Source organism: Nocardia pseudovaccinii NBRC 100343, assembly GCF_001613225.1.
GTDB classification, from domain to species: Bacteria; Actinomycetota; Actinomycetes; order Mycobacteriales; family Mycobacteriaceae; genus Nocardia; species Nocardia pseudovaccinii.
Map to the genome: position 1 here is coordinate 1 of NZ_BDBY01000255.1, position 41,146 is coordinate 41,146.

Here is a 41,146-nt window from a genome sequence, read left to right on the forward strand (position 1 = left end):
GCGCATGCGCACGGCTCGGGTCCGACGGCAGCGCATCCGCCCGGACCGTATCCGCAGGGCGCGATTCCGCCGGGACCGTATCCGCCGATGCCGTATCCGCCTGGGATGTATCCACCGGGCGCGTACCCGCGCGGGCCTGTTGTCGGGCCGCCGCAGCCGCGGCCGGAACCGCCGGAGGATATTCGGACGGCGCGGCAATTATGGTGGGGCGTAATCGGATTCGGCATTCTGCAGATGCTCGGCTCGGTTGTCGCGGCGTTTCAGCAGCGCAAGGATTTCGCGCAGAAGATGTTCGACCAGGTGCATGTCGGAGATCCGAATTTCACGATGGCCAATGCGGAACTGATGGTCTCGTTGGCCTTCGTTGTCGCTGTGGTGATCGGGTTGGCGCTGGCCGCGTTCGCCTTGCTGTTCGTGCACCAGTTCGTGCGCGGAAAGCTGTGGGCGCGGACGCTTTTGACTGCCGTTGGCGTCTGGTTGGTGCTGGTCGCGATCGGCACACTGTTCGCGCTGGAAGCGGTGACCGGAGCGGCCTCGCTGGTAGCGGGTGCGGCGGCGATCGTGCAGGGCGTGCTGGCGGCGGGTGCGGTGTATCTGAGTCACCGTCCGGACTCGACCGTGTACTTCCAGATGAATCGCAGGTGAACGAAGGCTGGAGCCGTCCGCGAGTTTGTCAAGAAATCGGCAGCATGTATCGTGAGGGTTGTCACAGAGGACATGGGAACCGGAAGTCATTTGTTACACGTTGTCTTACGTTTTGTAAGTACGTCGACCAGATGGCTCCGGGAGATCGGAGGCATCGATGCGAGTGGTGATCCAACAGCCGCAGAGCATTCGACGAGATCTGCTTGTACTGAGCCTGCTGGTCCTGTTCGCGTTGGTCACTGTCGCGCTGCTGATCCTGCCCGGCGCGGTCGGCTGATCCGGGACCGGATGTCGATTCCGGTCGCCGTGCTCGGCTGGCCTTTTCGAGCGACGTGCAAGCAGTCGCCAGCGGCCGGGAGCATGGTGTGACGGATTCCGCGGATGGCGCGACCATCCTGTTCGCCGAACCGGGCGCGCGCTGGCGTTCGGTGGCATACGGGCCGTTGCTGTGTCTGATCGTGCTGATTCTGGAATTGGTGACCGCCGATCAGGTGCACTGGTTCGCTCTCATTTTCTGTGCCGCGCTGATCGCGGGTTTCGTTGTGCTGCAGGTGATCGCGGGGCAGCGGCATGTGAGCGTCGAGCTGACCCCCGGTACGCTGCGTGAGGGCACCGAGACCCTGTCGCTGGCGTCCATCGCCGCGGTGCTGCCCGAGCGGGACGAGGACTCCTGGGACGATGAGGATTGGGAATCAGCGCGCTCGCTCGGCGAATTGAGCGGGGTGCCACGTCGGCGCAAGGGCATCGGGCTGCGGCTCGTCGGTGGTGAACTGGTGCAGGCGTGGGCGAAGGATCACCGCGGACTGCGGGCCGCGCTGACCGAAGCGCTCGGCAAGACCGATGCCGACCTGCCCACGCGGACCGAGGAATCCGAAGACAGCGAGAACGGAGCGGATCGTTGACGCGCTTGATTGCGCTCGGTGACCGGATGCTTCCGGCATTGGTCGAGTTGACGCTCGCGCTGGGGTGCGCGGTTCTCGCGGTGGTGAGTTGGCGCAACGGGCTGATCACCACCACCTTCGCGCCGTCGGGTGACGTGCCCGGCTTCGATTCCACCCGCTACAGCGCTCCGTGGTTGGTGCTCGCCGCTTTTCTGGTCATGGTGGCTGGCGTGCTCGCGATCGATGCCGTCGCGCGCACGGTGCGTGCCGCGCGTTCGCGCTGAACCAGGGCAATCACCGGCGATCCGCATAGCCGCACCGTTTGTTCGCGAATTTCGCGGGAACATCGCAGGCATGATGCCGACAATCCCATCGTTTTCGCTACTGAATCTGCTGCCGGTTCCGTTGGCCTGTCTGCTGACAACCGGTTTCGTCGGGCTCTGCTTGGGCGTTACTTCGTAGCGCGGAAGCCTGGGCGCACCGGCGATCCGAGACGTGCCCTGGCGCATCGGTCGCGACTGCACTACCGTGCAAGTGCCGCGCCGCGAGGTGCAACGGTCGGCATTCAGTGAATACTGTTGTGGCCGTTATGCTTTCGGCCGGTATCCGAATTGTGTCGACTGGGAGAAATGCTTGTGATTCGTTTTGTTGGGAAAGTGTGCGCGGCGGTCGTCGTGGCGGCCGCGATCGGTGCGGCGCCCGCATGGGCCGCGCCGGGACTGCCGCTGGAGCCCACTGCCCAGACCGACACTCAGACCGAGGTAGCCCAGCCCGCGCCGATCTTCGTGCCCGATTCGGGTTCGGCCGGTGTGTACAACAACTTCATGTGCCAGCTGCACACCATCTCGGCCTCGGCGCCGTGCATGTACACCTGAGTTCGCTCGCCCTCGCCGGGCTGCCGCCCCTCTAGTCCCAACTCTGATAGATGTCGAGCGTGCGGCCGTCCCTGGTGCCCGGCGCGTTGAGGTACACGGTGACGGTGCCGTCCGGATGCCTGGCCGCCTCCATGATGACCTGGCGCAATGAGGCATGCACTCCGCCGTTCTCGTCGCGGTAGATCTCGGTGTCACTCTTCAATCCGGCGCCGATCCGGTTGAGCGGCACCACCATGGTGACCAATGCGGGCAGTGGTCCGTCGCCGAGGGCCGTGGTCTCCGCGTGATCCAGATGCAGCCCGATCCGGTCGGGCTGGCTGACCGGATCCGCGGCGGCCGCGGTCCCGGTGCCGACGGTGACGGCGGCGGCGAGCGCGGCGAAGATCGTGGCGCTGATGACGGCGAACCGCATTGGACCCTCCCGATCGGGTAGATGGTGCGACGACCCACCGAGATTACGCATCGGTAATCGGTCGGCGACCGATATCGGCCGCAACCATGATCGGCGTGTTGCGCAGAACCGACTGCGGTGCGTGCGGTCTGCGTCACTCGACTACACCCTGTCGTCGACTCCTTCCAATCGGGCTGAGACACTGGACGTCGTGAGTTCTTCTCCGCGCGTGACCAGGGCATCGGTGCCGGTCTCGGCTCAGCTCTTCGACCGGGCCGCTTCGGTGATTCCGGGTGGTGTGAATTCGCCGGTGCGGGCTTTCAAGTCCGTCGGTGGTACACCGCGATTCATCGCATCGGCCAAGGGCTGCACACTCATCGATGTCGACGGCAACGAGTATGTCGACCTGGTGTGTTCCTGGGGTCCGATGATTCTCGGCCACGCGCATCCCGAGGTGGTCGAGGCGGTGCGGCGCGCGGCCGTCGGCGGACTGTCTTTCGGCGCGCCGACCGAGGCCGAGATCGAACTCGCCGAGCTGATCGCCGAGCGGGTGGCGCCGGTGGACCGGGTCCGCCTGGTCAACTCCGGCACCGAGGCCACCATGAGCGCGGTCCGGCTGGCCCGCGGCTACACCGGTCGCGCCAAGATCATCAAATTTTCGGGTTGCTACCACGGCCATGTGGACGCACTGCTTGCCGACGCCGGATCCGGTGTCGCGACCCTCGGCCTGCCGACCTCGCCCGGTGTCACCGGCGCGCAGGCGGGCGACACCATCGTGCTGCCGTACAACGACATCGAGGCCGTTGCCGCCGCGTTCGCCGCGCATCCGGGTGAAATCGCGTGTGTGATCACCGAGGCGGCCGCGGGCAATATGGGTGCGGTCGCACCGCTGCCCGGTTTCAACGAGGGGCTGCGCAAGCTGACCGCCGACGACGGCGCGCTGCTGATCATGGACGAGGTGATGACCGGATTCCGGGTGAGCCGGTCCGGCTGGTTCGGCCGCGACGGTGTCGCCGGTGACCTCTATACCTTCGGCAAGGTGATGAGCGGTGGGCTGCCTGCCGCCGCGTTCGGCGGTCGCGCCGAGATCATGAATCACCTTGCGCCGCTTGGCCCGGTTTATCAGGCGGGCACCCTTTCCGGGAACCCGGTCGCCGTCGCCGCCGGCCTCGCCTCGCTCCGCGCGGCCGATGACGCGGTGTACTCCGCACTCGATCGCAATGCCGAGCGGCTGGGCGGCTTGTTCACCGAGGCGCTCGGTGCCGCGGGGGTCGAGCATCAGGTCCAGTTCGCGGGCAATATGGTGAGCGTGTTCTTCGCCGACCGTCCGGTCACCGACTACGCCGCCGCTAAAGCCAGCCAGACCTGGCGTTTCCCCGCTTTCTTCCACGCACTGCTCGACGGCGGTGTGTACGCGCCGCCGAGCGCGTTCGAAGCATGGTTCGTCTCCGCGGCGCTCGACGAGGACGCATTCGACCGTATCGCCGCCGCCCTGCCCGCCGCCGCACATGCGGCCGCGGCCGCCACCCCCGAAGGATCCCGCGCGTGAGTTCCGACCAGTCAGATTCAGAAATGCGCGAACTACCAGATACCTCTGTCGACAGCGCGGAAACGGCCGCCCTCGCCGACGAGTCCGATGCCGCTGCGCCGGTCGGCGCGGTCGAGGACGACACCGTCGAGACCATCGTGCACGTGCTGCGGCACGGCGAGGTACACAACCCGAAGGGCATTCTCTACGGTCGCCTGCCCGGATTCAGCCTGTCGGTGACCGGTCGCGCGCAGGCCGGTGCGGTGGCGCGGTCGCTGGCCGACCACGACGTCGCGGTGGTTATCGCCTCGCCGCTGCAGCGTGCGCAGGAGACCGCCGAGCCGATCGCGCGTCAGCACGGGCTGCTGGTGCGCTCCGACGAGAACCTGATCGAGGCCGGTAATACCTTCGAGGGCCTGCGGGTTTCGGTCGGCGACGGTGCGCTGCGCAAGCCGAGGCACTGGTGGAAGCTGCGCGATCCGTTCACCCCGTCCTGGGGCGAGCCGTATCTGCAGATCGCGCACCGCATGCTGGCCGCGGTCAATAAGGCCAGGGTCGAGGCGGCCGGACACGAGGCGGTGCTGGTCTCGCATCAGCTGCCGGTCTGGACGCTGCGGCGGTTCCTGCAGGGCCAGCGGCTCTGGCACGATCCGCGGCATCGGCAGTGCTCGCTCGCCTCACTGACCTCGCTGGTCTACCAGGGCGACACCCTCGTCGACATCGTCTACTCCGAGCCCGCAGGCGGTTCGGATCCCACGGTGCACGGCGCATGAGAACTTCTTCCCGGCCGTCGGCCCGGCGTTTCACGTCGGTGCTGCTCGCGTGCGTGGCCCTGGTGGCCGCGCTCGTGGGTTGTTCGACCGGGAAGGATGCGGTGGCCTCCGGCGGTACGTTCGAATTCGTCTCGCCCGGTGGCAAAACCGATATTTTCTACGATCCGCCCGCCGCGCGTGGCACCATCGGCAAGCTCGCCGGGCCGGATCTGATGACCTCGGGCAAGACCACCTCGGTCGCCGACTTCCCGGACAAGGTGGTCGTGCTCAATCTGTGGGGGCAGTGGTGCGGGCCGTGCCGCGCCGAAGCGCCCGCTCTCGAAAGGGTCTACGAGGCAACCAAGGACAGGGGCGTCGTCTTTCTCGGCATCAATGTCCGCGATTTTCAGCAGGACAAGGCGCAGGACTTCGTCGTCGACAACAAGGTCGGTTATCCGTCCGTCTACGACCCGTCCATGCGCACCCTGCTCGCGCTCGGCGGCAACTTCCCGACCAGTGTCATTCCCACCACGCTGGTGCTGGATCGGCAGCATCGGGTCGCCGCTGTCTTCCTCCGCTCGCTCTTGGCGGAAGACCTCCAACCAGTTGTCGAACGCATTGCCGCGGAAGGTTCGCAGTGACCCCGCCCAAGCCGTTCGGCCCATGTCGTAATTGCGTCCCGCTCGATAGCGAGCGGTAGGAAAGGTGCAATCGTGAATCGCGATCGCCGTACTCGTAGCCCGCGTGCCTGTCGCCCGCGGCAGGCCGCCCGTCTCGTTCGCGGTGTCTGGACGGTCGATGACCGGTGGGTCGGCGTTGCCGCCGTGCCACGCAGCGCCGCAGCCGATTCCATGATGGACTTCGCGCCGGAGGCCGCGCCGGTGCCCGAGCGAGCTGATCGACCCCCGGTGGAGACCGACTGATGGTGCTTGCCGCAGTAGGTGATTCGTTCCAGCAGACGGCGGCGACGGGGCCGCTGTTATTGGCGCTCGGCGCATGCGTACTGGCCGGACTGGTCTCGTTCGCCTCGCCGTGTGTGGTGCCGCTGGTGCCGGGTTACCTGTCCTATCTGGCCGGGCTGGTCGGCGCCGAGGCGCCGCCCGCCACCGCAACGCAGGCCAAAAGCCTTGGCAGCACAGCGGTTTCGGTCGATCGGGCTGCGGCACGTACGGGTCGGATCCGAGTGGCCGGTGCGGCCGGTTTGTTCGTCGCGGGCTTCACCGTGGTGTTCGTGCTCGCCACCGCAACGGTTTTCGGCGTCATCCAGACCCTGAACGTGAATCGTGAACTGCTGCAACGGGTCGGCGGTGTGGTCACCATCCTGATGGGTCTGGTGTTCATCGGCCTGGTCCCCGCGTTGCAGCGCGATACGCGGATGGAGCCGCGCAGGCTCACCGGTATTCTGGGCGCTCCGCTGCTCGGTGCGGTCTTCGCGCTGGGTTGGACGCCGTGCCTCGGGCCGACGCTGTCCGGGGTGATGGCGGTTTCGGCGGGGACCGAGGGCACGACGGCCGTGCGCGGCGTCGCGCTGATCGTCGCCTATTGCCTCGGCCTCGGACTGCCGTTCGTGATCCTGGCCTTCGGGTCGGCGAGTGCGTTGCGCGGGGTCGGTTGGCTGCGGCGCAATTCGCGCACCATTCAGATCATCGGGGGCATATTGCTCGTCGCGGTCGGGATCGCGCTGGTCACGGGGGCGTGGGATCAGTTCGTCGCCTGGGTTCGCGATGGGTTCGTTTCCGAGGTGACGCTGCCGATATGACCGTGATCGACAGACCCGAGGCGCCGGTGACGCCGCCGAAGCAGTCCCCGGTCGGGCGTGCCTGGGCGCTCGTGCGCAATGCCTGGCGCGGGCTCACCAGTATGCGCACCGCGCTGGTATTGCTGTTCCTGCTGGCCCTGGGCGCGATTCCGGGTGCACTGCTGCCGCAGCGAAATCTCAACGAGGGCAAGGTCGACCAGTACATCGCCGACCGCCCGACGCTCGGACCGTGGATGGACCGGTTCCAGCTGTTCGACGTGTTCTCCAGCTTCTGGTTCACGGCAATCTATGCGCTGCTGTTCATCTCGCTCGTCGGCTGCATTCTGCCGCGGTGCCTGGATCACTATCGCGCGCTGCGTACGCCACCGGTCCGGGTGCCGCGCAACCTGTCGCGGCTGCCGCACCATTATTCCGAAACGATCGATGGCACCCCGGACGCCGCGCTCGAGCACGCTCGAAAAGAGTTGCGCGGTTGGCGGACCGAGGTGCGCGACGGTACTCGTGAAGGGGAGATCACCCTCTCCGCGGAGAAGGGGTACACCCGCGAACTCGGCAACCTCGTGTTCCACCTGGCCCTGGTCGGGCTGCTCGTCGCGATCGCGGTCGGCAAGCTGTTCGGTTACGAGGGCAGCGTGATCGTCATAGCGAACAACGGGCCCGGCTTCTGCACCACCTCGCCCGCCGTCTTCGACTCGTTCAAGGCGGGCAATATCAACGACGGCACCGGTATGGCGCCATTGTGCGTGCGGGTCAAGGACTTCAAGGCCGATTACCTGCAGAACGGTCAGGCCGAGATGTTCACCTCGCATATCGAATATCAGGCCGGTGGCGATCTGCAGAGCGACACCTGGCGTGATGCGCAGATCCAGGTGAACCATCCGCTGCGCGTCTCGGGGGACCGGCTGTATCTGCAGGGCCACGGTTACGCGCCGACGTTCACGGTCACCTTCCCGAACGGCCAGACCCGAACCGAGACCATCCAGTGGCGGCCCGACAATGCGCAGACCTTCCTGTCCAGCGGTGTGCTGCGGATCGATCCGCCCGGCGGCATGTACGCCACCGACGAGGAGCGCCGCAAGAACCAGATCGCCATCGAGGGTCTTTTCGCGCCGACCGCGCTACTGCACGGCAGTCTGCTGACCTCCTCGTTCCCGACCATGAACGATCCGGCCGTCGCGGTGGACATCTATCGCGGCGATACCGGCCTCGATACCGGTAAGCCGCAGTCGCTGTTCGCGCTGGATCCCGAGCAGGTGAAGCAGGGGCGACTGACCAAGGAAGCCAGGGTCAACCTGCGTCCCGGCGAGTCGTCGACTTTGCCCAATGGCACCAAGGTCACTTTCGACGGTGCACAGGAATTCGTGAATCTGCAGGTATCCCACGATCCGGCGCAGCAGTGGGTGCTGGTGAGCGCGCTTGCCATGATGGCCGGACTGCTGGTGTCGCTGCTGGTCAAGCGGCGACGCATTTGGATCCGCGGGTACCCGGCCGATGACGAAGCGGGTACCGTTGACAAACGACGCACCGTAGTAGAGATGGGCGGGCTCGCCAGAACCGATCAGGCGGGCTGGGGCAGCGAATTCGATCGTCTGCGCAAGCGCCTGCTCGATGACCGATCCGCCACGGGAGAGTGACCATGCCGATCGACGAGACCATCGCCCAGTACAGCGACCTCGCCTTCAAATCGGCGATCGTCGTGTACGCGCTGGTGCTGGTGCTGCTGATCGTGCAGTACGCGGCGGCGCGGACGCAGAAGGTCGTCGCGCGTGAACTGGTAACCGCCGGCGGTGGTTCCGATCGTCCCGCCGGGCCCGGCCGGGTCGAGACGCCGCAGGCCAAGCCGTTCGCCGAACGCGCAGGCAATATGGCGTTCTCCGTGCTGTTCGTCGCCATCGCGCTGCACGTGACCTCGATCGTGTTGCGCGGCTTCGCAACCCACCGCTTCCCGCTCGGCAACATGTACGAATTCGTCACCATGGCGACCGCCGCGGCCGCCGTGGTCGGCATGGTGTTCCTGCGTGAACAGCGCTACCGCTCGATGTGGGTCTTCCTGCTCGTCCCGATCCTGATCCTGCTGTTCCTGGCCGGCACCTTGCTCTACGCCGACGCGGCACCCGTTGTGCCCGCACTGAAGTCGTTCTGGCTGCCCATCCACGTCACCATCGTCAGCATCGGCAGCGGCGTCTTCCTGGTCTCCGGCATAGCCAGCCTGCTGTTCCTCTACCGCCTGCGTCAGCCCGAAGGCGCCGAATCCGACAATATCCTCGGCACCATCGCCCGCCGCCTCCCCGACGCCCGCACTCTGGACCGACTGGCCTACAAAACCACCATCATCGGCTTCCCCCTCTTCGGCGCCGGAGTAATCCTCGGCGCCATCTGGGCCGAAGCCGCCTGGGGCCGCTTCTGGGGCTGGGACCCGAAGGAAACCTGCTCCTTCATCGCCTGGGTCCTGTACGCCGCCTACCTCCACGCCCGCGCAACCTCGGGTTGGCGCGACACCAAGGCCGCGTATATCAACATCGCCGGGTTCGTAGCGATGCTCTTCAACCTGTTCATCATCAACATCGTGATCAGTGGACTGCACTCGTACGCCGGGCTGAACTAGAGGGTTTTACCAGCGGAAATGGGGCGGTGCGCGACACGCCCCGCAGCCTGAACGAGCCGGGCCGATATCCCACTTATGCTTGCCAAATATTAGCTATGTGGGTCTGTTCATGCGATTTCGCCGCCGCTGATGTACATCCGATTCGAAACGGGATCAGATATGCGCCCTCGATTCGTCGTTATCGCGACCGGTGTGGTCGCCGCCGTCGTGGCTGTGTTCGTGTGGCCCGGCGCCGAGCCGAGCCGAGCCCAACCGCCCGGTGCTGACGTATCCGGTGCCGGGATTCATGTGACGACATCGGTGGAGAACGTCAGAGTTGACCCACCGGGCGACCGGATGCCGAACTTCCTCATGACGTTCGCGCATGCCGCGCAGCTATCCGGCAATTACTCGCTGAACGTGGAGGGCGATGGAATAGTGTCCGGCCAGGCCGTCGCGGGGTTCCTCCTCGGCTGCGCGCTCACGCTGGACAACGGCTTCACCGTCGGAATCGATCCGAATCAAGGGCTGTTGGCGAGTATTTCCCCCGAATTCAGCCAGTCGAACGCTGCCGCCAGACTGCCGAGTACGGCAGTGAAGCCGGTGTCCACACCGCAGCCCGCCAGCACCACCTCCCGGAGCGCCGTGACGACCTCCCGGAGTCCCGCGCCCACCTCTCACATTGCCGCGCCCACCTCTCAGAGTGCTGCGGCGACCTCTCAGAGTGCTGCGGCGACCTCTCAGAGTGCTGCGGCGACCTCTCAGAGTGCTGCGGCGACCTCTCAGAGTGCCGCGCCGACCTCTCAGAGTGCTGCGGCGACCTCTCAGAGTGCCGTGCCCACCTCTCAGAGTGCCGCCACTACGTCCCCCAGCGTCGAGACCACGACACCGAGCGTCGAGACCACGACCCCGAGCGTCGAGACCACGACACCGAGTGCCCCCAGCGCGAGCCTCGGACCGACCGTCGGCGGCACCCTGGGTTTGACAGAGGTCCTGGAAGCCACGTTGGCGCCGGGCCAGATCACGACCGTCACGACAGTGACGACCAACCTGGACAACAAGACCGTGTTCCCGTACCACTTCATTTTCAACAACGCCGCGTTGAACGTCGGCCAGTGCGCCTCACCGGTATCGGCCGTCCCCTTCGTCACCGCCACGGTGAGCACCGCGCTGGAGACGGTGCAGACCTCCGCGTACGGCACCCAGTTCACCTTCTGATCCGACCAGGGACCCTCGGCTCTCGATGGCCGAACAGTGCGACTTACAAGCGGTGGACGCAGACTACGAATTGGCGTTGCTGGTAGACGATTCCGCGGTCGCTGGAGGAGCAGACGTTCACGTTTGTGGTGTTCAGTTTGACGTCCATGACGCGGACGGCGTTGGGGACGCCCTTGGTGTTGCAGTCGAGGCGTTTGGGGCCGTCTTTGTTCGGGTCCATGCAGCCGCCGATTACCCAGTCGATGTCCATGCAGAGGGCGGCGCGGTTGATGCCGTGCAGGGTGTCGTTGAGTGAGCGGTCGGCGTCGGCTGGGCAGGCGGCGTTCTCGGGCGCCTTGTCGATGACCTTGTAGTTGGAGGTCGCGCTGCCGCAGGTGGCCTTGCCGAGGGTGGGATTGTCGCCGCTGCCGCCGATTTCGACGCAGTCACCGACATCGACCTTCAGGCCGCCCGCGATCTTGTCGAAGGTGCTGCGGATGGCGGAGGTGGTCGGCGGGGCCTCAGGGGTGGTCAGCGGCAGCTCGGGGAACGACGGTTCCGACGCGGTGGTCGGCGCGGCATCGTTCTGGGCCGCGGGCGATGGGCTGCTCGTGGTGGATTTGTCGTTGCTGAGCGACATCGCCGCCACCGCCACTACGGCTGCGGCCAGCGCGGTTACAGCTATGAAGACCGTCAAGGTGAGACCCGCACGGACACGTTGACGCGACACCTGTGACGTCCTCCAGGGCTGTTCGAACTCGCGCGCCGAGATACGAAGTTGAAAGTTGCAATGGTGAGAGATCACGTCATGCCTACACCATCCGGTGTGTGCGCGTCGAGTCACCGATTTTCGAGGATAAAAAGGATACTTGTGTGAAATGACCACAGGTCGGATGTGGGAGTAACAATCGAATAACGATGGTCGTTTAGGGTTTCCCAAATGCCGTGCGGGGCAACAAGCTACGTGGCGCTAGACGCGTCAACCGGCTACCGGGGCCGGTGCTTGTCAGAAGGAAACCTTGATGAAGTTCGGCACGTTCGCCGTCACTCTCGTGTCCATCGCCGCCGTGGGAATCGCGGCGGGAACCGCGAATGCGAAGCCAGCGGAAGTTGCCAAAGAGGTGTCGGCCTCCGGCGTCGAGCAGGGAATCGGTTACCACACAGTGGCTTCCGAAATCTCGGATGGGCACCGGGATCGCGTTCTCACCACCGAGGTCGACAGCGGCAAGTTCGAACTCGCCGACAACGGCACCAAGGTCTTGCTGAAGTCTGATGCCGGTGCCGTGGTGACGGAAGTCCCCTTGACCTACGAGCTCTCCGGCACGAAGGTCGCGGTCGACCAGACGATCTCCGATAACGGCCGAACCCTCGCTCTCACACCGAAATTGAGCGCCAAGAACATCGGCGAGATGCAGCCGGTCAATTCCATGGCCCGCCTGACCGACGAAATCAACAAGAACATCGTCGGCGTGGTCCTCGGCGGCGTCCTCGGCCTCATCATCGGCGCCATCGTCGGCGTCTTTTTCTTCAGCATCATCACCGGCCCAATCGGCGCGGTAATCGGCGCGATCGCCGGCGGCTACATCATGGGCGGCCAGTCGTTCATGGACGCCCTCATGGCCGTCATCAACGGCGAGCCGTGATCGTTTGAGCTCTCGCATCACTGGCGACTACTTCGCACCGGCTCCACCTTGTGCGAAGTAGTCGCCAGGGACGCGTGAAAGCCACTGTGCGCGAGTGGGGATTCGGCCGACCGGAGTGAAGCGCAGGGTCGCGCTTGGTTGCCACCCGTGGTCGGGCGATCATGGATCGACGCGAAGGTCGAGGCCGACTTCGCTTCGGGATCCCGGGAAGCGCTGAGGCGCGACCTCCGGTGCCCGTGAGCGATCGTTGTCGCATGTGATCGCCGAACTCGGTTCGCGGGCTGAGGCAACGCCCGTGCGCCGACCGGTAGCCGACGAGATTCGATATCCGTTGTCTATGCCCGCCTGGTATCCAATGCGGCGACTTCCTGTTCGGCGCGGCCGGAAGGCATAGTTCGGCGATCGGCCGGGCCTAGGCCTACTCATGGCATGCGCGCCGGTTGATTGCACGTCTAGGCGCAATTGATCATCGGTGCAGCAAATAATCCGCGGTAAATACGCTCGCGCGATAGCGGGCTCCCGGAAACCTCCCGGTGCGAGCGAACGATCAGCGCTCGGTAGACCCGTCACCATCGCGATGCTGGCGCGAAAGGCGCCACAGGAATTCGGGGTCGTCGTCGGGCCCCATGATGCGCTTGCGCTGCGGCGAACGCGTGGGCGGTCCGGCTGTCTTCTCGGGGCCGAACGCCTTCCAGCACAACACCGCGACTGCCACAACTGCGATGAGTGCCAACAGGTACGTCACGTCGCTCACCTCCTGCTAACGAGGGTAGTCGCGTGCGTAGCCTTCGAACACCGCAGACACGAAATTGGTGGGTGCGGGCCCCTAGACAGGAAGATCGAACTCACAGCTACAGGCCCGCGGACCAGGCTCAGCGTGCGGTGGCCTCGGTGGTGAGGGACTGGAGCAGCTGAAGTACCTCGGATTCGCGGAACCGGCGATGCCCGCCCGGTGTGCGCAGTGATCCCAGGCGCCCGGCGTGGGCCCAGCGGGTAACGGTCTTCGGATCGACGTGGAACATGGCGGCGACTTGGCCCGGTGTCAGCAGGGTGTCCTGGCCGCCGACGGTGATCGCAGTCATAGCAAACCTCTCCGTTCTCGACAGTTCCCTCATCAGATGGCGTCATCGTTGCACTGCAACCCCTAGGTACTCGAACCACCTACAGTTGGTAAAGGGGAAGTAATAGACAAAACGGATATGAGCCCTGGTCAGGTGCGGTCGGACGTAGTCCGCCGCTGGTCTCTTGCGGTTGGCCGAGTGCAGGCGAGGCTACCGCTTTGCTCGACCGGAGGTATCGCCGAGGGCGAGCCATCGCTTCGCATAGGCTGGACGACGTGAGTGACGCAACGCCACCGAAGGGTGAACCCGCACAGCAAACCGCTGGCGTCGGCGCGCGGCTGGCCCGCAATCTGGCGCTGTACACGCTCGCCAGGCTGGCGCTGGTCGTTGTCATCGCCGCCGCGATCATCGGCGTCGCCCGGCTCGTCTCGGTGGATGTCCCGTGGTTGGTCGCCGCGCTGTTCGCGTTGATCATCGCGATGCCGCTGTCGCTGACGCTGTTCAAGAAATTGCGCGCTCGGGTCAACGAGGACATCGCGGTCGTCGATGCGAAGCGTCGCCAGGACAAGGCGCAGCTGCGCGCCCGGCTGCGTGGTGACGACGACCCGACCGGTGCGGCCTCGTGAAGTACTGCGATCGCAGTACGCCACGAGCCTGGGTCGACAATGCCGTGCGGCTTATCGAGGCCGACACCCAGCGCAGCGCCGACACCCATCTGATCCGGTACCCGCTGTCCGCCGCCTGGCAGGTCCAGCTGTATCTGAAGGACGAGTCGACCCACATCACCGGCAGCCTCAAGCACCGGCTGGCGCGGTCGCTGTTCCTGTACGCGATCTGCAACGGCTGGGTCACCGAGGGCACCACGGTGGTCGAGGCGTCATCCGGTTCGACCGCGGTCAGCGAGGCGTATTTCGCCAAATTGCTCGGCCTGGATTTCGTCGCGGTGATGCCCGCGAGCACCTCGCCGCAGAAGATCGAGTTGATCGAAGCCCAGGGCGGCCGTTGTCATTTCGTGCAGCGTGCACCGGATATGTACACCGAGGCGGCGCGGCTGGCCGCCGAATGCGGCGGCCACTTCATGGATCAGTTCACCCACGCCGAGCGGGCCACCGACTGGCGTGGCAATAACAACATCGCCGAATCCATCTTCCAGCAAATGGAATTGGAGGCGCATCCGGTGCCGGACTGGATCGTGGTCGGTGCGGGCACCGGCGGCACCAGCGCCACTATCGGCCGCTATATCCGCTACCACCGCTACCCATCGAAACTGGCCGTGGTCGACCCGGAGAACTCCGCATTCTACGGCGGCTACGAAACCGCCGATGCCGGATATCAGACCGGAATGCCTTCGCGCATAGAGGGAATCGGCCGACCGCGGGTCGAGCCGTCGTTCATCGGTCAGGTGGTGGATCGGATGATCGAGGTGCCCGACGTCGCATCGATCGCCACCGCCCGGCTCGCGAGCCGGGTAATCGGCCGCCGCGTGGGCGGTTCCACTGGAACGAATCTGTGGGGTGCGTTCGCGCTCATCGCCGAAATGATCTCCGCCGGACGTTCGGGCAGTGTCGTCACGCTGCTTTGTGACGGCGGAGATCGTTATGCCGGAACGTATTTCGATGACTCCTGGGTCCAGGCGCAGGGCATGAACCTCACCGAACCCGCCGCGATCCTGGAGAAGTTCGCCGCGACCGGAATCTGGTCCGGCTAGCACGCGATATCGCAACCCCGGCCGCAGCGCCGGGGTTTCTTTTTGTGGCGAACCTCGTCAATTTTCGTTGACAACACCGGAGTTCGTCAATAAAAATTGACGACATGACTGAAGCAACCACACTGGCGGCCGCCGCGGGCAGTCCGGACCCCAAGGTCGGGCTGCGCGCGGTGCTCGCACTGCGTCGGCTGCTCGAACGGCTGGAGGCGATCCAGGTGACCAATGCCCGCGAAAAGGGCTGGTCCTGGCAGGCGATCGCGGAGGCGCTCGAGGTCAGCAAGCAGGCGGTCCACCAGAAATACAACCGGAGAGGCGGGAACCGCTGATGTTCGAACGGTTCAGCAGGTCGGCGCGGACGGCGATCGTCATCGCTCAGGAAGACGCGCGCGAACTGCGCGCACCCAAGATCGAGGTGGAGCATGTCCTGCTCGGCCTGTTGGCGCAGGGCGAGCCGGAATTGAAGACACTGCTCGAGGAGGCGGGGGTCACCCACCGAGCGGTGCTGAAATCCCTCGGTCGAGAGGCCAAAGGTCAGCCGCTCGGTACGGAGGACGCCGAGGCGCTGCGTTCGATCGGCATCGATCTGGATGCGGTGCGCGAGAGCCTGGAGGCCAGCTTCGGCGAGGATGCGCTGGAGCGGGCCGTGCCCGAGGAGCGGTCCCGATTCGGCCACGGTCGCGATCGGAACTGGGGTCACCACATCCCGTTTACCAGGGATGCCAAGAAGGTGTTGGAGCTGGGACTGCGGGAAGCGCTCGCCCGTAAGGACAGGTCTATCGAATCCGGGCATCTGCTGCTCGGGATTCTGCGCGCGCCCAATGCGACCACCACCCGCATCCTGGGCGGTTCGGAAGCGATCGATGCGCTCCGGCCGAAGGTGCACGCGCTACTCGACCGTGCCGCGTGAGGGGTCGGGCATGTGCGCGCCGCTCGATTCACGTTTTGTGGCAGCACATGCCCGCCGGTCGGGCCTAGCATTGGCGCATGCAGCTTCTGATTCGGTTGATCATCAACGCGGTGGCCATCTGGCTGGCCGCCGCTTGGGTCGACAAGATCGAAATTCTCAGTCCCGCGGACAAGGGCAATGGCGGCAAGGTCATTGTCATCCTGGTCGTCGCAGTGGTCTTCACCGTGGTGAACGCGGTGATCAAACCGATTGTGAAACTTCTATCGCTACCGCTGGTCATCGTGACCCTCGGCCTGTTCCTGCTGGTGATCAACGCGCTGATGCTCTGGATCACGGCGAAGATCAGCGAAACCACCGACTACGGCCTGCGCGTCGACGGCTTCTGGGCCGCCGTATGGGGCGGCATCATCGTCGCGGTGGTCAACTGGGTCCTCGGCATCCTGGTCCCGGACGGCGACGACTAAAAGCTGCGGCGCGGGCGACCGTCCTGGTCGCCCGCGCGCTACTAACCGGCGATACCCAGCGCCAACGCGGTGACCGCCGACCACGCCAACAGCGCCAATCCCGAATCGCGGAGCGCTGGAATCAGTTCCAGCCCACCCTTACCGGAGCGCACCGGTGCATTGGCGCGCACCGCCAACGGCACGGCGACCAGTCCGACCAGCGCCCACGGCGTGCGGACGACCAGCAGCAGCGTCGCGATGAACGGCACGGCGAGCAGCGCCAAGTGCAGCGTCCGGGTCCGCGGATCACCGAGTTTGACCGCGAGCGTGACCTTTCCGGATTCGGTATCGGTCGGGATATCGCGCAGGTTATTGGCGACCAGCACCGCGCTGGAGAACGCCCCGACCCCGATCGCCAGCACCAGGCCCGCCCATTCGATCCGCTCGGCCTGCACGAATTCGGTGCCGAGCACCCCGATCAGACCGAAGAAGACGAAGACCGCGAGCTCACCGAACCCGCTGTAGCCGTAGGGCTTGCTGCCGCCGGTGTAGAACCAGGCACCGGCCAGGCAGGCCAGGCCGACCAGCAACAACCACCACGCCGTCGCGATGACGAGCACCAGCCCGAAGACCGCGCCGATGGCCAGGCTGATGATCGCGGCATTCTTGACCGCGGTGGGCGAGGCGAGCTTCTGCCCGACCAGCCGCAGCGGACCGACCCGCACGTCATCGGTGCCGCGGATGCCGTCGGAGTAGTCGTTGGCGTAATTCACCCCGATGATCAGGGCCAGCGAAACCAGCAGCGCGAGAACCGCTTTCCACCACACCGCGCCATCGATGGAGGCGGCGGCGCCGGTTCCGGCGAGGACAGGGGCGATCGCGTTCGGCAGGGTACGGGGCCGTGCGCCCTCGATCCATTGCGCTGCAGTAGCCATGTTCGCAGCCTAATGCGCGGCCGCGGTTCGGTCCGCTCGGGCGGTTCAGTCGGCTTCGGCGGCGGTCTTCAGTCGGTCCAGGCCCTTTTCGAAGTCCCTGCCGATCATATTGTCGATCGGGAACACCTTCCCGAGCACGCCCATCAGGCCCTTGTGCTCGCCTCTCATCCGCCAGACCACCTCGGTGCGGGGTTCTTCTCCCTCGAGGGCCGAGACCGGGTTCAGCTCGAAGGTCGTCTTATTGGTGGCCTTGAACGGCTTCTCGAAGGCCAGCCGGATACCGATTTCCCGGTCGTCGCTGGAGGTGATCTCCATGCTGCCGCGACCGGCCTTGCGGTTGCCGTCCCAGGTGTACTGGGCGCCGACTCCGGCGTCCGGCCCGGAGTACTTCCGCTGCAGTTGCGGATCGACGTCCTCCCATGGCGACCACTTGGTCCACTCGTGGAAGTTATCGATCAGCGCATGAATGCGCGCGGGCTCGGCCGTGATGACAGCCTGCCGAACGATTTCGAACTCAGCCATGCGCACAGCGTAGGCGACCTACCGGTCCGAACAGGGGCGAAAAACCATGTCAGCTTGGCAGGCAGTATTCGATTGCGGCACTCCCGGGTCCCTCCGTGGTCACGCTGCGCTACCGCCTCCGGGCCCGTCGCTCGCGCCGGGGCTCGCATACGATAACCACGGAATGTTTCCCGATCAGAGCGGCCCGAACGGCCGAAGTCAAACCCTGACGACGCCCGCAGGCGAATCGGTCGTAGTGGCCCTGCTGGGCGAAATCGCGCTACGCCGAGACGGCACGCTCGCCGCGCTGCCCGGGGCACGGTCGCGACTGCTGCTCGCCGCGCTGGCCCTGCGTCCCGGCCGCAGCCGCAGTGCCCAGGCGCTGATCGATGAGGTGTGGGGTGAGCAGCCGCCGCGCGCGCCGATGAACGCGCTGCACACCCAGGTGTCGCGACTGCGCGCGGCGCTGCCGGATGCGGCGCTGGAGATCGGTCCGGCGGGCTACCGTCTCACGCTGACCGCCGATCAGGTCGATTTGACCCTCGCGGACGACCTGGTGCGCGCGGCCCGCGCCAAACAGGCCGACGGCGACCACGCCGGATGTCTAGAGGTGCTGACGCAGGCCAGATCGCTCTGGCGCGGCGAGCCCGGTGCCGACCTACCCGCGGGCGACCTCGCTGACGAGCTGCGCGCCGCGGCCGCACACCGCTGGTCCGAACTGGAGGCGATCGAGGTCGCCGCCCGGGTCGCCGGGGGTGATCTCGACGGTGCGGTGGCGATCACCCGCCGCACCGCGGCAGCCAAACCGCTCGACGAGGCCGCGCACGCCACCTTGATGCGTTTGCTCGCCGCAGCCGGTCGGCCCAACGAAGCCCTCGATGTCTTCGCATCGATCCGTGGGCGACTTGTCGAAGAACTCGGCGCGGATCCGGGTCCGGCGCTGGTCGAGCTGAATACGGTGATCCTGCGGGGTGATCCGGTGCCCGGATTCGCTTCGCGGACCGATCATGGTGGGGTCGTGCCGAAGCCGATGCCTGCCGTGAATTCGGTCACACCAGCTGATCGGACGGTAGCGGCCGCGGTAGCGGATTCGGCCGCACAGGATTCCGCAGGGCGGGATGCGACGGCACTGGATTCGATTGGACGAGTTTCGGATTCGGCCGCTGCCGTGCCGCCGAGTGCCCGCTCCGCGATCGGCCTGCGCGCGGCTCCCAATGCCCTGCTCGGACGCGCCGCTGATCTGGACGCGCTCGAGCAACTGCTGCACCGCTCCCGGGTGACCACCGTCCTCGGCCCAGGCGGCACCGGAAAGACCAGGGTGGCCAACGAATTGGGCGCACGGGTCGCGCACAGCGAATCCGTGGTGCTGGTCGAGTTGGCCTCGGTGCGGGCCGATACGGCCGCCGACGCCGATTCGCGCGCCGATATCGAGGCCGCGATCAGCACCACGCTCGGTCTCGGCGAGATCGTCCGGGAGACGGCGTGGCGGCGCTCCACCGGCTACAGCGATGCCGGTCGCCGACTGCGCGATGCGCTCGCCGCCCGCCCGACGCTCTTGATCTTGGACAACTGCGAGCACCTGATCGACGCGGTCGCCGAAGTGGTCGCCGACCTAGTCGGCAGCTGCGACCAGCTCAGTGTCCTCACCACCAGCAGAGCGCCGCTGGCGATCACCGCGGAAACGGTTTATCCGCTGGCGCCCTTGGCGATCGACGCGGCCGGATCGCCCGCCACCGAACTGTTCATGGCCAGAGCGCGTGCGGTGCGGCCGACCGTCCGGCTGGATCCCGAGGTGGTGGCCCGGCTGTGCACCACACTCGACGGGCTGCCGCTGGCCATCGAACTCGCGGCCGCCCGGGTGCGGACCATGAGCGTCGAGGAAATCGAAACCCGCCTGGAACACCGATTCGCGTTGCTGCGCAGCGGAGATCGCTCCTCGCCGGAACGCCATCGCACCTTGCACGCGGTGATCGCATGGAGCTGGAATCTGCTCGAAGAGCCGCAACAGATCGCCTTGCGTAGGTTGTGCCGCTTCCCGGCCGGGTTCACCCTCGATGCGGCCGAAGTGGTGGCGGGCGGCCCAGATGTCGACGATGTGGCCACGGCCGTGGACGGGCTGGTCGGCCAGTCGCTGCTGACCGTCCTGGACGACGATGAGGGCCTGATCGGCACCCGCTACCGGATGCTGGAAACCGTGCGCGAATTCGGAGAGGAACAGCTCGCGCTGACCGGATCCGATGCGGCGGCGGGCATTTCGGGAGCGGTCGACGAGCGTCCCGTGGTGATGGATCGCATGTCGCGCTGGGCCCGTGACTATTCGATCGCCACGGTGCACCGTTATCTGTCCGACGAGCAGGTGGCCACCGTGCTCTCGGTCGGCGCGGAACTCGACAACCTGGTCGCGGTGCTGCGATATGCGTTGGAGCGCAGGGACGCCCGCACGGTGTACCGGGTCTTCCCGGTCGCCGGCACGCTATGGGTGATGCGTGGCGCGCATATGGAGCTGAGCGGTTGGGCGCGCCGGATTCTGACCCTGCCGCCCGAACCCGGTCCGGTGCGCGGTCCGGTCGCCGATCTGCAGATGCTCGCGCACCTGCAGATCGGCATGCACGTCGTGTTCCTCGGTGCCGACCCGCGTGAGGTGGCGACCACGCGGGCCAGGATCCGTCGATTGCTCAGCACCGCAATCGATCTCAATGGTGGAGCGCGCTTTCTCGGCGCGATGGCCTGCGGAAATGCCTCGGGCTCGGACACGCCGAGGCAGTTCGCGGACGGTGCCCGGTCGCCGGACCCCGTGGTGCGCGGCGCGGCGGTGTTCATGCGCGCGAATATCCGGGAGAACGCTGGCGATGTCTACGGCTCCACCCGGGACGCGCAGGCTGCCTTACAGCTGATCGAGGGCCGCGATGTCTGGGGCACGGCGATGGTCACCCAGCACCTCGGGCAGCTCGCCGGACAGACGGCGCACTATGCCGATGCGGTGGAGTACTACCGCCGCGCGGCGGAACTGTTGCGGGAGTTGCGCGCCCACGAAGAAGCCGTCGAAATGTCCAGTTATCTCGCGGTGTCGTTGATCGGCGCGGGCCGGCTCGACGAGGCGCGGCGGGAGTTGGGCTTCGCGCTCGGCGCCGCGGATGGCGATCCGGCACACGGTACGCCGATCGATGACCCACATATCCGACGTAACCACCGCCTCGCGCCGGTCGTCGTCGGAATGGCGGAACTCGAACTGGCCGAAGGCGATATCGACGCCGGGCTGCACTATTACCGGCGGGCGCTGGACCTGCACGGCTGGCCCGATGACGCCCCGATGGTCGGCCCGGGCATTCTGGTGACCGCGAGCGGGGCCGTTGACGCGTACGTGCTGCACGGACGGGCGGCGGAGGCCGCCGACATCGCGTGGACACTGCTGCGCCTCGCGGCCGGTCGACTCGGGCAGTTCCCCGACCTGCCGCAGATCGGCGCGGTCGGCAACGCCGTCGGAACATTCTGTCTCGCGGTCGGACGCGATTCGGAGATCGGCTTGGAGTTGCTCTCGCTGTCTACCAAAGTGCTGGGGCGACAGGATAGTCCGTCGGCCGAATTGCGGCGGCACGCGGCACTGCACCGAACAACGGTGGGGGACGAGCGCTTCGACGAAGCACTGACCCGCGCCGCAGGCATGCGTCGGCGGCAAGCGGCGGACAGAATCCTCGAACTCCTGCAGGAACTGTCCTGCGACAACGAAAATCGCGGTGGGTGACGCACCCACCGCGATTTCTGTGCATCATGCCCGGCGCATGTACGCCTTGATGCTCAGCGGCGCGAAGATCGCGATCACGATCACCGAGCCGATCAGCGACCAGGCCAGATCGCTGCCGTAGACATTGCCGTTCATCAGTGCTCGGGCCGCATTCACCATGTAGTACACGGGATTCACGTGATTGAGCCCCTGCATCCAGCCCGGCATGGTGCTCACCTGAGCGAACGCGCCGGACATGAAGGTCAGCGGGAACATCACCATCATCGAAATGCCCTGCACGCCTGCGGCACTCTTACCGGTGACGCCGACCAGCGCCCAGATCCAGCTCACCGCGAACGAGCAGACCACGATGACCAGACCGGCCACCACGACACCGGCCACACCGCCCTCGGGCCGGTAGCCGATGGCCAGACCGACCACGATGGTCAGCGTCGTCGCCAGTGCGTAGCGCACCATATCGGCGATCAACGCACCCGCCAGCACCGAAATGCGGGCGATGGGCAGGGATTTGAACCGGTCGAAGACGCCCTTGTCCATATCCTCGCGCAACTGGGTGCCGGTGACGACCGAGGTCAGGATCACGGTCTGCACCAGAATGCCGGGAATCAGGACCGGCAGATAGTTCGACACGCTCCCGCCGATCGCCCCGCCGAAGATGTAGGCGAACAGCGCGGTGAACAGGATCGGCTGAATCGTCACATCGAACAGCTGCTCGGGATTGTGCTTGATTTTCAGGATGCCCCGGTAGGCCATGGTGAGCGAGGTCGACACGGTCTGTTGCAGGCTGATCTTATTGCTGACCTCGGGAATCGAAGTCGGTGCCGCATGCCGCGCTGCGGTGCTCTCGGCGGTGATGGTTGTCATGCCGCGCTCCGTTCGGAATCGTTGTCGTCGGCCGGGTGGCCGGTGATGGTGAGGAAGACCTCGTCGAGGCTGGGTTTGGTGACGGTGATCTCGTCGATCGCGATCTCCCACTCGCGCAGGCGAATCAGCAGATCGGCGGTCATGCCCGCGTCCGCGAGCGGCGCGGTGAGCCGACCGGCCTCCGGCGTGATCTGGGCGTCGACGCCGAGGAAGTCACCGACAACCCGGCGTGCCTCCTCGAGCTGGGCCCGGTCGACCAGGGTCAGATGCAGTGAGGAGCCGCCGACCGAGGCCTTGAGTTCGTCAGCGGTGCCGTCGGCGATCACCTTGCCGTGGTCGATGACGGCGATCCGGTCCGCCAGCTGATCGGCCTCGTCCAGGTACTGCGTGGTGAGCAGTACCGTCGCGCCCTCGCGGACCAGGCGGCGGATGGTCTCCCACATCTGGGCGCGGGTGCGCGGATCGAGGCCGGTCGTCGGCTCGTCCAGGAACAGCAGCGGCGGTGTCGCGATCAGGCTGGCGGCCAGATCGAGACGGCGTCGCATACCGCCGGAGAAGTTCTTCAGCGGCTTGTTCGCCGCCTCGGTGAGGTCGAACTCCTCCAGCAGTTCGACCGACTTGCGCCTGGCATCGATCTTGCTGAGGCCGAGCAGGCGGGAGAAGATGATCAGATTTTCGGTGGCCGTCAGGTCCTCGTCGACCGAGGCGTACTGCCCCGTGACGCCGACCAGCGACCGGACCGCCGTCGGTTCCGCGACGACGTCATGGCCGAAGATACGGGCGCTGCCGCCGTCCGGGCGCAACAGGGTGGCCAACATGCGGATGGTCGTGGTCTTGCCCGCGCCGTTCGGGCCGAGCACGCCGTAGACCGAGCCCTGCGGAACCGCCAGGCTCACACCGTCGACGGCGCGCTGTTCCCCGAACACCTTGACCAGACTGTCCGCCTCGACGGCGAGCGCTGAAGTGGGTGTGTAAGAAGTCATGCACAAGACTTTGGGGCCGCCGTCTTGCACGGCCCTTGCATAACAATGTCGTGCGACCTTGCACCACGATCGAGTGCTCATGCACCGCTAGTTCAACGCGGCAACGTAACAACTGATTTCGGGAGAACATGGGTAACTCGTCGGGTACGGGCTGACTCGGTAACGACGTCATCGCCGGTCGCCGACGTAACTGCGGTGGCACCTGACTCTGGCGCCTAAATACGCGGGGAGGCGGACAAGCGCTCGCGGAGTTTTACGCGGTCGGGTTTGCCGGGGCCGCGCAGCGGAAGCTCATCCAGCAGCGCCAGCTCGCGCGGTGCGGCGATGGAATCGAGTTCGCGCACGACGTGATCGCGCAGTTCCTCGAGGGTCGGGGTGGCGCCGGGGGCGGGGACCACCGCGACCGCGACCCGCTGGCCGAGCCTATCGTCGGGCAGACCGAGCACCACGCATTCGCTGATGCCCGGATGGGTGATCAGCACGGCCTCGACGACCTGCGGGATGACGAGCAGTCCGCCGGTCATGATGGCCTCGTCGAGCCGTCCGCTGATCCTGAGCACGCCGTCCTCGTAGGTGCCCGCGTCTTCGGTGCGGAACCAGCCGGGTTCGGCGAACGCGGGATGGTCGGGCTGGCCGCGGTAGCCGATGGCGATCATCGCGCCGCCGAGCAGCACGCGACCGTCCTCGATGCGAATCTCGGTGCCGTCGAGCGGAACTCCGTCGTACACACAGCCGCCGCAGGTTTCGCTCATGCCATAGGTGCGAACGACGTTGATACCGGCCGCTTTCGCGCGTTCGTAGACCGGCGCGGGCGTGGCCGCCCCGCCGACGAGCACGCCGTCCAACTCGGCAAGTGCTGCCGCCGCGGTGGGCGCCTCCAGTGCCTTGATGAGCTGGGTCGGCACCAGCGCGGTGTAGCGGCGCTCACCGCGCATACCGGAAATCGCGCCGGCCAGCGCCTCGGGGAGGAAGCCGCCGGAAACGTCGAGCACGCTGGGTTCGGTACCGGCCAGAATGCTGCGCAGCAGCACCTGAATGCCCGCGATGTGATGGGTCGGCAGGGCAAGCAGCCAGGTGCCGGGACCACCGAGTCGATCGTGTGTCGCGGTCCCGCTGGCCCGCAGTGCGGCGGAGCTGAGCATGGCGCCTTTCGGCACACCGGTGCTGCCGGAGGTGGTCACGACCAGTGCCGCCTCGTCATCGATCAGTTCGCCGGGCGAGAGTGCATCGCTCAGTCGCCGGGCCTCCCGGCGGTCGCTGGTCGGTATCGGCAACCACGCGGGGCCGTTGCCCTCCAACACTTCTCGCAGATGCGGTATGACATCGCCGAGCCCGGATCCGGTCGGCATCGGCAGCGTTCGCAGGGTGCGGCTCATGATGTCGCCCCCGTCGTGCGCGACCGCACCTCGCTGGTGCTCGGCGCCGTCGTGCGCAGGCGCGCTGTGTTCATGGTTCGCTCGCTGCGCTCCCTCACGAGTCTGATCGTGTCATGTCGACACGACCGCACGCGGCAGGGGTCGGTTTGCTGGGGCGGCGCGCTGGGGGTTCGGCCGCGTCAGGGGAGAAGAAGTCGGGTACGCCGGACATCGAGACTGCGATTCACTCGGAGGACGGTACTCAGTCGGTGCTCACCCGGACGTCGGCGGTCGGGCGGTCATCCGTGGTTATCGTCCTCGCCGGGGTCGGCATTGGCAACTCGAGCCGGACCGGCCGCGCCGCCGCTGCCGGTGTGATCAGTCCGGTGACCAGCGCGAATCCCGCCGGATCGGATGCTCGGCGGGAACTTCGACCACAACGATCGGCACGCCGTCCGGATCGTGCACCCACATTTCGATCAGTCCCCACGGCTCGCGCACCGGCTCGCGCTGGATGCGGATCCCTTTCAGCGCCAGCTCCGCCGCCGCATCCGAAATGTCGCGAACCTGCAGCCACAGCGCACCTTCGAAGGTGGTCGATTTGCCCGATCCGCCGTGCGCGGCCACCTCGACCAGCGACTGTCCAGCGAAGAAAACCGTGCCGCCCGGATACTCGCGCGCGATGGCCAAGCCGAGTCCGTCGCGGTAGAACGCAAGGGTTGCCTGGTAGTCGGCGGGCCGCAGGATGACCCGGCTGCTGAGGATGTCCATGTCAGAAGTACCAGGGGTAGGGGGTCCAGTCCGGCTTGCGCTTTTCCAGGAAGGCGTCGCGGCCTTCGACCGCCTCATCGGTCATATACGCCATCCGGGTGGCCTCGCCCGCGAAGAGCTGCTGACCGACCAGACCGTCGTCGAGCAGATTGAACGCGTACTTCAACATGCGCTGGGCCTGTGGGGATTTGCCGTTGATATCGGCGGTCCACTCCAGTGCGACATTTTCCAGTTCGGCGTGATCGACGACCTTGTTCACCGCACCCATCTGATGCATTTCCTCGGCGGTGTAGGGGCGGCCGAGGAAGAAGATTTCCCGCGCGAATTTCTGGCCGACCATTTTCGCGAGATAGGCGCTGCCGTAACCGCCGTCGAAGCTGCCGACGTCGGCGTCGGTCTGCTTGAACCTGGCGTGCTCGCGGCTGGCCAGGGTCAGATCGCAGACCACGTGCAGACTGTGCCCGCCGCCCGCGGCCCAGCCGTTGACCAGCGCGATGACCACCTTCGGCATGAACCGGATCAGCCGCTGCACCTCGAGGATGTGCAGGCGGCCCGCGCGCGCCTGGTCGACGGTGTCCGCCGTATCGCCGTCCGCGTACTGGTAGCCGCTGCGGCCGCGAATGCGCTGGTCACCGCCCGAGCAGAAGGCCCAGCCGCCGTCCTTGGGACTGGGACCGTTGCCGGTGAGCAGCACCGCGCCGACGTCCGGGGTCATCCTGGCGTGATCGAGCGCGCGATAGAGCTCGTCGACCGTATGCGGGCGGAACGCATTGCGCACCTCCGGCCGATCGAAGGCCACCCGGACGGTGCCCTGCTCGATATGCCGGTGATAGGTGATGTCGGTCAGGTTCTCGAACCCAGGAACGGGCCGCCACAGCTTCGGATTGAACGTCACCCCAGTGATTATTGCCCCCACCGATGTTTCGGGTGCCAGCGACTTCCATGCGAACTTCTACGGTGCCGATTCCATTACCGGACGGTACGACTTGACGGTGTATAACAACGCGATACCGTGCTAAGGATGAACGGAGCATCGCGAAGCGATTCGATGAGGGGCGGCGGTCGGGCGACGGGCGGGCGCGAGGCAGTGAAACGGGTTGCAGAGCGCGTTGGCGGGCGGTCCGGTCCGCGCATCGATAACAGCGCGGTGGACGAATCCCGGTACGAGAAGCACGGCGGCTTCCCCAAGGTCTCCCGCGCGCGAGTCGGCGCCGACTTCGGCCCGTTCGTCGAGGCCATGCGCACGCTGCAGGATCTGGTCGTCTCCGTGGACGCCCCCGACGAGATCTACGGCGAGGCACTCGACCGGACGCGCGAACTCATCGATCTGCTCGAGCCGTACCGCGCACCCGAACTGCAGGGCCCGGCGGGCCGCGCGGTCGAATTGCCCGGGCGCGGCAGCCTTTTGCTGCTGCCGTGGCAGGTGGTCGAGGCCGGACCCGACGGCATCGTGATGACCGGTGAGTTCCGTCGGTTCCATCTCGGCGGCAATGGCGCGGCACACGGCGGCGTGCTCCCGCTGCTCTTCGACGATCTGCTCGGCATGATCGTGCATTACGCCGGAAGGCCGATCAGCCGCACCGCCTATCTCCATGTGAACTACCGCAAAATCACTCCGTTGCAGACACCGCTGACCGTGCGGGGGCGCGTCGATCGCATCGAAGGGCGCAAAACGTACATAACCGCGGAACTGGCCGATGAGCAGGGCAATGTCCTCGCCGATTGTGAAGGATTGATGGTCCAATTGCTGCCGTGGCAGCCGTAGCTCGATGAGTGCCGTGTGACTCTGCGCACCAGTGCGTATAGTGACGTGCGCTCGTTCATCGACATCGATCCCGGAGGAACCTGAAAGTGGTTGCAGCACTGTCTGAATCCCTGCTCGACGACGCAAAGCGCACGGCCTTCCTTGCCGATGCCAAGGAGGTTCTGGACGCCGAGGTGTCGGACAAGGGTGGTGCGTCGGGCCTGGCCGTCAAGGGTGGCTACGCGGCGGTCAAGAAGATCAGCCCGTCCATCGTGCCGGACGCGCTGGAGTCCTTGGCGCCCAAGCTCGTCTCGCAGCTGGAGCCGTTCTGGCAGGAATACTCGGCGACGGGGTCCGGCCAGTTCGCCGACCTGCTGGTCGCCAAGTCGGACGAGGTCGCCGAGGCATTGCTCGCGGTGACCGACGCGCGTGCCGACGCCTCGACGCGTCCGGCGCTGAAGAAGGTCTACTCGTCGATGCGTTCCTCGGCCAAGAAGAACGTCATCGAGGCCCTGCCGCGGCTGGGCGACCTCGTGCAGCGGCACGCCTGAGTTGGATTGCGGCGCCACGGCGCCGCGTTTCGCGCTCATGCCTACGCCTCGCTAGCGCTCGGCTCCGGTATGACCGCGTGAGCGGCTGTGTTTTTTGTCGCTCACTGCGTTCGCTGGTGCCTGCGCCTCGCTAGCGCTGGGCTCCGGCATGACCGTGTGGGCGGCTGTGTTTTTTGTCGCTCACTGCGTTCGCGCATGGGACTCGCTCCGTGGTGGGTGCGCTGGCGACGCTCATTGTCGCGCACGGCGATTCGGCCGACCACGGGCGCTGAGCGCCCCGCGTCCGGTGGTGGACGCGGGGCGAATTTTCCGCCAACCCCGACGGCGTGAGGGAGCGCAGCGAGCGAACCAACGGCACAGCGCCCTCTGGGCACAATGGTGCCGAGCGCTGGCGAGGTGCCATTGTGAGCAGGGTGACGAAGACGTCGAAGCAACTGTCTGAGAGGCTGGAGATGTGAATCCGTCTACAGCACAGGCGCAAGTGGTCGTTGACGAGCTCGCGCGCGGGGGTGTGCGAGACGTCGTTCTGTGCCCGGGGTCGAGAAACGCGCCCCTGGCATTCGCGCTGCAGGCGGCCGATGCGGCAGGCCGGCTCCGCCTGCACATGCGCATCGACGAGCGAACCGCGGGCTTCCTGGCCATCGGACTCGCCATCGCCAGTCGACTGCCGGTGCCGGTGGTGATGACCTCGGGGACCGCTGTCGCCAATCTCGGCCCCGCCGTGCTGGAGGCGAACTACGCTCGCGTACCGCTGGTGGTGCTGAGCGCCAACCGGCCCTACGAGATGCTCGGTTCCGGCGCCAATCAGACCGTCGAACAATTCGGGCTGTTCGGTAGCCAGGTCCGTGCCTCGATCAGCCTCGGACTCGCCGAGGAGGAGTCGGACACCGATGGCGGCGTGCCCTACGGCCAGCAGAACAGCCAGTGGCGTTCGGCCGTCTGCCGGGTACTCGCGGCGGCCCGTGGCACCCGTTCCGGCAATGCCGGGCCGGTGCATTTCGATATTCCGCTGCGCGAGCCGCTGGTGCCGGATCACACGCCGGACGAGTGGGCGCCTCAGGGCCGCCCCGGCGGCGAGGCGTGGACGTGCACCCGCTACGCGACGCTCGATGTGCCGCTCGATCTCGACCTGACGCCCGATACGGTCGTCATCTCCGGCCACGGCGCAGGCTTGCGGCCGGAACTGGCCGAGCTGCCGACAGTGGCCGAACCCACGGCCCCGATGCACGGTCCGGCCCTGCATCCGCTGGCCCTGCCGCTGCTGAAGCCGCGGCAGGCGATCATCACCGGGCGGCCGACGCTGCATCGCCAGGTCGCGAAGGTGCTCGCGGATCCGGCCGTGACCGTCTACGCGCTCACCACCGGCCCGCGCTGGCCCGATGTCTCCGGCAATGTGGTCGGCACCGGAACCCGGGCGGTTGCCACGGGTGCGCCAAGTGCGGACTGGCTCGCGTACTGCCGCGAACTCGATGCGAAGGCCGTTCAGGTCGTTCGCGCCGAACTGGCCAACCATCCGAAACCGACCGGGCTGCACGTTGCCGCGGTGGTGATGGACGCGTTGCGCGAGGGCGATCAGCTGCTGCTCGGGGCATCCAATCCGGTGCGTGACGCGGCCCTGGTCTCGCCCCCGCGGCCGGGTGTCCGAGTGCTGTCCAATCGTGGCGTGGCCGGTATCGACGGCACCGTTTCCACGGCCGTCGGCGCGGCGCTGCACCACACCGGGCGCACCTTCGCGCTGATCGGTGACCTCACCTTCCTGCACGACGCCTCCGGCCTGCTCATCGGCCGCGGCGAACCCCGCCCCGCCGATCTGACCATCGTGGTCGCCAACGACGACGGCGGCGGCATCTTCGAACTCCTGGAACAGGGTGATCCGCAGTACGCCGGTGTTTTCGAGCGCGTCTTCGGTACGCCGCACGGAATGGATTTGGCCGCGCTGTGTGCCGCCTACCGGATTCCGCACAAGCAGGTCGATACCGAGCAGTTGGCGGTCGAGTTGGCCGGGCACGCGCACGGGTTGCGGGTGCTCGAAGTCGCGACCGAGCGATCCAGTCTGCGGGAGTTGCACGCGACGGTGCGGGCCAAGATCGCGCCGTAAGCCGACGGGCCGATCAGTACTCCGGCTCGGAATCGCGATCGTCGTCGAGCGGCACCGGGATCGACTGTTCCACGACATCGGCCGGATTGGCGTCGAAGGCATCTCGATCGACCGCCGCCGCGAGCTCGCGGTCGGAGCTGTCGTCGGTGTCATCGACGATCTCAGGGTAGGCGGGGACGTTCTGCTCGACGTAGTCGGCTTCCGAAACCGCGTCGACGGTGCGGGACGTGCTTGGATCGGTCATCGTTCGTTCCTCTCCGCGCGTGCTTTTCGGCTGGGTACCCGATGCTCTGCCGAGCGAACTCCAGGTGCTGCGGGAATCACAGCGCAGGCGGACAACCAGTCCAACACTGTTGAGAATGCTCCTAGTCCGGCCGCGCGGCAACCCACCTGCTACTCGCCGTCGGCTGGACCCGAACCATTCGCCGGGAATTCGACGAGCGCCAATGTGCGCCCCGCCATGAACCGCGCCGTGCGCACCGCGACGCCCGTTCGCGTCACTTCGCTGACCTCGACCACGCCACGCGCGATGCGCACCTCGACCTTGCGCCCGGCCCGCGTCGCGACCACTTCATAACTGCGAGACCCGTCGCCGAAGTCGACGACGATCTCCACCCGATCGCCCTTCATCTACCAATTCTCCGCTTTTCCAGCACTTTTCGCCGCTACGACTTGGTTGCGATGAATTCCGATGGTGCGCGCCGTCTCAATCGTTGACGTTCCGTTGCCGAGGAGGACCCGATGCACCCGAATTTCGATCTCGAACCGGCCGCCGCCGCCCTGGAGGCGGTGGTCGGCGCCATCACCGACGATCAGCTCAACGCGCCGACACCATGCACCGATACCAGCGTGCGCGACCTGTTCGCCCACGTCATCGGACTCACCGAAGCGTTCCGGCAGGCCGCGACCAAGGAAGCGGTCGGCCGCTCGGTCCCGCCCGCCGTCGGCCCCGACAGCGCCCTGCCCGCCGACTGGCGTTCTCGCATTCCGGCCCAGCTGAAGGCACTCGTCGAGGCCTGGCGCGATCCGGCGGCCTGGGACGGCGAAACCGAAGCTGGCGGGGTATCCGCCCCGGCGGTCGTCATGGCCACGATCGCGCTGGACGAAATCGTTGTCCACAGTTGGGATCTCGCCCGCGCTACCGATCAGCAACTGACGGTCGACCCGGTGCACCTGACCGTCCTGCTCGAATTCCTCAGGGACACACCGCCCGAAGGCACCCCGGGGATGTTCGGCCCTGTCGTCCGAGTTCCCGACACCGCCGCGCCCCTGGACCGCATCGTCGGACTCACCGGCCGCGACCCCTCCTGGGCCCGCTGATCACCTGCGGCCGAGACCGAGCCCGCGTGCGACCCGGGCCATAGCCGCCCCGACCCTCCGCTGAATAGCTCGCAACAAGTTGCCTCGACCAAGATCAGGTGGAATCTGTGGCGCTATTGCCCGAAGAAGGGCCCGCCACCAGTTCCACCTGATCTTGTTCATGGCTTCGTGAAGATGCCCGCTGAGGCGGCTCGGGTGGCGGCTGCGGCGGCGGTGCGGGCGGCTGCGTCGTCGATCGGGTCGCCGCTGGCGAGGAGGCGGTAGTAGAGGGGGGCCGAGACGGCGGTCAGGACGGCGCGGGCGTCGGTGTTTTCGGGGATTTCGCCGCGGGCGATGGCGGCGTCGATACAGGGCGTCCATTCGGTCAGGCGGACGTCGTAGAAGCGGCGTAGGGCGGTTGCGGCGGTTTCGTCGCAGGTGGCAGCGGCGATGACGGCCTGGAAGAGCTTGCCTTGGCGGGGATCCGTGAGGGTTTCGGCGACCAGCTGGGCGTTGGCGGTGAGATCGCCGAGTAGGGACCCGGTATCCGCGCGCGGCAGCGATTGTTCGGCCATATCCAGGAGCAGGTCGGCGACGAGTCCGGTGGAGTTGCGCCAGCGACGGTAGGCCGTGGTCTTGCCGACCTCGGCGCGCGCAGCGACCTCGGTCAGATCCAGGTGTGCGAAACCGCGCTCGGCGAGTAGATCACCCGCCGCCTGCAGCACGGCCTCGCGAACGCGCGCGGTGCGTCCACCAGGGCGAATCGAGCCGGGGGCGGCAGCGTCAGACTCCATAAAGGAACTCCAGTTTCATTTGTAACCCGACGGGTGTATGTTCAGATCGTTAACGGAATTATAGACCCTTTAGGAGTCATCATGGAGTACCGGCGGCTCGGCGCATCAGGTTTGCTCGTCCCGGCGCTGAGTTTCGGCGCGGGCACCTTCGGCGGGCGGGGCGAACTGTTCAGCGCGTGGGGCGATACCGATGCGGAGCAGGCGCGCCGACTGGTCGATATCAGCCTGGACGCGGGCGTCACCATGTTCGATACCGCCGATGTCTATTCCGATGGCGCCTCCGAGGAGGTACTCGGTGCGGCCATCAAGGGCAGGCGTGACCAGCTGCTGCTGTCGACCAAGGCGAGCCTGCCGACCGGTCCCGGTCCGCACGACGCGGGTTCCGGCCGTTCGCGCCTGATCAAGGCGGTCGAGGGTGCGCTGCGCAGGCTCGGCACGGACCACATCGACCTGTTCCAACTGCACGCCTTCGACGCGCACACTCCGGTCGAGGAAGTCCTTGCGGCACTGGACGATCTGGTGCGCGCGGGCAAGATCCGCTACCTCGGCGCCTCCAACTTCGCGGGCTGGCAGCTGATGAAATCCCTTGCCGCGGCGGACCGGCACGGCCTGACCCGCTATGTCGCCCATCAGGTCTACTACTCACTCGTCGGTCGTGACTACGAATGGGAGCTCATGCCGCTCGGCCTGGACCAGGGTGTCGGCGCGGTGGTGTGGAGCCCGCTCGGCTGGGGTCGGCTGACCGGGAAAATCCGCCGCGGCCAACCACTTCCGGCGGGCAGCCGTCTGCATCAGACCGCCGAGGCAGGTCCGCCGGTCGATGACGACAAGCTCTACGACGTGGTCGACGTCCTCGACGAACTTGCCGCGGAGACCGGTAAGACCGTCCCGCAGATCGCCCTCAACTGGCTGCTGCGCCGTCCAACGGTGTCGACCGTCATCGTCGGCGCACGCAATGCCGAGCAGCTGGGCCAGAACCTCGGCGCGGTCGGCTGGGAGCTCGATGCCGAGCAGATCGCGCGCCTCGACAAGGCCGGGGCGACTACCCCGGCGTACCCCTACTACCCGTACTACCGGCTGCCGGACTTCGCGCGGCTGAGTGCTCCTGCGGTGTGAGGGGATCAGCCACAGCGCCCATTCCTCCTCAGAACCCGCGGGATCGGGCGCTGAGGCAACGACCCTCAGTACACGTCGCGAACGTAGCGCTTCTCGGCAACCAACTGCTTCCGGAACGCCAGCGCCCCGTCCTCGTCGAGCTTGCCGTGGATCCTGGCAATGGTCAGCAGGGTGTCGTCGACATCCTTGGCCATGCGTGCCGCATCGCCGCACACATAGAAGTGCGCGCCGTCGCGCAGCCAGGACCACAGCTCGGCGCCGTGCTCGATCATCCGGTGCTGCACGTAGACCCGCTCGCGCTGGTCGCGGGAGAAGGCCAGATCGAGTCGGGTGAGGAAGCCCGCGCGGAACATATCCTCCAATTCCGCTCGGTAGTAGAAGTTCTGGGCGGCATGCTGATCGCCGAAGAACAACCAGTTGCGGCCGCTGCAGCCCAGGGCGCGGCGTTCCTGCAGGAAGCCGCGGAAGGGCGCGATGCCGGTGCCGGGGCCGACCATGATCATCGGTGCGGTCGGATCGAGCGGCGGCCGGAAGTGCGGGGCGCGCTGCAGGAAGATCGGCACCGCGGATTCGGCGGCGTCGGCGCGGTCGGCGAGGAAGGTCGAGCACACCCCACCGCGCCGCGCGGCGGATCCGGTCGCGGCCGGATCGCCGTACCGGACGACACCCACGGTGAGCTGCACCTCGTCGGGACTGACCAGCGGACTCGACGAAATCGAATACTGGCGCGGCTGTAGCTTTTTCAGCGTGCCGAGCCATTCCACGAGATCGGCGCGCACCGGGAACTCGCGCAGCACGTCGACCGCCTGCCGGTCCCACAGGTAGTTGTCGAGTTCATTGCGATTATCGCGGCGCAGCAGTTTCGACAGGCGGTTGTTGGGATTGCGTTCGGCGATGAAGGTCAGCAGATCGTGGCTGACCTTCGTGATGTCGAAGCGGGTCCGCAGCGCCTGGGCCAGCGACAATTCCTGGTTGTCGAGCTCGATGACCCGACGGCCGTCCAGCCCGGTCGCGCCGAGCCATTCGGCAACCATCGACTCGGCGTTCGTAGGCCAAACCCCGAGCGAATCGCCGACCTCGTAATTCGCTTTCAGTCCGCGCAGGTCGAAGCCGAACTGCCGCACTTCCTTCGGCGATCCGGCATGCGACAGCGGCTCATTGCGCACCAGCGGTGCGGTCACCGGTGCGTTGCGGGTGAACGGCGCCGGTCCGGCGGTCTGGGTCCCGACGGCCGGTGCGGTGCGGGTCAGCACCATGGTGGCGCCGGTGGAGCGCTCGGGCATCCGGGCTCCGCCGGGACCGGAAGGACTCGTCTCGGGCGCACCATCGTCCAGTGCGGCGAGCACCTCGTCGAGCCAGCGCGCCGCCGCTTCCTCGTAATCGGGTTCGCTGTCGACGCGTGCGAGCAGACGGGTGGCCCCGCGTTCGGTCAGTTTCGCGTCCAGTTTGCGACCGTGGCCGCAGAAGTCGTCATAGGAGGAGTCGCCGAGTGCGAACACCGCGTACCGCATGCCGGTCAATCGGATCACGCTGTCGTCCAGGCGTTCCCAGAAGTCGGTGCCGTTATCCGGCGGTCCGCCGTCGCCGAAGGTGCTGCTGATCACCAGCACATCCCCGGTGAGTTCGTGGAGTTCGCACGAGTCCATATCGAGCAGCCGCGGCGCGAAACCGGATTCGGCCAGGCGAGCGGCCGTCGTCGCCGCGAACTCTTCGGCGGTTCCGGTCTGTGAGGCCCACAGCACGGTGATCGGCCGGGGCGGTTCGTCGGGAATCTCGTCGGTGGACGCGGATTCTGTTGCCGCGCTTCGCGAATACATACCGGCCAGCAGTCCGTCGATCCACAGCCGACTGTTCTTGGCCAGCGGCGCGGATTCGGGCAGCACGGGCTGACCGGTCACCGGAAGGGATTGCAGCGCCGAGAGATATCCGGCGAGATAGATCCGCTCGGTCTCGCTGAGCGTCGGCGCTGTGCCCGCGTCGAGCCCCAGCATGACCGCCAGCGGGTGCGAACCACGGTTCGCGGCGGTTTCCGGCACTCCCGCCGACGGACTTTCGGCCGCTTTCGGCATCACCGCGACGCGCCGCAACGACACCGCGCACGCCTTGAATTCGGGCTGCAGCGAATCCGGATCCACCGCGTCATTGGTCACGGCATTGATCGTCAGATATTCGCCCTGCTCGTCATTCCAATGGAACGGCGCGAAGCAATCACCGGGCCGCACCCGGTCGCTGATCTGCACCGGCAGCACCGCTCGACCGCGTCGGGAGGCGATTTCGAGCTGGTCGCCCGCCTCGACCCCGAGCCGCTCGGCATCCTTGGGATGCACCTCGACGAACGGCTGGCCGGTCAGTTTGGTCAGCTTGTCGATCTTGCCGGTCTTGGTCATGGTGTGCCACTGATGCTGCAGGCGGCCGGTATTGAGCATGAACGGGTAGTCGTCGTCGGGCATCTCCTCCGGCGTCAGATGCGGGCGCGGCCAGAACACCGCGCGACGACTCGGCGTCGCGAAGGCCAACCGGGGCTGGTGCCCGGCATCGTCGACGAAAAGTTCCTGGCTGACACCGTCATTGCGGTAGCGGATCGGGTTGCGCGCGCGGTCGGGCGCGGCGCACGGCCACTGCATCGGCCCCTCGTGCAACCGCTCATAGCTCATGCCACGCAGGTCGTATCCGGTGGCTGGATTGGCGAACTGCTTGATCTCGTCGAAAACCTCGGCACTGGAGGAGTATTCGAAGCCCGCGAAGCCCATCGCGGTGGCGACCTGCGCGATCAGCAGCCAGTCCGGACGGGCATCGCCGATCGGATCCACCGAGCGCTGGAGCAACGTGACATTGCGCTCCGAATTCACCATCACCGCATCGGCTTCGGCCCAGAGCGTCGCGGGCAACAGTATGTCGGCGTAGGAGTTGGTGGCCGTATCGGTGTACGCGTCCTGCACGATGACCAGCTCGGCCGCCTCCAGCCCGCCGATCACCGTCTTCCGATTGGCGACGGTGGCAACGGGATTGGTGCAGATGATCCAGGCCGCCTTGATCTGCCCTTCGGACAGCTCGCGGAACATCTCGATCGTGCCCGGTCCGGACTCGGTGCGCAGCGTGCCCGGCTCGACGCCCCACGCCGTCTCCACGAAGGTGCGGTCGGTGGGGGAGAGCAGGCTGCGCTGTCCGGGCAAACCCGGACCCATATAGCCCATTTCGCGCCCGCCCATGGCATTCGGCTGACCGGTCAGCGAGAACGGCCCGCTGCCGGGACGACAGATAGCCCCGGTGGCCAGGTGCAGGTTGCAGAGCGCGTTGGTATTCCAGGTGCCGTGGGTGGACTGGTTGAGTCCCATGGTCCACAACGACATCCATGCACCGGCTTCGCCGATCCAGCGCGCTGCAGTTCGGATATCGTCCTCGGCCAGCCCGGTGATCGCGGCGACCTGGTCCGGCGGGTAGTCGGCGAGGAATTCGGGCATCGCCACCCAGCCCTCGGTGTGCTCGGCGATGAAGTCCGAGTCGATATCACCGTTTTCGACGAGCAGGTGCAGTAGCCCGTTCAGCAGGGCGAGATCGGTGCCCGGTGCGATCTGCAGGAACAGATCGGCCCGCGCCGCGGTATCGGTGCGCCGCGGATCCACCACGATCAGCTTGGCCCCCGCCTTGACCCGGTCGATCATTCGCAGATAGAGGATCGGATGGCAGTCGGCCATATTCGCGCCGGTCACGAAGAACAGATCGGCGTGTTCGAAGTCGTCGTAGGAGCCGGGCGGCCCGTCCGCGCCGAGCGACTGCTTGTAGCCGGTTCCGGCGCTGGCCATGCACAGCCGGGAATTGGCCTCGATGTGCTTGGTCCGCAGATACCCCTTGGCCAACTTGGTCGCCAGGTACTGTGCCTCGAGCGACATCTGCCCGGAGACGTACAGCGCGATGGCGTCCGGTCCGTGTTCGTCCAGGATCGCCCGCAGCCGAGTGGCCACCTCGTGCACCGCCTCGTCGACAGGCACCGGCACGGGCACCTGACCGCGCTCGGGCCGACGGTACGCGGTCTCCATCCGCCCCGGCGCCGCCATCAATTCCGCGTGGGTCGCGCCCTTCGTGCACAGTCGGCCCGCATTCGTCGGATGCAGTTTGTCACCGCGGACCTTGGCGATGACCGGCGCACCGCCCGCACCCGCGCGGGTCTCGACGACGATGCCGCAGCCGACGCCGCAGTACGAGCACGCCGTTCTGGCGGTGCTCGCGCGATCGGTGCCTGCATCGGTCATGCCACCGATCATGCGCACCGCCGATTGCGGCCGATTTACCCAACGTTATCGACAGATGACAATTAACCTCACCACGGCAAATTTCCCCCGTGAGGTGTGGCGTGCGCCACGAAAATATGCCGCGACCAGGAGCTCAGTTCAATTCGGCGGTCAGCCCAATTTGTAAGCGCGATGCAGTGCGACGATCCCGCCGGTCAGATTGCGCCATTTCACCGACGACCAGCCCGCATCGGCGATCCGCAGCGCCAACTGCCGCTGATTCGGCCAGGCCCGGATGGATTCGGCGAGGTAGACATAGGCATCCGGATTACTGCTCACCGCCACCGCGACCTTCGGCAGCGCCTTCATCAGATACTCGAGATAGATGGTGCTGAAGATCGGCACGATCGGCGTGGAGAACTCGCAGATCACCATCCGCCCGCCCGGTTTGGTGACCCGCAGCATTTCGCGCAGCGCGGCATCGGTCTCGGAGATATTGCGCAGACCGTAGGAGATGGTCACCGCGTCGAACGAATCGTCGGCGAAGGGCAGTGCGGTCGCATCGGCGGCCACCATCGGCACATTGCGGAATTTGCCCGCGGCGAGCATGCCCTGGGAGAAGTCGGCCGCTAGGCACCAGGCACCGGATTTCGCCAGGTCCAGCGTCGAAATACCGGTGCCCGCGGCGAGGTCGAGCACGCGCTCACCCGGCCGTGGCGCCACTGCTCTGCGCACCGCCCAGCGCCAATATCGGTCCTGTCCCAAGGAGATGACGGTGTTGGTCAGGTCGTACCGCTTCGCGACCCCGTCGAACATCGACGCGACCTCGTGCGGCTGCTTGTCCAGCGAAGCCCGAACCGGTTCCCGCTGCTCTGTTTTCGCCACGCCCCCGAACCTACCGCGCGTAACACATGCCGGGCGAGACTCCCGCGCCGAGCTGGCCCAGACAATCCGCATCGCCACTGGACGCGCCGGACTTTTCCATCGTCGCACCCCGTAATCGGCTTTCGGAGGTCGTGAAACTCACAAACGATTTACGCGGTGTGCGGCAACTGGGTCCGGATCCCCGTGACGTCGGCGTAGTGGCCCATCAGTTCGGTGCAGATGGCGGGCCAGGTCCGGTGCAGCACCGACTTGCGAGCGGCCGCGGCGAATCGCGCCCGCAGTACCGGATCACGAAGCGCCGCAACCGCACTGGGTAACAGCTCGGCGAAGCGATCCACCGGCAGCAGGTAGCCGTTGCGGCAGTGCGCGATCAGATCGCGCGGTCCGCCCGCGTCCGGCCCGATCACCGGAACCCCGGCGGCCAGGGCTTCTTGCACGCCCTGACAGAACGTCTCGTGTTCACCCGCGTGCACCATCACATCCAGGCTCGCGTAGGCCTGCGCCAGCTCGGCGCCACCGAGCTCCCCGGTGAAGATCGCGGTGGGCATCATCCGCGCCAACCGGGCCCGCTCCGGCCCGTCCCCGACGATCACCAGCTGGATCGCCGGATCGCTCGCCAGCACCGCCAGCCGTTCCACGTGCTTCTCCGGAGCCAGCCGTCCGACAAACCCCACCAGCAGCTTCTCCTGCCCGCGCAGCCAGGAGGCCCGCAGCTCCGGCAGCTTCGCCGACGGCGTGAACCGACCGATATCGACACCGCGGCCCCAGCGGTGCACCCGCGGAATACCGTGCCGTCCCAGATCCTCGGCCGCCGCGCGAGACGGTGCCAGTGTCCGTGTCGCGCCCTCGTGGATCCGTCGCGTCCAGGCCCAGGCAGCTCGACTGGCCAGTCCGAGCCCATAACTCTTCGCGAATCCGGCCACATCGGTCTGGTAGATCGCGACCGTCGGCAGGTCCAACCGCATCGCCGCACCGAGACCACCTGCGCCGAGCAGGAAGGGCGAGGCCAGATGCACAACATCGGCATCGAATTCGTCGATCGCGGCGGTGATCCCGGGCTGCGGCAGGCCCACCGGCAGTGAGCTGACCTTCGGCACCATCACCGCTGGTACCAGGTGCACCGGGAATCTTTTGTAGACCCGTGGCGCGGCGGGCAGCCCGTGTGGCGTATCCGGCGCGATCACCAGCGCCTCGTGCCCGTGCTGGTCCAGGTGGTCCAGCACCCGGAGCACGGAATTGACGACGCCGTTCATATTCGGCAGGAACGACTCCGAAACGATGGCTACTCGCACCATCCCAGGTTGACCCGTGCAACGCGCCACGCCGTCACGTCGAAATGACCGATACGCAAAGATCCGGCGAACTGTCGGGGCCGCTCGCCTCAGGCGGCACCGGCCGCCGCGCGAGATCCGTTCACCGGGCCAGGCGTACGGCGCTGTGCCCGCAGCAGCAGCCACATCGTCGGTAGCGCGACCGCCCACACCACCAGGATCACCGACAGCGCGGGCTGAATCGCGACCCGCACGTCACGTCCGGCCACCCGGACCAGATCCGGGTCCTTGCGGCTGTACTCAACATTGATCCGCTCACCAGCGGTGAGGTTGGTCGGATACAGCACCCCGACCTTGGGATTGTGCGTCTTTCCGTCCGGTGTGACATAGATGACCGCCGAACGCAGCCGCCCGGCCGAGAGCACCTCGGCGGAGGTCACACCCTTGTCGGAGCTGATCAGATAGTCGTTGCGCCAGGCGGCCAGCACCAGCAGCACGACAAGGGCGCTGAGGAAGACGGCCGCCGTCAGTACCCCGATCCTGGCCCGCCGCAGGCGGTTCGAACGCCTTTCAGACTGGCTGGTTTCCGACACCACAACAGGCTACTTGCCGCCTCCGATACCGTTTGCGGCCATGTCCCGAAAATTCAGCTTCACCGTGCCCTACGCCGTCCCGGTCGAAGATCTTCACCGGGCACTCACCACCGATGACGTCTGGCAGTCCCGGTTCGCCGGTGCGCAGACCGCCACACTCGATCTCTCGCATCCGCAGGGCACGGACACCATCCGTATACATATGACCGAAAAGGCAAGCGATGACAAGGTTCCTGGCATCGTGAGCAAGGTACTCAAGAGCGAACTGGTGCTCTCGCGCACCGACAATTGGCAGGCATTGGACGGCGAAATCGCCAAGGGCACCTTCGAGGGCACCACCGGCGGCATCAGCAGCGAAATGTCGGGCACCTATGAACTGCGCCCGACCGTCGAGGGGTCCGAGATCGAGGTCGTCGGCACCGTGCGGGTCAAGGTGCCGCTGGTCGGCGGTGCCATCGAACCGCTGGCCGAGCAGCTGCATCATCGGGTGCTCGAGAGCGAGCGCAAACATATCGAGAAGTGGGTCGCCGCGCAGGCGAGCGCCTGACCCGGTCCGAACGCCCCGGCGAAAGCCGGGGCGTGCCGGGCTCTTCGGCTAGGCGAAATCCTCCGGGCTGAATTCCTTGGGCTCCACCAGCACCAGCCAGTTGCCGGAGTTGTCCCGGATGATCGCCTCGGTGCCATAGGGCCGTTCGGCGGGCGGCTGGATGAACTCCACGCCCTTGGCGGTCAATTCCTCGAAGGTCTTCTGGCAGTCGTCGGTCTTCAGGCCGAGCGCGCCGTTGGTGCCATTGGCCAGGGCCCGGCGGATGGCGTCGGCGAGATTGTCGTCCAGCGGCGGTCCGGGAATCATCAGGGTGATTTCGAGTTCGGGATGGTCGGGATGTGCCACGCTGACCCAGCGGAATCCGTTGTCGCCCATGGTCACATCGCTGGTCTCGACGAATCCCAGCTTTTCGGTGTACCACTGCTTGGCCGCGTCCTGGTCGGTGACGTACACGGTGACCAGCGAGACATTGGTAATAGTCATGCCCAAAGGCT

At 66.5% G+C, this 41,146-nt stretch carries 44 protein-coding genes; 25 read left to right on the plus strand and 19 right to left on the minus strand.

Going from position 1 to position 41,146, the window contains the following annotated elements; translation table 11 throughout:
- The 4 genes from NP3_RS51215 to NP3_RS31700 form a co-directional block, all read left to right on the plus strand.
- The coding region (locus NP3_RS51215; protein WP_281197645.1) for a hypothetical protein at positions 1-645 on the plus strand (645 nt) is incomplete at its 5' end.
- 365 nt (positions 646-1,010) lie between these two features.
- On the plus strand, positions 1,011-1,547 hold the full coding sequence (gene mce1N, locus NP3_RS31690; RefSeq protein WP_245721191.1) for a transport-regulating membrane protein Mce1N: 537 nt from the start codon (positions 1,011-1,013) through the stop codon (positions 1,545-1,547).
- Complete coding sequence (locus NP3_RS31695) at positions 1,544-1,810, plus strand: hypothetical protein (RefSeq protein WP_063045362.1); 267 nt, start codon at positions 1,544-1,546, stop codon at positions 1,808-1,810. The genes mce1N and NP3_RS31695 overlap by 4 nt, the downstream gene beginning before the upstream one ends.
- Before the next feature lie 351 nt (positions 1,811-2,161).
- Entirely contained in the window at positions 2,162-2,401 is a 240-nt protein-coding gene (locus NP3_RS31700; protein WP_157124691.1) for a hypothetical protein, read from the plus strand.
- 31 nt (positions 2,402-2,432) lie between these two features.
- Here the strand turns inward: NP3_RS31700 and NP3_RS31705 are convergent, their stop codons facing one another.
- The gene (locus tag NP3_RS31705) at positions 2,433-2,813 is read right to left on the minus strand and encodes a hypothetical protein (RefSeq protein ID WP_063045366.1); all 381 of its coding nucleotides are present in this window, start codon (positions 2,811-2,813) and stop codon (positions 2,433-2,435) included.
- Positions 2,814-3,003: 190 nt separating this feature from the next.
- On the opposite strand from NP3_RS31705, the gene hemL reads away from it, so the two are divergent.
- The 8 genes from hemL (at position 3,004) to NP3_RS31740 (ending at position 10,633) form a co-directional block, all read left to right on the plus strand.
- Positions 3,004-4,341: a glutamate-1-semialdehyde 2,1-aminomutase gene (gene hemL / locus NP3_RS31710; protein WP_063045368.1), complete on the plus strand. Its 1,338-nt coding sequence runs from the start codon at positions 3,004-3,006 to the stop codon at positions 4,339-4,341.
- A 23-nt stretch (positions 4,342-4,364) separates the two neighbouring features.
- Positions 4,365-5,093: a histidine phosphatase family protein gene (locus tag NP3_RS31715; protein ID WP_245721192.1), complete on the plus strand. Its 729-nt coding sequence runs from the start codon at positions 4,365-4,367 to the stop codon at positions 5,091-5,093.
- Positions 5,090-5,713, plus strand: a complete 624-nt coding sequence (locus NP3_RS31720) for a TlpA disulfide reductase family protein (RefSeq protein WP_063045370.1) — start codon at positions 5,090-5,092, stop codon at positions 5,711-5,713. Before NP3_RS31715 ends, NP3_RS31720 begins: the two co-directional genes overlap by 4 nt.
- Positions 5,714-5,785: 72 nt before the next feature.
- Positions 5,786-5,995 carry a hypothetical protein gene (locus NP3_RS48375; protein WP_157124692.1) on the plus strand — a complete coding sequence of 70 codons (210 nt, stop codon included), beginning with the start codon at positions 5,786-5,788 and terminating at the stop codon, positions 5,993-5,995.
- Positions 5,995-6,831, plus strand: coding sequence for a cytochrome c biogenesis CcdA family protein (locus tag NP3_RS31725; RefSeq protein WP_063045372.1), 837 nt, complete (start codon positions 5,995-5,997; stop codon positions 6,829-6,831). Before NP3_RS48375 ends, NP3_RS31725 begins: the two co-directional genes overlap by 1 nt.
- Positions 6,828-8,465, plus strand: a complete 1,638-nt coding sequence (gene resB, locus NP3_RS31730; RefSeq protein WP_063045374.1) for a cytochrome c biogenesis protein ResB — start codon at positions 6,828-6,830, stop codon at positions 8,463-8,465. Before NP3_RS31725 ends, resB begins: the two co-directional genes overlap by 4 nt.
- 2 nt (positions 8,466-8,467) lie before the next feature.
- A complete protein-coding gene (ccsB, locus tag NP3_RS31735; RefSeq protein ID WP_063045377.1) occupies positions 8,468-9,436 on the plus strand; it encodes a c-type cytochrome biogenesis protein CcsB in 969 nt (322 codons plus the stop codon).
- Between the two features lie 159 nt (positions 9,437-9,595).
- Positions 9,596-10,633: an MspA family porin gene (locus NP3_RS31740; protein ID WP_169814612.1), complete on the plus strand. Its 1,038-nt coding sequence runs from the start codon at positions 9,596-9,598 to the stop codon at positions 10,631-10,633.
- A gap of 43 nt (positions 10,634-10,676) precedes the next feature.
- On the opposite strand, the gene lppU is transcribed toward NP3_RS31740, so the two are convergent.
- On the minus strand, positions 10,677-11,342 hold the full coding sequence (gene lppU / locus NP3_RS31745; RefSeq protein WP_063045381.1) for an LppU family putative lipoprotein: 666 nt from the start codon (positions 11,340-11,342) through the stop codon (positions 10,677-10,679).
- 292 nt (positions 11,343-11,634) lie between these two features.
- On the opposite strand from lppU, the gene NP3_RS31750 reads away from it, so the two are divergent.
- Positions 11,635-12,255 (plus strand): DUF8020 domain-containing protein, encoded by a 621-nt coding sequence (locus tag NP3_RS31750; RefSeq protein WP_063045382.1) that lies wholly within the window; start codon positions 11,635-11,637, stop codon positions 12,253-12,255.
- Between the two features lie 547 nt (positions 12,256-12,802).
- Here the strand turns inward: NP3_RS31750 and NP3_RS31755 are convergent.
- Together NP3_RS31755 and NP3_RS31760 are read right to left on the minus strand one after the other, a co-directional pair.
- Positions 12,803-13,000, minus strand: coding sequence for a hypothetical protein (locus NP3_RS31755; RefSeq protein ID WP_063045430.1), 198 nt, complete (start codon positions 12,998-13,000; stop codon positions 12,803-12,805).
- 127 nt (positions 13,001-13,127) lie between these two features.
- On the minus strand, positions 13,128-13,337 hold the full coding sequence (locus NP3_RS31760) for a BldC family transcriptional regulator (RefSeq protein ID WP_040696172.1): 210 nt from the start codon (positions 13,335-13,337) through the stop codon (positions 13,128-13,130).
- Positions 13,338-13,591: 254 nt separating this feature from the next.
- Between NP3_RS31760 and NP3_RS31765 the strand changes: the two genes are divergently transcribed.
- The 5 genes from NP3_RS31765 (at position 13,592) to NP3_RS31785 (ending at position 16,395) form a co-directional block, all read left to right on the plus strand.
- Entirely contained in the window at positions 13,592-13,942 is a 351-nt protein-coding gene (locus NP3_RS31765) for a DUF4229 domain-containing protein (protein WP_063045384.1), read from the plus strand.
- Positions 13,939-15,024, plus strand: coding sequence for an L-cysteine desulfhydrase Cds1 (gene cds1 / locus NP3_RS31770; protein ID WP_063045386.1), 1,086 nt, complete (start codon positions 13,939-13,941; stop codon positions 15,022-15,024). Before NP3_RS31765 ends, cds1 begins: the two co-directional genes overlap by 4 nt.
- A gap of 104 nt (positions 15,025-15,128) precedes the next feature.
- Complete coding sequence (locus tag NP3_RS31775) at positions 15,129-15,350, plus strand: hypothetical protein (protein ID WP_063045388.1); 222 nt, start codon at positions 15,129-15,131, stop codon at positions 15,348-15,350.
- Positions 15,350-15,931, plus strand: coding sequence for a Clp protease N-terminal domain-containing protein (locus NP3_RS31780; protein WP_063045390.1), 582 nt, complete (start codon positions 15,350-15,352; stop codon positions 15,929-15,931). The genes NP3_RS31775 and NP3_RS31780 overlap by 1 nt, the downstream gene beginning before the upstream one ends.
- Positions 15,932-16,008: 77 nt before the next feature.
- Entirely contained in the window at positions 16,009-16,395 is a 387-nt protein-coding gene (locus NP3_RS31785; RefSeq protein WP_063045392.1) for a phage holin family protein, read from the plus strand.
- A 41-nt stretch (positions 16,396-16,436) separates the two neighbouring features.
- Here NP3_RS31785 and NP3_RS31790 read toward each other — a convergent pair whose 3' ends face one another.
- The gene (locus tag NP3_RS31790) at positions 16,437-17,309 is read right to left on the minus strand and encodes a 1,4-dihydroxy-2-naphthoate polyprenyltransferase (protein WP_063045394.1); all 873 of its coding nucleotides are present in this window, start codon (positions 17,307-17,309) and stop codon (positions 16,437-16,439) included.
- 45 nt (positions 17,310-17,354) lie between these two features.
- Entirely contained in the window at positions 17,355-17,831 is a 477-nt protein-coding gene (locus tag NP3_RS31795; protein ID WP_063045396.1) for an SRPBCC family protein, read from the minus strand.
- Positions 17,832-17,994: 163 nt separating this feature from the next.
- Here NP3_RS31795 and NP3_RS31800 point away from each other — a divergent pair, with 163 nt between their 5' ends.
- Positions 17,995-21,552 (plus strand): AfsR/SARP family transcriptional regulator, encoded by a 3,558-nt coding sequence (locus NP3_RS31800; RefSeq protein ID WP_063045398.1) that lies wholly within the window; start codon positions 17,995-17,997, stop codon positions 21,550-21,552.
- Positions 21,553-21,576: 24 nt separating this feature from the next.
- Here NP3_RS31800 and NP3_RS31805 read toward each other — a convergent pair whose 3' ends face one another.
- The 5 genes from NP3_RS31805 to NP3_RS31825 form a co-directional block, all read right to left on the minus strand.
- On the minus strand, positions 21,577-22,416 hold the full coding sequence (locus tag NP3_RS31805) for an ABC transporter permease (protein ID WP_084509259.1): 840 nt from the start codon (positions 22,414-22,416) through the stop codon (positions 21,577-21,579).
- Positions 22,413-23,399, minus strand: coding sequence for an ATP-binding cassette domain-containing protein (locus tag NP3_RS31810; RefSeq protein WP_063045400.1), 987 nt, complete (start codon positions 23,397-23,399; stop codon positions 22,413-22,415). The genes NP3_RS31805 and NP3_RS31810 overlap by 4 nt, the downstream gene beginning before the upstream one ends.
- A 215-nt stretch (positions 23,400-23,614) precedes the next feature.
- Positions 23,615-24,775 (minus strand): o-succinylbenzoate--CoA ligase, encoded by a 1,161-nt coding sequence (gene menE / locus NP3_RS31815; protein ID WP_063045402.1) that lies wholly within the window; start codon positions 24,773-24,775, stop codon positions 23,615-23,617.
- Between the two features lie 357 nt (positions 24,776-25,132).
- Complete coding sequence (locus NP3_RS31820; RefSeq protein WP_063045404.1) at positions 25,133-25,525, minus strand: VOC family protein; 393 nt, start codon at positions 25,523-25,525, stop codon at positions 25,133-25,135.
- Position 25,526: 1 nt separating this feature from the next.
- Positions 25,527-26,420: a 1,4-dihydroxy-2-naphthoyl-CoA synthase gene (locus NP3_RS31825; RefSeq protein ID WP_063045406.1), complete on the minus strand. Its 894-nt coding sequence runs from the start codon at positions 26,418-26,420 to the stop codon at positions 25,527-25,529.
- A gap of 237 nt (positions 26,421-26,657) precedes the next feature.
- Between NP3_RS31825 and NP3_RS31830 the strand changes: the two genes are divergently transcribed.
- From NP3_RS31830 to menD, 3 genes are all read left to right on the plus strand, one after another.
- Positions 26,658-27,290 carry a PaaI family thioesterase gene (locus NP3_RS31830; RefSeq protein ID WP_245721194.1) on the plus strand — a complete coding sequence of 211 codons (633 nt, stop codon included), beginning with the start codon at positions 26,658-26,660 and terminating at the stop codon, positions 27,288-27,290.
- 86 nt (positions 27,291-27,376) lie between these two features.
- Positions 27,377-27,820 carry a DUF6918 family protein gene (locus NP3_RS31835; protein WP_063045408.1) on the plus strand — a complete coding sequence of 148 codons (444 nt, stop codon included), beginning with the start codon at positions 27,377-27,379 and terminating at the stop codon, positions 27,818-27,820.
- A gap of 454 nt (positions 27,821-28,274) precedes the next feature.
- Complete coding sequence (menD, locus tag NP3_RS31840; RefSeq protein WP_063045410.1) at positions 28,275-29,918, plus strand: 2-succinyl-5-enolpyruvyl-6-hydroxy-3-cyclohexene-1-carboxylic-acid synthase; 1,644 nt, start codon at positions 28,275-28,277, stop codon at positions 29,916-29,918.
- 13 nt (positions 29,919-29,931) lie between these two features.
- On the opposite strand, the gene NP3_RS31845 is transcribed toward menD, so the two are convergent.
- A complete protein-coding gene (locus tag NP3_RS31845; RefSeq protein ID WP_063045412.1) occupies positions 29,932-30,162 on the minus strand; it encodes an Rv3202a family protein in 231 nt (76 codons plus the stop codon).
- A gap of 149 nt (positions 30,163-30,311) precedes the next feature.
- Positions 30,312-30,548 (minus strand): DUF8836 family protein, encoded by a 237-nt coding sequence (locus tag NP3_RS31850; RefSeq protein ID WP_063045414.1) that lies wholly within the window; start codon positions 30,546-30,548, stop codon positions 30,312-30,314.
- Between the two features lie 111 nt (positions 30,549-30,659).
- On the opposite strand from NP3_RS31850, the gene NP3_RS31855 reads away from it, so the two are divergent.
- On the plus strand, positions 30,660-31,238 hold the full coding sequence (locus tag NP3_RS31855; protein ID WP_063045416.1) for a TIGR03086 family metal-binding protein: 579 nt from the start codon (positions 30,660-30,662) through the stop codon (positions 31,236-31,238).
- A 158-nt stretch (positions 31,239-31,396) separates the two neighbouring features.
- On the opposite strand, the gene NP3_RS31860 is transcribed toward NP3_RS31855, so the two are convergent.
- On the minus strand, positions 31,397-32,011 hold the full coding sequence (locus NP3_RS31860) for a TetR/AcrR family transcriptional regulator (RefSeq protein WP_063045418.1): 615 nt from the start codon (positions 32,009-32,011) through the stop codon (positions 31,397-31,399).
- Between the two features lie 81 nt (positions 32,012-32,092).
- Between NP3_RS31860 and NP3_RS31865 the strand changes: the two genes are divergently transcribed.
- The gene (locus NP3_RS31865; protein ID WP_063045420.1) at positions 32,093-33,127 is read left to right on the plus strand and encodes an aldo/keto reductase; all 1,035 of its coding nucleotides are present in this window, start codon (positions 32,093-32,095) and stop codon (positions 33,125-33,127) included.
- Positions 33,128-33,192: 65 nt separating this feature from the next.
- Here the strand turns inward: NP3_RS31865 and NP3_RS31870 are convergent, their stop codons facing one another.
- The 4 genes from NP3_RS31870 to NP3_RS31885 form a co-directional block, all read right to left on the minus strand.
- Positions 33,193-37,377: a bifunctional nitrate reductase/sulfite reductase flavoprotein subunit alpha gene (locus NP3_RS31870; protein ID WP_063045436.1), complete on the minus strand. Its 4,185-nt coding sequence runs from the start codon at positions 37,375-37,377 to the stop codon at positions 33,193-33,195.
- A 150-nt stretch (positions 37,378-37,527) separates the two neighbouring features.
- The gene (locus tag NP3_RS31875) at positions 37,528-38,241 is read right to left on the minus strand and encodes a demethylmenaquinone methyltransferase (RefSeq protein WP_084509263.1); all 714 of its coding nucleotides are present in this window, start codon (positions 38,239-38,241) and stop codon (positions 37,528-37,530) included.
- 149 nt (positions 38,242-38,390) lie between these two features.
- Positions 38,391-39,533: a glycosyltransferase family 4 protein gene (locus NP3_RS31880; RefSeq protein ID WP_063045440.1), complete on the minus strand. Its 1,143-nt coding sequence runs from the start codon at positions 39,531-39,533 to the stop codon at positions 38,391-38,393.
- Positions 39,534-39,622: 89 nt separating this feature from the next.
- Positions 39,623-40,105 carry a DUF3592 domain-containing protein gene (locus NP3_RS31885; RefSeq protein WP_063045442.1) on the minus strand — a complete coding sequence of 161 codons (483 nt, stop codon included), beginning with the start codon at positions 40,103-40,105 and terminating at the stop codon, positions 39,623-39,625.
- Between the two features lie 40 nt (positions 40,106-40,145).
- Between NP3_RS31885 and NP3_RS31890 the strand changes: the two genes are divergently transcribed.
- Complete coding sequence (locus NP3_RS31890; protein ID WP_063045422.1) at positions 40,146-40,652, plus strand: DUF2505 domain-containing protein; 507 nt, start codon at positions 40,146-40,148, stop codon at positions 40,650-40,652.
- Positions 40,653-40,700: 48 nt separating this feature from the next.
- On the opposite strand, the gene NP3_RS31895 is transcribed toward NP3_RS31890, so the two are convergent.
- A complete protein-coding gene (locus NP3_RS31895) occupies positions 40,701-41,135 on the minus strand; it encodes a VOC family protein (RefSeq protein ID WP_063045424.1) in 435 nt (144 codons plus the stop codon).
- Positions 41,136-41,146: the final 11 nt, after the last annotated feature.

Coding starts and splice junctions, on each gene's coding strand:
- NP3_RS31820 (WP_063045404.1), bottom strand. CDS start 25,525: ATGGACATCCTCAGCAGCCGGGTCATCCTGCGGCCCGCCGACTACCAG.
- NP3_RS31760 (WP_040696172.1), bottom strand. CDS start 13,337: ATGACTGCGATCACCGTCGGCGGCCAGGACACCCTGCTGACACCGGGC.
- NP3_RS31845 (WP_063045412.1), bottom strand. CDS start 30,162: ATGACCGATCCAAGCACGTCCCGCACCGTCGACGCGGTTTCGGAAGCC.
- NP3_RS31775 (WP_063045388.1), top strand. CDS start 15,129: ATGACTGAAGCAACCACACTGGCGGCCGCCGCGGGCAGTCCGGACCCC.
- NP3_RS31725 (WP_063045372.1), top strand. CDS start 5,995: ATGGTGCTTGCCGCAGTAGGTGATTCGTTCCAGCAGACGGCGGCGACG.
- NP3_RS31795 (WP_063045396.1), bottom strand. CDS start 17,831: ATGGCTGAGTTCGAAATCGTTCGGCAGGCTGTCATCACGGCCGAGCCC.
- NP3_RS31805 (WP_084509259.1), bottom strand. CDS start 22,416: ATGACAACCATCACCGCCGAGAGCACCGCAGCGCGGCATGCGGCACCG.
- NP3_RS31810 (WP_063045400.1), bottom strand. CDS start 23,399: ATGACTTCTTACACACCCACTTCAGCGCTCGCCGTCGAGGCGGACAGT.
- NP3_RS31720 (WP_063045370.1), top strand. CDS start 5,090: ATGAGAACTTCTTCCCGGCCGTCGGCCCGGCGTTTCACGTCGGTGCTG.
- menE (WP_063045402.1), bottom strand. CDS start 24,775: ATGAGCCGCACCCTGCGAACGCTGCCGATGCCGACCGGATCCGGGCTC.
- NP3_RS31870 (WP_063045436.1), bottom strand. CDS start 37,377: ATGACCGATGCAGGCACCGATCGCGCGAGCACCGCCAGAACGGCGTGC.
- NP3_RS31855 (WP_063045416.1), top strand. CDS start 30,660: ATGCACCCGAATTTCGATCTCGAACCGGCCGCCGCCGCCCTGGAGGCG.
- NP3_RS31890 (WP_063045422.1), top strand. CDS start 40,146: ATGTCCCGAAAATTCAGCTTCACCGTGCCCTACGCCGTCCCGGTCGAA.
- resB (WP_063045374.1), top strand. CDS start 6,828: ATGACCGTGATCGACAGACCCGAGGCGCCGGTGACGCCGCCGAAGCAG.
- NP3_RS31895 (WP_063045424.1), bottom strand. CDS start 41,135: ATGACTATTACCAATGTCTCGCTGGTCACCGTGTACGTCACCGACCAG.
- NP3_RS31860 (WP_063045418.1), bottom strand. CDS start 32,011: ATGGAGTCTGACGCTGCCGCCCCCGGCTCGATTCGCCCTGGTGGACGC.
- NP3_RS31800 (WP_063045398.1), top strand. CDS start 17,995: ATGTTTCCCGATCAGAGCGGCCCGAACGGCCGAAGTCAAACCCTGACG.
- NP3_RS31715 (WP_245721192.1), top strand. CDS start 4,365: ATGCGCGAACTACCAGATACCTCTGTCGACAGCGCGGAAACGGCCGCC.
- ccsB (WP_063045377.1), top strand. CDS start 8,468: ATGCCGATCGACGAGACCATCGCCCAGTACAGCGACCTCGCCTTCAAA.
- NP3_RS31790 (WP_063045394.1), bottom strand. CDS start 17,309: ATGGCTACTGCAGCGCAATGGATCGAGGGCGCACGGCCCCGTACCCTG.
- NP3_RS31740 (WP_169814612.1), top strand. CDS start 9,596: ATGCGCCCTCGATTCGTCGTTATCGCGACCGGTGTGGTCGCCGCCGTC.
- NP3_RS31865 (WP_063045420.1), top strand. CDS start 32,093: ATGGAGTACCGGCGGCTCGGCGCATCAGGTTTGCTCGTCCCGGCGCTG.
- NP3_RS31750 (WP_063045382.1), top strand. CDS start 11,635: ATGAAGTTCGGCACGTTCGCCGTCACTCTCGTGTCCATCGCCGCCGTG.
- NP3_RS31850 (WP_063045414.1), bottom strand. CDS start 30,548: ATGAAGGGCGATCGGGTGGAGATCGTCGTCGACTTCGGCGACGGGTCT.
- NP3_RS31785 (WP_063045392.1), top strand. CDS start 16,009: ATGCAGCTTCTGATTCGGTTGATCATCAACGCGGTGGCCATCTGGCTG.
- NP3_RS31780 (WP_063045390.1), top strand. CDS start 15,350: ATGTTCGAACGGTTCAGCAGGTCGGCGCGGACGGCGATCGTCATCGCT.
- NP3_RS31705 (WP_063045366.1), bottom strand. CDS start 2,813: ATGCGGTTCGCCGTCATCAGCGCCACGATCTTCGCCGCGCTCGCCGCC.